Source organism: Silvania sp. (genome assembly GCF_051656365.1).
GTDB lineage: Bacteria > Pseudomonadota > Gammaproteobacteria > Enterobacterales > Enterobacteriaceae > Enterobacter > Enterobacter hatchlandensis.
This window is the reverse complement of record NZ_JBOGBT010000064.1, coordinates 1-57671: the sequence shown is the minus strand read 5'-3', so window position 1 is coordinate 57671 and position 57671 is coordinate 1. Positions and strand designations below refer to the sequence as shown.

53 protein-coding genes and 1 other RNA gene (1 of these 54 running past the window's edge) are annotated in these 57671 nt (G+C 55.7%); 31 read left to right on the top strand and 23 right to left on the bottom strand.

Annotated elements, in window-relative coordinates:
* On the bottom strand, window positions 1-725 hold the 5' portion of the coding sequence (locus ACRDD5_RS12585) for an ABC transporter substrate-binding protein (RefSeq protein WP_438676944.1). It extends 562 nt beyond the left edge of the window; 725 of the gene's 1287 nt are visible here — the first part of the coding sequence; its start codon is at window positions 723-725; the stop codon falls past the left edge of the window.
* 206 nt (window positions 726-931) lie between these two features.
* Between ACRDD5_RS12585 and ACRDD5_RS12580 the strand changes: the two genes are divergently transcribed.
* From ACRDD5_RS12580 to ACRDD5_RS12570, 3 genes are read left to right on the top strand one after another with little or no spacing between them, the layout of a single operon-like run.
* On the top strand, window positions 932-1966 hold the full coding sequence (locus ACRDD5_RS12580; RefSeq protein ID WP_438676943.1) for a LacI family DNA-binding transcriptional regulator: 1035 nt from the start codon (window positions 932-934) through the stop codon (window positions 1964-1966).
* 27 nt (window positions 1967-1993) lie between these two features.
* A complete protein-coding gene (locus ACRDD5_RS12575) occupies window positions 1994-3382 on the top strand; it encodes a phosphomannomutase CpsG (protein WP_438676942.1) in 1389 nt (462 codons plus the stop codon).
* The gene (locus ACRDD5_RS12570) at window positions 3379-4446 is read left to right on the top strand and encodes an ABC transporter ATP-binding protein (RefSeq protein ID WP_438676941.1); all 1068 of its coding nucleotides are present in this window, start codon (window positions 3379-3381) and stop codon (window positions 4444-4446) included. The genes ACRDD5_RS12575 and ACRDD5_RS12570 overlap by 4 nt, the downstream gene beginning before the upstream one ends.
* Window positions 4447-4480: 34 nt before the next feature.
* On the opposite strand, the gene lsrG is transcribed toward ACRDD5_RS12570, so the two are convergent.
* From lsrG to lsrA, 6 genes are read right to left on the bottom strand one after another with little or no spacing between them, the layout of a single operon-like run.
* Window positions 4481-4774: a (4S)-4-hydroxy-5-phosphonooxypentane-2,3-dione isomerase gene (lsrG, locus tag ACRDD5_RS12565; protein ID WP_271284443.1), complete on the bottom strand. Its 294-nt coding sequence runs from the start codon at window positions 4772-4774 to the stop codon at window positions 4481-4483.
* Complete coding sequence (gene lsrF / locus ACRDD5_RS12560; protein ID WP_271284442.1) at window positions 4771-5658, bottom strand: 3-hydroxy-5-phosphonooxypentane-2,4-dione thiolase; 888 nt, start codon at window positions 5656-5658, stop codon at window positions 4771-4773. Before lsrF ends, lsrG begins: the two co-directional genes overlap by 4 nt.
* 11 nt (window positions 5659-5669) lie before the next feature.
* On the bottom strand, window positions 5670-6671 hold the full coding sequence (lsrB, locus tag ACRDD5_RS12555; RefSeq protein ID WP_271284441.1) for an autoinducer 2 ABC transporter substrate-binding protein LsrB: 1002 nt from the start codon (window positions 6669-6671) through the stop codon (window positions 5670-5672).
* Window positions 6668-7651 carry an autoinducer 2 ABC transporter permease LsrD gene (gene lsrD, locus ACRDD5_RS12550; RefSeq protein ID WP_438676940.1) on the bottom strand — a complete coding sequence of 328 codons (984 nt, stop codon included), beginning with the start codon at window positions 7649-7651 and terminating at the stop codon, window positions 6668-6670. The genes lsrB and lsrD overlap by 4 nt, the downstream gene beginning before the upstream one ends.
* On the bottom strand, window positions 7652-8683 hold the full coding sequence (gene lsrC, locus ACRDD5_RS12545) for an autoinducer 2 ABC transporter permease LsrC (RefSeq protein WP_438676939.1): 1032 nt from the start codon (window positions 8681-8683) through the stop codon (window positions 7652-7654).
* On the bottom strand, window positions 8680-10167 hold the full coding sequence (gene lsrA, locus ACRDD5_RS12540) for an autoinducer 2 ABC transporter ATP-binding protein LsrA (protein ID WP_438676938.1): 1488 nt from the start codon (window positions 10165-10167) through the stop codon (window positions 8680-8682). Before lsrA ends, lsrC begins: the two co-directional genes overlap by 4 nt.
* A gap of 214 nt (window positions 10168-10381) precedes the next feature.
* Here lsrA and lsrR point away from each other — a divergent pair, with 214 nt between their 5' ends.
* The 3 genes from lsrR (at window position 10382) to ACRDD5_RS12525 (ending at window position 15180) form a co-directional block, all read left to right on the top strand.
* Window positions 10382-11353, top strand: a complete 972-nt coding sequence (gene lsrR, locus ACRDD5_RS12535) for a transcriptional regulator LsrR (RefSeq protein WP_271284437.1) — start codon at window positions 10382-10384, stop codon at window positions 11351-11353.
* Between the two features lie 33 nt (window positions 11354-11386).
* On the top strand, window positions 11387-12979 hold the full coding sequence (lsrK, locus tag ACRDD5_RS12530) for an autoinducer-2 kinase (protein ID WP_438676937.1): 1593 nt from the start codon (window positions 11387-11389) through the stop codon (window positions 12977-12979).
* A 179-nt stretch (window positions 12980-13158) separates the two neighbouring features.
* Window positions 13159-15180: an oxidoreductase gene (locus ACRDD5_RS12525; protein ID WP_438676936.1), complete on the top strand. Its 2022-nt coding sequence runs from the start codon at window positions 13159-13161 to the stop codon at window positions 15178-15180.
* On the opposite strand, the gene rlmG is transcribed toward ACRDD5_RS12525, so the two are convergent.
* Window positions 15177-16313 (bottom strand): 23S rRNA (guanine(1835)-N(2))-methyltransferase RlmG, encoded by a 1137-nt coding sequence (rlmG, locus tag ACRDD5_RS12520; RefSeq protein WP_271284434.1) that lies wholly within the window; start codon window positions 16311-16313, stop codon window positions 15177-15179. The two genes, ACRDD5_RS12525 and rlmG, sit on opposite strands and share 4 nt — an antisense overlap.
* Before the next feature lie 85 nt (window positions 16314-16398).
* Here rlmG and ACRDD5_RS12515 point away from each other — a divergent pair, with 85 nt between their 5' ends.
* From ACRDD5_RS12515 to sstT, 4 genes are all read left to right on the top strand, one after another.
* Window positions 16399-16899 (top strand): YgjP-like metallopeptidase domain-containing protein, encoded by a 501-nt coding sequence (locus tag ACRDD5_RS12515; protein WP_438676935.1) that lies wholly within the window; start codon window positions 16399-16401, stop codon window positions 16897-16899.
* Between the two features lie 72 nt (window positions 16900-16971).
* Window positions 16972-17970 (top strand): Gfo/Idh/MocA family protein, encoded by a 999-nt coding sequence (locus tag ACRDD5_RS12510; RefSeq protein WP_438676934.1) that lies wholly within the window; start codon window positions 16972-16974, stop codon window positions 17968-17970.
* A gap of 278 nt (window positions 17971-18248) precedes the next feature.
* Window positions 18249-19217, top strand: a complete 969-nt coding sequence (locus ACRDD5_RS12505) for a TerC family protein (protein ID WP_271284431.1) — start codon at window positions 18249-18251, stop codon at window positions 19215-19217.
* Between the two features lie 216 nt (window positions 19218-19433).
* Window positions 19434-20675: a serine/threonine transporter SstT gene (gene sstT, locus ACRDD5_RS12500; protein WP_438676933.1), complete on the top strand. Its 1242-nt coding sequence runs from the start codon at window positions 19434-19436 to the stop codon at window positions 20673-20675.
* A gap of 82 nt (window positions 20676-20757) precedes the next feature.
* Here sstT and ACRDD5_RS12495 read toward each other — a convergent pair whose 3' ends face one another.
* Window positions 20758-22245, bottom strand: a complete 1488-nt coding sequence (locus ACRDD5_RS12495) for a UxaA family hydrolase (RefSeq protein WP_271284429.1) — start codon at window positions 22243-22245, stop codon at window positions 20758-20760.
* A 15-nt stretch (window positions 22246-22260) separates the two neighbouring features.
* Window positions 22261-23673 (bottom strand): glucuronate isomerase, encoded by a 1413-nt coding sequence (gene uxaC, locus ACRDD5_RS12490; protein WP_271284428.1) that lies wholly within the window; start codon window positions 23671-23673, stop codon window positions 22261-22263.
* A gap of 480 nt (window positions 23674-24153) precedes the next feature.
* On the opposite strand from uxaC, the gene ACRDD5_RS12485 reads away from it, so the two are divergent.
* The 11 genes from ACRDD5_RS12485 to ACRDD5_RS12435 all read left to right on the top strand — a co-directional run bounded on the left by ACRDD5_RS12485 (window position 24154) and on the right by ACRDD5_RS12435 (window position 31451).
* Window positions 24154-25452: an MFS transporter gene (locus tag ACRDD5_RS12485; protein ID WP_271284427.1), complete on the top strand. Its 1299-nt coding sequence runs from the start codon at window positions 24154-24156 to the stop codon at window positions 25450-25452.
* 116 nt (window positions 25453-25568) lie between these two features.
* A complete protein-coding gene (gene exuR / locus ACRDD5_RS12480) occupies window positions 25569-26345 on the top strand; it encodes a transcriptional regulator ExuR (protein ID WP_271284426.1) in 777 nt (258 codons plus the stop codon).
* 346 nt (window positions 26346-26691) lie between these two features.
* Window positions 26692-27354: a DedA family general envelope maintenance protein YqjA gene (yqjA, locus tag ACRDD5_RS12475; protein ID WP_271268247.1), complete on the top strand. Its 663-nt coding sequence runs from the start codon at window positions 26692-26694 to the stop codon at window positions 27352-27354.
* A 3-nt stretch (window positions 27355-27357) separates the two neighbouring features.
* Window positions 27358-27741 carry an EnvZ/OmpR regulon moderator MzrA gene (gene mzrA / locus ACRDD5_RS12470; RefSeq protein WP_271284425.1) on the top strand — a complete coding sequence of 128 codons (384 nt, stop codon included), beginning with the start codon at window positions 27358-27360 and terminating at the stop codon, window positions 27739-27741.
* 154 nt (window positions 27742-27895) lie between these two features.
* Window positions 27896-28264 (top strand): DUF1090 domain-containing protein, encoded by a 369-nt coding sequence (locus ACRDD5_RS12465; protein ID WP_271284424.1) that lies wholly within the window; start codon window positions 27896-27898, stop codon window positions 28262-28264.
* A 29-nt stretch (window positions 28265-28293) separates the two neighbouring features.
* Window positions 28294-28599 carry a DUF883 family protein gene (locus tag ACRDD5_RS12460; RefSeq protein WP_271268250.1) on the top strand — a complete coding sequence of 102 codons (306 nt, stop codon included), beginning with the start codon at window positions 28294-28296 and terminating at the stop codon, window positions 28597-28599.
* Between the two features lie 2 nt (window positions 28600-28601).
* Window positions 28602-29000, top strand: coding sequence for a phage holin family protein (locus tag ACRDD5_RS12455; protein WP_271284423.1), 399 nt, complete (start codon window positions 28602-28604; stop codon window positions 28998-29000).
* The gene (locus ACRDD5_RS12450; protein WP_438676932.1) at window positions 28997-29311 is read left to right on the top strand and encodes a YqjK-like family protein; all 315 of its coding nucleotides are present in this window, start codon (window positions 28997-28999) and stop codon (window positions 29309-29311) included. The genes ACRDD5_RS12455 and ACRDD5_RS12450 overlap by 4 nt, the downstream gene beginning before the upstream one ends.
* A gap of 232 nt (window positions 29312-29543) precedes the next feature.
* Window positions 29544-29936 carry a DoxX family protein gene (locus ACRDD5_RS12445; protein ID WP_271284421.1) on the top strand — a complete coding sequence of 131 codons (393 nt, stop codon included), beginning with the start codon at window positions 29544-29546 and terminating at the stop codon, window positions 29934-29936.
* Window positions 29937-30002: 66 nt separating this feature from the next.
* On the top strand, window positions 30003-30989 hold the full coding sequence (locus ACRDD5_RS12440) for a glutathione S-transferase family protein (protein ID WP_438676931.1): 987 nt from the start codon (window positions 30003-30005) through the stop codon (window positions 30987-30989).
* Between the two features lie 96 nt (window positions 30990-31085).
* Entirely contained in the window at window positions 31086-31451 is a 366-nt protein-coding gene (locus tag ACRDD5_RS12435) for a DUF805 domain-containing protein (RefSeq protein WP_271284419.1), read from the top strand.
* Between the two features lie 44 nt (window positions 31452-31495).
* On the opposite strand, the gene yhaJ is transcribed toward ACRDD5_RS12435, so the two are convergent.
* Window positions 31496-32392 (bottom strand): DNA-binding transcriptional regulator YhaJ, encoded by an 897-nt coding sequence (gene yhaJ / locus ACRDD5_RS12430; protein WP_271284418.1) that lies wholly within the window; start codon window positions 32390-32392, stop codon window positions 31496-31498.
* A gap of 105 nt (window positions 32393-32497) precedes the next feature.
* On the opposite strand from yhaJ, the gene ACRDD5_RS12425 reads away from it, so the two are divergent.
* Window positions 32498-33199, top strand: coding sequence for a pirin family protein (locus ACRDD5_RS12425; RefSeq protein WP_271284417.1), 702 nt, complete (start codon window positions 32498-32500; stop codon window positions 33197-33199).
* 48 nt (window positions 33200-33247) lie between these two features.
* Here ACRDD5_RS12425 and ACRDD5_RS12420 read toward each other — a convergent pair whose 3' ends face one another.
* From ACRDD5_RS12420 to tdcA, 6 genes are all read right to left on the bottom strand, one after another.
* Entirely contained in the window at window positions 33248-33658 is a 411-nt protein-coding gene (locus tag ACRDD5_RS12420) for a Spy/CpxP family protein refolding chaperone (protein WP_271284416.1), read from the bottom strand.
* Window positions 33659-33861: 203 nt separating this feature from the next.
* A complete protein-coding gene (gene pflB, locus ACRDD5_RS12415) occupies window positions 33862-36156 on the bottom strand; it encodes a formate C-acetyltransferase (protein WP_271284415.1) in 2295 nt (764 codons plus the stop codon).
* 15 nt (window positions 36157-36171) lie between these two features.
* Entirely contained in the window at window positions 36172-37380 is a 1209-nt protein-coding gene (gene tdcD, locus ACRDD5_RS12410) for a propionate kinase (protein WP_438676930.1), read from the bottom strand.
* A gap of 29 nt (window positions 37381-37409) precedes the next feature.
* Window positions 37410-38741, bottom strand: coding sequence for a threonine/serine transporter TdcC (gene tdcC, locus ACRDD5_RS12405; protein WP_438676929.1), 1332 nt, complete (start codon window positions 38739-38741; stop codon window positions 37410-37412).
* Window positions 38742-38752: 11 nt separating this feature from the next.
* Complete coding sequence (gene tdcB / locus ACRDD5_RS12400) at window positions 38753-39742, bottom strand: bifunctional threonine ammonia-lyase/L-serine ammonia-lyase TdcB (RefSeq protein WP_438676928.1); 990 nt, start codon at window positions 39740-39742, stop codon at window positions 38753-38755.
* A gap of 99 nt (window positions 39743-39841) precedes the next feature.
* Entirely contained in the window at window positions 39842-40780 is a 939-nt protein-coding gene (gene tdcA, locus ACRDD5_RS12395; RefSeq protein WP_438676963.1) for a transcriptional regulator TdcA, read from the bottom strand.
* Between the two features lie 1028 nt (window positions 40781-41808).
* Here tdcA and ACRDD5_RS12390 point away from each other — a divergent pair.
* Entirely contained in the window at window positions 41809-43398 is a 1590-nt protein-coding gene (locus tag ACRDD5_RS12390) for a hypothetical protein (protein WP_438676927.1), read from the top strand.
* A 304-nt stretch (window positions 43399-43702) separates the two neighbouring features.
* Here the strand turns inward: ACRDD5_RS12390 and ACRDD5_RS12385 are convergent, their stop codons facing one another.
* Window positions 43703-44347 carry a hypothetical protein gene (locus ACRDD5_RS12385; protein WP_438676926.1) on the bottom strand — a complete coding sequence of 215 codons (645 nt, stop codon included), beginning with the start codon at window positions 44345-44347 and terminating at the stop codon, window positions 43703-43705.
* A gap of 257 nt (window positions 44348-44604) precedes the next feature.
* On the opposite strand from ACRDD5_RS12385, the gene ACRDD5_RS12380 reads away from it, so the two are divergent.
* Together ACRDD5_RS12380 and ACRDD5_RS12375 are read left to right on the top strand one after the other, a co-directional pair.
* A complete protein-coding gene (locus ACRDD5_RS12380; RefSeq protein WP_438676925.1) occupies window positions 44605-45183 on the top strand; it encodes a recombinase family protein in 579 nt (192 codons plus the stop codon).
* A gap of 130 nt (window positions 45184-45313) precedes the next feature.
* Window positions 45314-46783, top strand: a complete 1470-nt coding sequence (locus tag ACRDD5_RS12375) for a hypothetical protein (protein WP_438676924.1) — start codon at window positions 45314-45316, stop codon at window positions 46781-46783.
* Between the two features lie 376 nt (window positions 46784-47159).
* On the opposite strand, the gene rnpB is transcribed toward ACRDD5_RS12375, so the two are convergent.
* The 5 genes from rnpB to ACRDD5_RS12350 all read right to left on the bottom strand — a co-directional run bounded on the left by rnpB (window position 47160) and on the right by ACRDD5_RS12350 (window position 51817).
* Window positions 47160-47537, bottom strand: an RNA gene (gene rnpB / locus ACRDD5_RS12370) — RNase P RNA component class A.
* Window positions 47538-47569: 32 nt separating this feature from the next.
* Window positions 47570-48715, bottom strand: coding sequence for a glycerate 2-kinase (garK, locus tag ACRDD5_RS12365; protein WP_271284411.1), 1146 nt, complete (start codon window positions 48713-48715; stop codon window positions 47570-47572).
* 60 nt (window positions 48716-48775) lie between these two features.
* On the bottom strand, window positions 48776-49666 hold the full coding sequence (gene garR, locus ACRDD5_RS12360; protein ID WP_271284410.1) for a 2-hydroxy-3-oxopropionate reductase: 891 nt from the start codon (window positions 49664-49666) through the stop codon (window positions 48776-48778).
* 30 nt (window positions 49667-49696) lie between these two features.
* The gene (gene garL, locus ACRDD5_RS12355; protein WP_438676923.1) at window positions 49697-50467 is read right to left on the bottom strand and encodes a 2-dehydro-3-deoxyglucarate aldolase; all 771 of its coding nucleotides are present in this window, start codon (window positions 50465-50467) and stop codon (window positions 49697-49699) included.
* 15 nt (window positions 50468-50482) lie between these two features.
* A complete protein-coding gene (locus tag ACRDD5_RS12350; RefSeq protein ID WP_271284408.1) occupies window positions 50483-51817 on the bottom strand; it encodes an MFS transporter in 1335 nt (444 codons plus the stop codon).
* Window positions 51818-52231: 414 nt separating this feature from the next.
* Here ACRDD5_RS12350 and garD point away from each other — a divergent pair, with 414 nt between their 5' ends.
* The 6 genes from garD to ACRDD5_RS12320 form a co-directional block, all read left to right on the top strand.
* A complete protein-coding gene (gene garD / locus ACRDD5_RS12345) occupies window positions 52232-53803 on the top strand; it encodes a galactarate dehydratase (RefSeq protein WP_438676922.1) in 1572 nt (523 codons plus the stop codon).
* 177 nt (window positions 53804-53980) lie between these two features.
* Window positions 53981-54835, top strand: a complete 855-nt coding sequence (locus ACRDD5_RS12340; protein ID WP_438676921.1) for a tagatose bisphosphate family class II aldolase — start codon at window positions 53981-53983, stop codon at window positions 54833-54835.
* Between the two features lie 22 nt (window positions 54836-54857).
* The gene (gene gatZ / locus ACRDD5_RS12335) at window positions 54858-56129 is read left to right on the top strand and encodes a tagatose-bisphosphate aldolase subunit GatZ (protein ID WP_438676920.1); all 1272 of its coding nucleotides are present in this window, start codon (window positions 54858-54860) and stop codon (window positions 56127-56129) included.
* A 14-nt stretch (window positions 56130-56143) separates the two neighbouring features.
* Complete coding sequence (gene gatA, locus ACRDD5_RS12330) at window positions 56144-56611, top strand: PTS galactitol transporter subunit IIA (RefSeq protein WP_438676919.1); 468 nt, start codon at window positions 56144-56146, stop codon at window positions 56609-56611.
* A gap of 28 nt (window positions 56612-56639) precedes the next feature.
* The gene (gene gatB / locus ACRDD5_RS12325; protein WP_271284403.1) at window positions 56640-56924 is read left to right on the top strand and encodes a PTS galactitol transporter subunit IIB; all 285 of its coding nucleotides are present in this window, start codon (window positions 56640-56642) and stop codon (window positions 56922-56924) included.
* Window positions 56925-56928: 4 nt separating this feature from the next.
* The coding region (locus ACRDD5_RS12320; protein ID WP_438676918.1) for a PTS transporter subunit IIC at window positions 56929-57671 on the top strand (743 nt) is incomplete at its 3' end.

The window sequence follows — 57671 nt, the reverse complement described above, 5'->3', positions numbered from 1 at the left end:
CCCATGAAGGTCAGCACCTTGCGGCCATCGTCGCTGGAAAAGGTCGCCTGCTTATCGTCAATGTAGGCTTTACCGCCGGTTTGCGCGTATAAGAGCGGGATCAGATCGAACCAGCGTTCCCACCAGTTTTTACCGGCGGTCATCTGGATGACGTAGCCCTTGTTGTCCGCCGCGCGCAGTTTTGCCAGCTTATAGATGTCGTCATAGCTGAGCGGGATATGTTTAAAGCCGTATTTCGCCAGTAAATCGCCGCGCCACCACCAGACAATCGGGTTAACGTACAGCGGCAGGACGTTTTGCTGACCATTAATTTCCCAGGCGGGCATGATGGCTTCCATATGGCGGTTTTTAATCACCTCCGAATAGCCCGGCATGGCGGCTAAATTTGCGATTTGGTTCAGTTCCGTTAACTGGCTGGCGAAACCGATAAAGATATTGCTGGAAATATCCGGTTCAGTCCCGGAGGCCAGCGCATTCATTATGGCCTCTTCCGAGCTACCGGCTGCCGGAATAGTGGTAAACTCAACCCGCATATTTTTCGGATTATTGTTCCACTCTTTGACGATTTTCGCCCAGAACGCTTCTTCATTTTCGTTTGGCGCAACCCACATTTTAAGTGAACCTGTATTACTTTCCGGATCGATATTTTCTTCCGGCCCACAACCGACAATAAACAGACAGAAAAAAGTGGAAACCATCCATTTTATTAATGATGTTTTTTTCATAATTCATTTCTCTGATAAATAGGTGAATTCCTACACAGATAATATTCAAAAACGGAGTATAAGCTACCACCCGCTTTTTTTGTTTAACGTTAAACCCATCACAAATCAATTTTTGTTTATCGTTAAACTTTACCCTCGCTCTTGCGATAATTATTCCACTGAATATATAAACCACCAAAAATATATAAAAGTTAAATATTGATAAAATGAATAATAATAACAAATTAACCACCAAATCTCTGGCGAAATTATTAGGCGTTTCTCATACCACCGTTTCTAACGCGTGGAATAACCCGGAGAAACTCTCCGTCGCCTTGCGCGATAAAATTCTCCGCTACGCGCAGGAGATTGGCTTTCAGGGGCCGGATAAACTGGCCCGTGCGTTACGCACCGGCAAATCCGACGCCATTGGGGTGATTTTTAACGACGCCATGAGCTACGCGTTTGTCGATCCCCACGACAGCAGCCTGATGTGCGGCATCGCCACCGCCTGCGAAGCGAGCCATACCAACCTGGTGCTGATCCCGCTGCGCAACCGGACAATCCATACTCTCCATCCCGTGACCACCCTCGTGGATGGCTACATTCTCAACGCGACCCACAACAGCGATGCCGTTATTCAGCAGACGCTGGCCCGTAAATTACCGGTCGTGACGCTGGATTTTTCTCTGCCCCAGTACAGCAGCGTCTCCATTGATAACGCCCGCGCCATGCAGGAGATCTGCGAATACCTGCTGGCGAAGGGGCACCGCTATTTCGGCATCATCGCTTTTCCCTCCGGCACTGGGGTCAGCGGGTTACGCGACCTCAGCGCACCGGTGGAGGGCGATAACGCGGTGATGCTCACGCGCGTCAACGCTTGCGGTCAGGCCTTTCTCGCCCACGGCATTCCACCCGCGCAGTGCTGGCTATATGAAACCCGGCACGATGAAACCAGCGGGGCGTTCGCCGCCAGTTGCCTGCTACAGGCGCATCCGGCAATAACGGCGCTGATCTGTCTCTCGGATCGCTTCGCCGCTGGCGCGATCCAGCACTGTACGCAGCATCACATTGCCGTACCGGGCCAGGTGGCCATTACCGGATTTGATAATTCCGGCGTAACGCCCCAGGGGATCGGCCTCACGACCGTTGCGCAGGATCCGCATAAAAAAGGGCAAATCGCCGTAGAACTGCTGATGAAGCAAGGGCCTGTCACCCACTATGAACTGGAGTATGCGTTCATCAGACGGGAGTCGGCCTGATATTGGGTAATGACAAAAGAGTGGATTATGGATGAACTAGTCTGTTTTAAAGCGTATGACATTCGCGGCGAGGTGGGTGTCTCACTGACCAGCGAGATTGCGTTTCGTATTGGCCGGGCTTATGGCGAGTGGCTCTCGCCGCAACGGGTGGTTGTCGGTTGCGATGCGCGCCTCTCTTCACCGCGGCTAAAGCGGGCGCTTTGCTGCGGCCTGATGGAGAGCGGTGCGGAGGTGATAGATATTGGCATGTGCGGGACGGAAGAGGTCTATTTCGCCACCCGCCACCTCGCGGCTGACGGCGGTATTCAGATCACCGCGAGCCATAACCCTGCCAAATATAACGGGATGAAGCTTGTCCGGGAGGACGCGCGTCCGGTTCACAGCGACAACGGCCTACAGAGGATCAAAGCCCTCGTGCAGGAAAATGCCTTCCCGCCGTCGGAGCGGGTGGGAAACTATCTCCAGCACGATACCCGTCCCGACTGGGTAGCGCATCTGCTGAGCTATCTCAAAACGCCCCCTGCCCGCCCGCTGCGCATCGTGGTGAACGCCGGAAACGGCGCGGCAGGCCCGGCGCTGGACGCGCTGGAGCAGGGACTGCGCAGTCGTGGGGTGCAGGTTGAGTTCCTCCGTCTCAACCACCAGCCGGATGGCACCTTTCCATCAGGCGTCCCGAACCCGATGCTGGTGCAAAACCGGGCTGTTACCCAGGAAGCGGTTCTCTGCCATCAGGCCGATTTCGGCGTGGCATGGGACGGCGATTTCGACCGCTGCTTTTTCTTCGATGAACGTGGCGAGTTTATTGAGAGCTATTACCTCGTCGGGCTGTTTGCCGAACTGTTTTTGCAGACGTTCTCTGGCAGCACCATCCTGCTCGATCCCCGCCTGACGTGGAACACGCTGGAAACGGTTAATCGCCACCGCGGTAAGGCGATTATCTCCCGCACCGGACACGCATTTATCAAAGCAAGAATGCGCGAGGAAAACGCGATCTACGGTGGGGAAATGAGCGGGCATCACTACTTCCGCGACTTCGGCTACTGCGACAGCGGCATGATCCCGCTTCTGCTGATGATGCAGATCCTCGGCCAGGCTCCGCGCCCGCTCTCCGCCCTCGTCAAACATGCACAGGCGCGTTATCCGGTTTCCGGCGAGATCAACCTGACAGTCATCTCCCCCGAGGCAACGCTTCGCGCTATCGCCGACCACTATGCCAGCCAGGGCGGGAGCCGCAGTGACATCGACGGCCTCAGTATTGATTTCCCGCACTGGCGCTTTAACCTGCGCGCTTCCAATACCGAACCCCTGCTGCGGGTCAATCTGGAAACCCGCGCCAGCACAGGGTTACTGGCGGAAAAAACCGACGAGCTGCTCAGGCTCATTGCCTTATACCAACCCACGGAGGGCACCCAATGACCGCGTTAAGCCTCAGAAATATCCACAAAAAATATGATAAAAGCACCATCATTGAGAACCTGTCTCTGGAGATCGCTGCCGGGGAATTTATCGTGCTGGTGGGGCCTTCCGGCTGTGGTAAATCCACGCTGTTGCGCATTATCGCCGGTCTGGAGTCGCCGGACGGCGGCATACTGAAAATGGGGGAACAGGATGTAACCCATCAGGCCGCCGGTAAACGCAGCCTGTCGATGGTGTTTCAGTCCTACGCGCTCTATCCGCATATGACAGTGCGGGAAAATCTGGCCTTTGGTCTGAAAAACATGAAAACGCCCACGGCGGAAATTGAGCAACGCATTCAGCAGGTGTCGCACATGCTCCGGCTGGATGAGATGCTGGAGAGGCTGCCGCAACACCTCTCCGGCGGCCAGCGCCAGCGCGTCGCCATTGGCCGTTCCATTGCCCAGCAGCCCGCCGTTTTTCTCTTCGATGAACCCCTGTCGAACCTTGACGCCGCGCTACGCGTGGAGATGCGTCAGGAGATCCAGGAGCTGCATAACCAGCTGAAAAGCACCATGGTTTACGTCACCCACGATCAGGTGGAGGCGATGACGCTGGCGGATAGGATCGTGGTGCTTTACAAAGGCAAAGTTGAGCAGACGGGCACGCCGCTGGAGCTGTACAACACCCCGGCCAACCTTTTTGTCGCCGAATTTATCGGCACGCCGAAAATTAACGTTCTGCCCGCCATGTGGCAGGGTACCGGGCTGCGAATTGCCGACGATTTATACATTCCGCTGCGCGTCAGACCCTCCGGGATCGTCGACGGCGATAAGGTATTTGTCGCCCTGCGCCCGGAACATATTCAGCCTGGCAATGGGGGAGAGATCCGCATTGACGTTCAGATCAAGCTGTGCGAATTGCAGGGCGATTCGACGCTCGTCTGGTGTACATCTGGCGAGCGCGATCTGTGTCTTAAATCCTTTCAGCAGCTTAACTATCCGCCCCGCTCGACGCTGACCGTCAGCTTCGACGAAGCCCATCTTCATCTGTTTGACGGGCTGGGTAAACGCATCACCAGCTGAAATACGCCCCTCTTCGTCGGAAGAGGGGCAACTTTTACGCCGGCATTAAGCCCACAAAACAGCGTTTTTTACGCGGCTCCGACATCAGATCCTCAAGCTTTTCCACGCACGCCAGATAGTGCGGAGTCTGCTTGTGCGCCTGCACCGCCTCTTCATCCTTGTAAGCTTCGTAGATAAAGAACCGGGTTTTCACCCGCGGATCCTGCAGCACGTCAAAGCGCAGGTTGCCCGGCTCCTGGATCGCCCCTTCATGATTGGCGCGAAACACCTCCAGAAACTCGTCCACCTTGTCCGGCTTTATATTGATCTCCACTAACGTCACGTTCATTGTGCTTCTCCCTGTTTTTCCTCCTGCCAGAACTGGTACGCCTCGCGGGCGCTGACGTTCTCGTGCACCACTTTTTTTACCGCTTTGAGCATCGCCAGCGGTGCGCTGGACTGGAAGATGTTACGCCCCATATCGACGCCGGACGCACCCTGGTCAATGGCGTGGAAGCACATCTCCAGCGCCTCGAGCTCCGGCAGTTTTTTGCCGCCTGCGATCACAATCGGCACCGGACAGCTGGCGGTCACTTTCTCGAACCCCTCCTCCACGTAATAGGTTTTGACGAACTGCGCCCCCATCTCGGCGGCGATGCGGCTGGCAAGAGAAAAGTAGCGCGCGTCGCGGGCCATCTCTTTACCGACCCCGGTCACCGCCAGCGTCGGGATGCCGTAGCGATTCCCGGCATCCACCAGCTTGATGATGTTGTTGATCGACTGATGCTCAAACTCGCTGCCGATATAGACCTGCGCCGCCACCGCGCAGACGTTCAGACGCAGGGCATCCTCCATCGCCACCGCCACGCACTCGTTCGACAGCTCGCCCAGAATCGAATTGCCCCCCGATGCGCGCAGTACCACCGGTTTGTTGGTGGCGGGCGGCACCTGGCTTCGCAGGATCCCGCGGGTGCACATCAGCACGTCGGTTTCGGCGAACAGCGGCGCAATAGAGAGATCGATGCGCTCAAGCCCGGTGGTCGGCCCCTGGAAATAGCCATGATCGAAGGCCAGCATCACCGTGCGGTTGCTGGCGGGGTTGAAGATCCGCGCCAGCCGCGACTGCATTCCCCAGTCCAGCGCCCCGCAGCCTTTCAGCGTGAACGGCACGTTCTGCTGCGGCCGGTCGAGGCCAAAGTTCTTACCTTCTTTGATGTCGTCTAAATCAGCCATGTTCTCCCCCGTCAGAAGTCGTATTTGTTGATGTTCTCTTTGGTGAACACCACCCGCTCCGGCAGCAGCACGATGCCATTCCCTTTCGCTTCATACTGATAGCCCTGCACGCTGTTCGGTTCGACCTTCAGGGTGCCGATATCTTTGACCTCTACGCTGTCGCCGACGTTAAGATCGCCTTTTTTCAACAAACGATCGGCGACATTGACCGCAATTTTGCCCTGTTGCACGACATCCCACAGGCCGAAGGCTTTCACCGTGCCGCGCTCAACGTATGGACGCATCACATTAGGCGTACTGAATCCGACAATCGCCACCCCTTCGCGCTTCAGGTTCTCTGCCGCCTGCGCCGCCGCCGGCAGCGCGTTAGCGTCCGGGGCGATAATCGCATCCAGATCCGGGTAGGCTTTTAAGATCCCTTCGGCGGTCTGCAGTGATTTGGTGGCGTCGTTATAGCCAAACTGAGTGGTGACGATCTGCCACTGAGGATGCTCTTTCGCAATTTTCGCTTTCGCGGCGTTGACCCACTGGTTCTGGTCGGTGACGGTCGGGCTGGAGTAGAAGAACGCCACTTTGGCGGCTGGTTTGGTCACCTGCTTCGCGGCCATCTCAACCAGCAGACCGCCAAGCTGTTCCGGAGTGCCCTGGTTGATGTAGATGCTGCGGCACTCCGGTTTGGTGTCGGAATCCCAGGTCAGCACTTTTACCCCGCGCTGCATGGCGCGTTTGAGCGCCGGGCAGAGACCGTCCGGCGAGACCGCCGAAACGATAATGGCGTTATAGCCCTGGTTGACGAAGTTATTGATCAGCTGCACCTGCCCGGAGACGCTCGGCTCGGTCGGGCCATCGTAAGTGACGTCCGCGCCCAGTGCTTTACCCGCCTCTTTCGCGCCGTTGCCGCCGCTGGTAAAGAAGCCCACCCCCACCAGTTTCGGGATAAACGCGATGCGATCCGCCGCCTGCGCCGAGGCGACGCTTAACGCCACTGCCAGCACCATCAGTTTTATTTTCATCTTACGCTCCGGGTATTTTTTGTGAGAAGAGAACGCACCCATTCACGGTGCAGACTCAGCGAACGCCCCATGACCACCACAACCAACAGCGCCCCTGACAGCGCGCTCGACACCTGGTTGGGGATGCCGACCATCTGTAAACCCTGTTGCAGATACCCCACCAGCAGTGCCGCCAGCGCTGTACCGATAACCGAACCTGAACCGCCATAGATATTCGCCCCGCCGAGCACCGCCGCGGTAAGCGCGGGCATGAGCAGATCGCGCCCGAGATCGGAACGCGCCGAGCCGAAATAGGAGACCATCACCAGCGCGGCAATCGCCGACGCCACCCCCACCAGACCGTACAGTGCATACGGCATGCCGTTGACCGACAGCGCCGCATAGCGCGCCGCACGCGGGTTTTGCCCAATCAAGAACAGGTGGCGGCCAAAGCGCCCGCGATGGGCAATCAGCCAGAAGAAAAGGGTAATCACCGCGAACAGCACCAGCGGGATCGGCAGGCCCAGCAGCGTCAGGTTGGCAAAGGCGGTGAAGCTCTCCGGAAAACCGCCGATGCCTTCGTAGCCGGTCGCCCCCGCCATCCCCGAAAGCAGCAGCGCCCCGCCGCCGTACAGGTACAAAGTACCTAGGGTGATCACCAGCGGGCTGATGCCGGTGTAGTGGATCAGCGCCGCGTTGAACAACCCGCACAGCAGCCCGATCAGCAGGGTGAGCGGGATCGCCGCCGCCATCGGCAGCCCGGCCTGCATCATCACCCCCAGCGCGATGGCGCACAGGCCGATGGTGGAGCCGAGCGAAATGTCGATCCCGCCACTGACGATCACTAACGTCAGGGGCAGCGCCACAATACCGATGCAGATAAAATCGCTGGTGCTGAACAGCAGCATATTGATGTCGAGCATCCGCGGATTAATGGCGCCAAACAGCAGGATCTCCAGCACCAGTAACACCAGCAGGACCCATTCCCAGTTAAGCTTCATTTACGCCACCTCTTTTTTGCGTTTGGGAAACGGGGTGACGTGCTTCCCGCCTTTGTTGCCCGGCTGGAAGCGGCTGTATTTCAATGCCCGCTGATGCCGCGCCAGCGCCTGGCGCAGCCGCCCGTCGAGCACCAGCACTCCCAGCAGCACCAGCCCGGCGATAAAGTCGTTCCACCAGGCCGGGAGGCGGAACAGCACCAGCACGGTGTCGATTTGGGTCAGGAAGAAGGCCCCGAGCAGCGCACCGATCAAGGTCCCGGTGCCGCCGAGCAACGAGATGCCGCCCAGCACGCAGGCGGCGATGGCTTTCATCTCCAGCCCGCTGCCGGTCTGGTTAGGTACGAAGCCAATCTGCGCGGCAAACACAATCCCGGCGCAGGCTGCCAGCACGCCATTCAGGGTGAAGGCCGCCATCCGGGTGCGATTGACCGCCACGCCCAGCTGGCGCGCGGCGGCCAGGTTATCGCCTACCGCATAAAAATCCCGGCCAAAAGCGGTGCGCGACAGGGTCCACGCGCCGACGGCAGCTAACGCCAGCACCACCATCCCCAGCGGCGAGATGCCGAGCGCCAGCGGTGCCGAAAGAGACTTCAGGCCTGGCGGCAGGCCTTCAATCCACTTGCCGCCGGTCCACAGCAGCATCGCCCCGCGATACAGCCCCAGGGTACCAAGGGTGGCAACAATCGCCGGAATGCGCAGCCCCACCACCAGCAGGCCGTTAAACGCCCCCGCCAGGGCACCTATCGCCAGCGCGAAGAGGATCGCCACCGGCAGGCCGTAACCGTTGTTCAGCGCGACACCAACGGCAATGGCGCTCAATCCGACCGTCGAACCTACCGAAACATCAATGTTGCGCGTCAGCATCACCAGCGCCGCCCCGAGGGCCAGCAGGATCAGGATCTGCGAGCTGGCGAAAATCATCCCCAGCGTTTGCAGGCTCAGGTAGGCCGGGTTGAGCACCACCAGCACCGCAAACAGCGCCACGATGGCGAGGAAGGCGCTGAGCTCGCGGTTTTTCAGCAGTGTTTTCATGCCTGTCCTCCAAAGGCCAGAGCCATCATCCGCTCGAGGCTGACGGCGTGGCGCGGCAGTTCGCCGTTGAGCATCCCCTGGTGCATCACCAGCACCCGGTCGGCAAGACCGGGGAATTCGTCCATGTCGCTGGAGATCATCAGCACCGCCACGTTCTGCGCCGCCACGCTTTTCAGCAGTTGATAGATGTCGGCGCGGGCCGAGACGTCCACGCCGCGGGTCGGTTCATCAACGATCAGTAATAAAGGATTGGCTTCGAGGCAGCGCGCCAGCAGCACTTTTTGCTGGTTGCCGCCCGACAGCGTGCGCACGGTCTGATCCGGGCCGTTGAGTTTGATCCCCAGCGCCCGGTGATAGCGCTCGACCACCGCCGCCTCGCGGCTCTTTTGCTGCCAGATGGAAGGCTCGTTCAGTGCCACCGTGTTCCAGCGCACCGGCGCATCAAGGAACAGACCGGAGACCTGGCGGTCTTCCGGGAGATACACCAGCCCTTTGTTGAGCCGGGCGCTGACCGGATCGCCGTCGATCTGCTGGTTCTCAAGCCAGATGCGCCCTGCGCGCTGCGGGCGTAAGCCGTACAGCGTTTCGGCAAACTCGGTGCGCCCGGATCCCACTAACCCGGCCAGACCGACGATCTCCCCGGCGTAGATCTCCAGATTCAGATCGATAAAGCCCTCCCCGGTGAGGTTTTCTACCCGCAGCACCGGGAAGTCTTTGGCCTGCGTCCGCCGATTGCCCGGCAGCGCCAGCCACAGCTTTTGCGTGTCCGTCAGGCCCTGCTCCCGGCTGACCGGGGTCATGGCGGCAATCAGGGCCCGATCGTCGAACTGCGCCGTTTCGCCGCTCAGCACCACCGCCCCGTCGCGCATCACCGAGACGTGGCTGGCGAGCTGGCGGATTTCAGGCAATTTGTGTGAGATAAACACGATGCCGACGCCAAGCGCCTGCAGAGCGCGGATCTGGCGAAACAGGCGTTCCGTTTCGCCAGGGGTCAGCGAGGCGGTGGGTTCGTCGAGGATCAGGATCGTTGCCTCGCGCATCAGCCCGCGCAGGATCTCCACCATCTGCTGATCCGCCACCTCCAGGGTGCTGGCGGCGGCGTCCAGATTGAGCTGGCACTGAAGCTGCTCCAGCTTATCGGCGAGGCGTTGGGCGGTCGCGTTGTTGCGCGGCAGACGAAAAAGGATGTTTTCCCGCACGCTGAGGTTCGGGAACAGCATTGGCTCCTGCGGCACCAGGTAGATGCCCAGCTGGTGCGCCTGCACCGGCTTCAGGCGAGCAAACGGGCGGCCAGCAATATAAAGTTCACCACGGTCGGGGGTTTCGACCCCGGCGACAATCTTCATCAGGGTGGATTTTCCCGCGCCGTTGCCGCCCATTAGGGCATGCACCTGGCCCGCCTGTAGCGTGAAATCAATGTCTTTCAATACAGGAACGCCGGAAAACTGCTTGTGGATCCCACGCGCTTCGATAAGTGCTGTCATTATCGCCCCACCATTGAACAAATGATTTTTTGATTCAATAATGTTCAAAAGCGTAGACCCTGAACTATATTTACAACCGTGCAGGGATCACACTTTCAGGGATAGGATCCCGATAAAGCGGAAACATTCCTGAATATGCAATTTGCCGTGTGGCTCACACTTTCGCCCTGTGGCACACCGAACATATGATCTAAATTTTGATAAGAGTTCATCTATGAGCGAGAAACGCAGTGTCGAAGAGGGACGTTTTGCCGGGCTGGCGCTGGCGGAAGAGGAGCTGGTGGCCCGCGTGGCGTGGTGCTACTACCACGACGGCCTGACGCAGAACGATATCGGCGAGCGGCTGGGATTGCCGCGCCTGAAGATTTCGCGCCTGCTGGAAAAAGGGCGCCAGTCGGGGGTGATCCGCGTACAGATCAACTCCCGCTATGAAGGCTGTCTGGCGCTGGAAACCGCGCTGCAGCAGCGCTTCGGCCTGAAGCTAGCCCGCGTGCTGCCTGCGCTGAACACCCCGCCGATGAACGTGCGCTTAGGGATTGGCGCCGCCCAGTCGCTGATGGGCGTACTGGCTGCAGGCCAGCTACTGGCGGTGGGATTTGGTGAAGCCACCATGAGCTGCCTGCAGCACCTGAGCGGCTTTATCAGCTCCCAGCAGGTACGACTGGTGACGCTCTCCGGTGGGGTCGGGCCGTATATGACCGGCATTGGCCAGCTGGATGCGGCCTGCAGCGTCAGCATGATCCCCGCCCCGCTGCGGGTGTCATCCGCGGAGGTAGCCGGGATCCTAAAACGGGAAGCCAGCGTGCGGGATGTGATCCTCGCCGCCAGCGCCGCTGACGTGGCGGTGGTCGGAATTGGATCGATAAACCAGCGCCGGGACGCCACCATTTTGCGCTCCGGCTATATCAGCGAAGGCGAGCAGCTGATGCTGGCCCGCAAAGGGGCGGTCGGCGACATCCTGGGCTATTTCCTGAATGCCGCAGGGGAACGGGTGCCGGATCTGGCCATCCATCAGGAGTTACTGGGCGTGACGCTCGACGAGCTGGCGCAGCTGCCTACCATCGTTGGCGTAGCCGGAGGGGAAGAGAAAGCCGATGCGATTTATGCCGCACTGAACGGTCGCCGTATCAATGGCCTGGTGACGGAAGAGATGACAGCCCGCGCGGTGCTGGCTCTGGCAAGCTAAGGGCCAATCCCGTGCCTGACACGAGGCAGACTCATGAGTTACCTTTTAGCGTTAGATGCAGGGACGGGAAGCGTTCGCGCCGTGGTGTTCGATCTTAACGGCAATCAGATAGCGGTCGGCCAGGCGGAGTGGAAGCACCTGAGCGTGGAGAATGTCCCCGGCTCGATGGAGTTCGATCTCGACACCAACTGGCGGCTGGCCTGTCAGTGTATTCATCAGGCGCTGGAGCGGGCGCACCTGCGCGCTGTGGATATTCAGTCCGTCGCCTGCTGTTCAATGCGCGAAGGGATCGTGCTGTACGATCGCAACGGCCAGGCGATCTGGGCCTGCGCCAACGTCGATGCCCGCGCCAGCCGCGAAGTGGCGGAACTGAAAGAGATCCACGACTTCCGCTTTGAATCCGAAGTGTACGACGTCTCCGGCCAGACCCTGGCCCTGAGCGCCATGCCGCGCCTGCTGTGGCTGGCGCACCATCGCCCGGATATTTATCGCAAGGCCGCCACCATCACCATGATCAGCGACTGGCTGGCAGCGAAGCTCTCCGGCGAGCTGGCCGTCGACCCTTCTAACGCGGGCACCACCGGGATGCTGGATCTGTTCAGCCGCGACTGGCGTCCGGCGCTGCTGGACATGGCCGGGCTGCGCGCCGACATTCTCTCTCCGGTGAAAGAGACCGGCACCCTGCTTGGGGCTGTCACCCGCGCAGCCGCCCAGCAATGCGGCCTGCGCGAAGGCACGCCGGTGGTGATGGGCGGCGGCGACGTGCAGTTGGGCTGCCTTGGGCTGGGCGTGGTACGCCCCGGGCAAACGGCGGTGCTGGGCGGTACCTTCTGGCAGCAGGTGGTGAATCTGCCCCAGGTGCGAACCGATCCGCAGATGAACATCCGCGTGAACCCGCACGTGATCCCCGGTATGGCGCAGGCCGAGTCGATCAGCTTCTTTACCGGCCTGACGATGCGCTGGTTCCGCGATGCCTTCTGCGCCGAAGAAAAGCTGATTGCCGAGCGGATGGGTGTGGACACTTACACACTGATGGAAGAGATGGCCAGTCGGGTGCCGCCGGGCTCTCACGGAGTGATGCCGATCTTCTCTGACGCGATGCATTTTAAGCAGTGGTATCACGCCGCGCCGTCGTTTATTAATCTCTCCATCGACCCGGAAAAATGCAATAAAGCCACGCTGTTCCGCGCCCTGGAGGAGAACGCCGCGATTGTCTCTGCCTGCAATCTGGCGCAAATTTCGCAGTTTTCCGGCGTGACCTTTGACGGCCTGGTGTTTGCCGGGGGCGGCGCGAAAGGGGCGCTGTGGAGCCAGATATTAAGTGACGTCACCGGGTTACCGGTGCGGGTGCCAGAGGTGAAAGAGGCCACCGCGCTGGGCTGCGCAATTGCCGCCGGGACCGGCGCGGGGCTGTTTGCCGATATGGCTGCGACGGGCGAGAAGCTGGTGCGATGGAGCCGGGAGTTCACCCCGAACCCGGCGCATCGGGAGCTGTACGACGGCATGATGCAGAAATGGCAGGCGGTGTACGCTGACCAGCTTGGACTGGTGGACAGCGGGCTGACCACCTCGATGTGGCAGGCGCCGGGGCTGGTACGTTCACCCTCACCCCGCCCCTCTCCCTGAGGGAGAGGGAGTCAGAATCCCCTCTCCCTCAGGGAGAGGGTTAGGGTGAGGGCAACAGGCCGCACCTAATATTTGAATCCCATCACATTCACTACACTCCCTTTTTACCTTTTCCCCGCCGCTGGCTAAATTATTAACTCATCCGACCACATAACAATAATTTTACATTGGAAGAGACTATGAGCCGCTACCCGTCGTTATTCGCCCCCCTCGATCTGGGGTTCACTACGCTCAAAAACCGCGTGTTAATGGGCTCGATGCATACCGGTCTGGAGGAGCGCCCGGACGGCGCAGAGCGGCTGGCAGCCTTCTACGCCGAGCGCGCCCGCCACGGGGTGGCGCTGATTGTCACCGGCGGCGTGGCCCCTGCCCTTTCGGGCGTTGGGATGGAGGGCGGCGCGGTGCTCAACGATGCGGCACAGCTACCGCACCACCGGATTGTGACCGATGCCGTCCACCGGGAAGGCGGCAAAATCGCCCTGCAAATTCTGCACACCGGACGCTATAGCTATCAGCCGAACCTGGTGGCCCCGTCGGCGATCCAGGCCCCGATCAACCGCTTTACGCCTCACGCCCTCACCCACGATGAGATCCTGACCCTGATCGATGACTTTGCCCGCTGCGCCGCGCTGGCGCGGGAAGCAGGCTACGACGGCGTGGAGGTGATGGGCTCCGAAGGCTATCTGATTAACGAATTCCTTGCCGCCCGCACCAACCAGCGCGATGACCAATGGGGCGGCGACTATCCGCGCCGGATGCGCTTTGCGGTAGACGTGGTGCGCGCGGTACGCGAACGCGCGGGGGCCGACTTTATTATCATCTTCCGCCTGTCGATGCTGGATCTGGTGCAGGGCGGGGGCACCTTCGACGAAACCGTCCAGCTGGCGCAGGCCATCGAAGCCGCAGGCGCGACCATCATTAACACCGGGATCGGCTGGCATGAGGCGCGGATCCCGACCATCGCGACCCCGGTGCCGCGCGCAGCGTTCAGCTGGGTGACGCGCAAGCTGAAGGGCAAGGTGTCGATCCCGCTGGTGACCACCAACCGCATTAACGATCCCCAGGTGGCAGACGATCTTCTGGCCAACGGTGACGCCGATATGGTGTCGATGGCGCGGCCGTTCCTCGCCGATGCCGAGCTGCTGTCAAAAGCCCAGAGCGGACGGGCGGATGAGATCAACACCTGTATCGGCTGTAACCAGGCCTGCCTGGATCAGATCTTCGTCGGCAAAGTGACCTCCTGCCTGGTGAACCCCCGCGCCTGCCACGAAACCAAAATGCCGGTTGTCCCGGCAGTCAATAAAAAGCGGCTGGCGGTGGTGGGCGCAGGCCCGGCGGGGCTAGCGTTTGCGGTGAATGCCGCCGCGCGCGGTCATGCGGTGACGCTGTTTGATGCCGCCGCAGAAATTGGCGGACAGTTTAATATCGCCAAACAGATCCCCGGCAAAGAGGAGTTTTATGAAACCCTGCGCTATTACGCGCGGATGATCGAAATCACGGATGTCGATCTGCGGCTCAACCAGTTTGTCACCGCTCAGGATCTGATCGACTTTGACGAAACGATCCTCGCCAGCGGGATCGCTCCGCGCCTGCCTGAGATCGAGGGCATCGATCATCCGAAGGTGTTGAGCTATCTCGACGTGCTGCGCGACAAAGCCCCGGTGGGGGAGCGCGTGGCGATTATCGGCTGCGGCGGGATCGGCTTTGACACCGCTATGTACCTGAGCCAGCCGGGGCCGGCCACCAGCCAGAATATCGCCGAGTTCTGCGAAGAGTGGGGGATCGACACCAGCCTGAACCAGGTCGGCGGTTTGCGCCCGGAAGGACCGCAGCTGCCGTTAAGCCCGCGCCAGATAGTGATGCTGCAGCGTAAAGCCAGTAAACCGGGGGATGGGCTGGGGAAAACCACCGGCTGGATCCACCGCGCCACCCTGCTCTCTCGCGGGGTGAAGATGATCCCGGCGGTAAGCTACCAGAAGATCGACGACGACGGTCTGCATGTGCTGATCGGTGGTGAGCCACAGCTGTTGCGGGTGGATCAGGTGATTTTGTGCGCAGGTCAGGAGCCGAAGCGCGATCTCGCCGAGCCGCTGCGTGAAGCGGGCAAAACGGTACATTTGATTGGCGGGTGCGACGTGGCGATGGAGCTGGATGCCCGGCGCGCGATTGCGCAGGGCACCCGTTTAGCGCTGGAGATCTAGCGGTTACGGCCTAATTTCACCGCTTTCAACACCACGAATTTGTTATTGGTCGCCACGGTGGCGCAGTTGCCGAAGATCTTCTTCAGCTTATGGAAGTAGTCCAGGTGGCGGTTAGCCACGATGTACAGCTCGCCGTTGATTTTCAGGCAGCGGCGCGCGTGATGGAACATCTCCCAGGCAACGTTATCGGTCAGGGCATGCTGCTGATGGAACGGCGGGTTGCACAGGATCGCGTTAAAGCGGAACGGCTCCACGCCTGACAGGGCGTTGTTGATCATAAACTCGCAGCGGTCCAGCGCGTCGGGCATGTTGGTTTCAACGTTCAGACGGCTGGAGGCTACCGCCATCGGCGATTCATCGGTAAAGAGCACGCTCGCCTCTGGGTTTTTCTCCAGCAGGGTCAGACCAACCACGCCGTTACCACAACCGAGATCGACGATTTCGCCTTCCAGGTTTTGCGGCAGATGCTCGATAAAGAAGCGCGCGCCAATATCCAGCCCGGTACGAGAGAAGACGTTTGCGTGGTTATGGATGGTCCAGTCGGTGCCTTCCAGCTTCCAGCTCAAAATCTGCTGTGCGTCCGCAAGCGCAGGCTCGCTGAAGGTACAGTTGATCAGACGCGCCTTTTTCCACGCCAGGGTAGTGGTGGTTGGACCCAGCACTTTCTCGAACAGCTCCAGCGTCGAGGTGTGAATATCACGCGCTTTTGCACCGGCAATAATGCGCGTTTGCGGCGTGACCACATGACGTAGCGCGCGCAGCTGCTGTTCCAGCAATGCCATTGTCTTCGGGATCTTAATCAGCACAACGCCCGGTGCCTGCGGGTACTCGGCGGTGCTGTCGAGGAACTTAACGCTGGATTCCGCGATGTCGTTGTGACGCAGGTTCTCACGCGTCGCCAGCTCGCTCAGATAGGAGTCACCGATGCTGTACGGGGTATGTTCGGCCAGCGCGCAGCTCAGGGCACCGAAAATATCATTCAGGATCAAAACCGGGCCGCTGATTTCGGTGTCATCCAACTGCTGCAGCAGGTATTCATCCGCTGCTTCCCACGCCTGGAGCGGGTTAACGTCATCCGTTTCCGGGAAACGTTTTAAGTCGAGTGAACGGAAACCGTTGTCTAAGTGGCTCATCGGCCCTCCTGAATGGTAAAATTTCGGCGTTATCCCTGAAAAGGGTGCGTGAGTATACCCGTTTTCAAATTATTTTGGGGTTTTGATGAACCAACTAACCTATCTCCAGGGCTATCCGGAGAATTTATTGTCCCAGGTACGCACGCTTATTAGCGAGCAAAAGCTGGGCGCGGTACTGGAAAAACGCTATCCGGGTACCCACGACATCGCGACGGATAAAGCCCTCTGGCAGTATACGCAGGATCTGAAAAACCGGTATTTGAAGAGCGCCCCCCCGATCAATAAGGTGATGTACGACAACAAGATCCACGTGCTGAAAAACGCCCTCGGCCTGCATACCGCCATCTCCCGCGTACAGGGCGGAAAGCTGAAAGCCAAAGCGGAAATCCGCGTGGCGACGGTGTTTCGCAACGCGCCGGAAGCATTTTTACGCATGATCGTGGTACACGAGCTGGCGCACCTGAAAGAAAAAGAGCACGACAAGGCGTTCTACTCCCTGTGCTGCCATATGGAGCCGCAGTATCACCAGCTGGAGTTTGATACTCGCCTGTGGCTGACGCATTTATCGTTAAAGAGTAATGCGTGATGGCGCACTGGTTTTGTCATCCTCGCGTGCTACAGTGACCACAGACCCCCTCTACGGAGCACGTAAAGCGTTATGATACGTTTCGCAGTCGTTGGTACGAACTGGATCACCCGCCAGTTCGTCGATGCCGCCCATGAAACCGGCAAATATAAACTCACCGCAGTCTATTCCCGCAGCCTTGAGCAGGCACAAGCTTTTGCGAGCGACTACCTCGTCGAGCATCTGTTTACCTCTCTGGACGATATGGCGCAAAGCGATGCCATTGACGCGGTCTATATTGCCAGCCCCAATTCACTGCACTTCCCGCAAACGAAGCTGTTTCTCAGCCATAAAAAACATGTGATTTGCGAGAAACCGCTGGCGTCCAATATTCAGCAGGTTGAAGAGGCCATTGCGCTGGCGCGGGAAAACCAGGTGGTGCTGTTTGAAGCGTTTAAAACCGCCAGCCTGCCGAACTTCCTGCTGCTGCAACAATCGTTGCCGAAGCTGGGCAAAGTACGTAAAGCCTTTATTAACTACTGCCAGTACTCATCGCGCTATCAGCGCTATCTGGACGGCGAGAACCCTAACACCTTTAATCCGGCGTTCTCCAACGGATCGATTATGGATATCGGCTTCTACTGCCTGGCCTCCGCGGTCGCGCTGTGGGGCGAACCGCACCGGGTGCAGGCCACCGCAAGCCTGCTCGAGAGCGGCGTGGATGCCCATGGGCTGGCGGTGCTGGATTACGGCGATTTCAGCGTCACGCTGCAGCACTCGAAAGTGAGTGACTCGGTGCTGCCGAGCGAAATCCAGGGCGAGAACGGCTCGCTGGTGATCGAGAAGATTTCCGAATGCCAGAAGTTGAGCTACGTGCCGCGCGGCGGCAAAGCCCAGGAGTTGACGCAGCCCCAGCATATTAACACTATGCTGTATGAGGCAGAGGTGTTTGCGCGCCTGGTCGAAAGCGAGGAAGTGAACCATCCAGGCCTTGCAGTAAGCCGCACCACCGCGAAGCTGCAGACCGAGATCCGTCGTCAGACGGGCGTGGTCTTCCCAGCGGACGGCGTGAGCGCAGAAATTCCCGCGTAAAGCTGTGTAATGAGTCTGTACAGGTCATTGACGAAATCAATGACCTGACATATTTTGTTACCCGCAAAGGGGAGTAACTTCCTTGCCGGTGGATCGTCATTACGATGCGTACAAAACCGCATCCGGTCGCCGGGCAACGAAAAAGGAATACGATGAACGTATTCCTTTCTTGTTGTAAGTGAGACCTTGCCGGAAGGCGAGGTCTATGCATAAAAAACGCAACGGCTATCGTCTTCTGACGTTAGCCGTTTTTGTTTTTTAAGCGTAAGGAAAATAATATGCATTCTGTCGGTACTCCAATGTTATGGGGCGGATTCGCCGTTGTCGTGCTCATCATGCTGGCGATCGATCTCTTTTTGCAGGGGCGTCGCGGCGAGCATGGCATGACCATGAAGCAAGCGGCCGCCTGGTCGCTGGTGTGGGTCACCCTCTCTTTGCTGTTCTGTGCCGCCTTCTGGTGGTATCTCTCCATTACCCAGGGCCGCGCGGTGGCCGATCCGCAAGCGCTGGCGTTCCTCACCGGCTATCTGATTGAAAAAGCGCTGGCTGTCGACAACGTCTTCGTCTGGCTGATGCTGTTCAGTTACTTTGCCGTTCCTGCTGCGCTGCAGCGTCGGGTGCTGGTGTACGGCGTGCTGGGCGCGATTGTGCTGCGTACCATCATGATCTTCGCCGGTAGCTGGCTGATTTCGCAGTTCGAGTGGCTACTGTATGTCTTCGGTGCGTTCCTGCTGTTCACCGGCGTGAAGATGGCGCTGGCGAAAGAAGACGAGGCGGGTATCGGCGAGAAGCCGCTGGTACGCTGGATCCGCAGCCACCTGCGAATGACCGACACCATCGACAATGAGCACTTCTTCGTGCGTAAGAACGGCCTGCTGTTCGCTACGCCGCTGCTGCTGGTGCTGATCCTCGTGGAGCTGAGCGACGTGATCTTCGCCGTCGACAGCATCCCGGCGATTTTCGCGGTGACCACTGACCCGTTCATTGTCCTGACCTCGAACCTGTTTGCGATCCTCGGCCTGCGTGCGATGTACTTCCTGCTGGCGGGCGTGGCAGAGCGCTTCTCGATGCTGAAGTACGGCCTGTCGGTGATTCTGGTGTTTATCGGCATCAAAATGATGATCGTCGATTTCTATCACATTCCGATCGCCATTTCGCTGGGCGTGGTGTTTGGTATCCTGGTCTTGACCCTGGCAATCAATGCCTGGGTTAACCATCTGAACGATAAGAAACAGCAGGCGCAGTAATGTTTGGGCCCGGCACGCACATCTGCGCGCCGGGCTAATAAAATGTAAAATTAAAGTTAAAAAGTATGACGCAGTACGTAAAACCCAGCATTTTGCACTTCTCACTCCCCGCGCATTCAATATACTCAACCAGGCAAACAACAAACCTCTATCCGGAATCACAAGTGCCTTAGAGCACCTCCGGGACGGAACGCAATCTCACTTAAGGAATACTCAATGACCATGCAATCGTCTGGTCTGCTCGGGCGTCTTTCGCGCGGCAGCCTTGTTAAACAGATACTGATAGGCCTGGTGCTGGGCATCGCCCTGGCGCTTCTCTCGAAACCTGCAGCCGTTGCCACCGGCCTGCTCGGCACGCTGTTCGTTGGCGCGCTGAAAGCCGTTGCGCCGGTGCTGGTGTTAACCCTGGTGATGGCCTCTATCGCCAACCATCAGCAGGGGCAAAAAACCAATATCCGCCCTATTCTGTGGCTCTATTTATTCGGCACTTTTGCTGCCGCACTCACCGCCGTGTTGGTGAGTTTTATTTTCCCTTCCACGCTGCAGCTGACCACCGGCGCGACCGACATTACGCCGCCGGCGGGCATTGTTGAGGTCATGCACGGCCTGCTGATGAGCATCGTTGCGAACCCGATTCATGCCCTGCTCAACGCTAACTACATTGGGATTCTGGTATGGGCCATCGGTCTGGGCTTTGCCCTGCGCCACAGCAACGACACCACCAAAAATCTGATCAACGACCTCTCCGGTGCCGTGACCTGGATCGTACAGCTGGTGATTCGCTTTGCACCAATCGGCATCTTTGGGCTGGTGGCATCAACGCTGGCAACCACCGGTTTTAGCGCACTGTGGAGCTACGCCCAGCTGCTGCTGGTGCTGATTGGCTGTATGGCCGTGGTGGCGTTGGTGATCAACCCGCTGCTGGTGTTCCTGCAGATCCGTCGCAACCCGTATCCGCTGGTGCTGATGTGCCTGCGCGAAAGTGGCGTTACCGCCTTCTTTACCCGCAGCTCGGCCGCCAACATTCCGGTGAATATGGCCCTGTGCGAAAAGCTGAACCTGGATCGTGATACCTACTCGGTGTCCATTCCGCTGGGGGCGACTGTTAATATGGCCGGTGCGGCGATCACCATTACCGTGCTGACGCTGGCGGCGGTGTATACGCTGGGTATTCCGGTGGATCTGCCGACCGCGCTGCTGCTCAGCGTGGTTGCGGCCCTGTGCGCCTGCGGTGCATCCGGCGTGGCGGGCGGTTCCCTGCTGCTGATCCCGCTGGCCTGTAATATGTTCGGCATCCCGAACGAGATCGCCATGCAGGTGGTGGCAGTAGGCTTTATCATTGGCGTGCTGCAGGACTCCTGCGAAACGGCGATTAACTCCTCCACTGACGTGATGTTTACCGCTGCGGTTTGTCAGGCGGAAGACGCGCGTCTGGCGAAAAACGCGTTACGAGGTTAATAGCAAAACGGCAACCCAGAGGTTGCCGTTTTTAATCTCCCTGTGGGAGAGGATCAGGGTGAGGGCATCAGGCCGCGCGGTACTACAGCGTCACACCACTCTTAAAGATTGCCAGCTCGCGGAAGTCGTTGCGTTCGTTGCAGGTCGGCTTGCCGTTAGCAATATCCACTATCACATCCACAAACTCATTCAGCAGCTGCGGCATCGCTTTGCCGTGGATCAGCTGACCCGCATCAAAATCAATCCAGTGCTTTTTCTTCGCCGCCAGCTCGCTGTTGGTGGCGATTTTTACCGTTGGCACAAAACCGCCGTACGGCGTACCGCGACCGGTGCTGAACAGCACCATATGGCAGCCTGCTCCCGCCAGTGCGCTGGTGGCGACGGCGTCGTTGCCCGGGGCGCTTAACAGGTTCAACCCCGGGGTAATCAGCCGCTCGCCGTAGCGCAGCACATCCACCACCTGGCTGGCACCCGCTTTCTGGGTACAGCCGAGAGATTTCTCTTCGAGCGTGGTGATACCGCCAGCTTTATTACCCGGGGAGGGGTTTTCGTAAATCGGCTGGTTGTGGGCAATAAAGTACTGTTTGAAGTCGTTGACCATGGTGACGGTCTTTTCAAACGTCTCTTCGTCGCGGCAGTGGCTCATCAGAATGCGTTCCGCACCGAACATCTCCGGCACTTCGGTCAGCACGGTGGTACCGCCATTGCCAATCACATAATCGGAGAAACGGCCCAGCATCGGGTTGGCGGTAATGCCGGACAAACCGTCCGATCCGCCGCACTCGAGGCCAAACTTCAGCTCGCTCAGCTTGCCCGCTTCGCGCTGGTCGTGACGCATCACCTCATACAGCTGGTGCAGGTGCTCCAGCCCGGCTTCCACTTCATCATCCTGGTGTTGGCAGACCATGAAATGGACGCGAGAGGCATCGAAATCCCCCAGCGTTTCGCGGAAGGCATCGACCTGATTGTTCTCACAGCCCAGACCAATTACCAGCACCGCCCCGGCATTCGGGTGGCGTACCATGTTTTGCAGCATGGTGCGGGTGTTGATGTGATCGTCGCCCAGCTGGGAGCAGCCGTAAGTGTGGCTGAACAGGAACACGCCGTCGGTGCCTTCGGCATCGTTCGTCTCTTTCAGGAACCGACTCTGGATCTGACGGGCGATCCCGTTGACGCAGCCGACGGTCGGGAGGATCCACAGCTCATTGCGGATCCCCACTTCACCGCTGGCGCGGCGGTAGATCTGCACGTCACGATCGCTCTGCTGGCTCTCTTCAATCAGAAAATCAGGTTGATAGCTGTACTCATCCAGATCGCTAAGATTGGTGCGCGTATTGTGGGAGTGAATGAATTCACCCGCCGCGATATCAGCCAGCGCATGACCGATCGGCAAGCCGTATTTCACCACGTTTTCGCCTTTGGCAATCTCGCCCAGTGCGAATTTATGCCCGCGCGAAACCGCCTGACGAAGCGTGACGGCCTGGTTATCGAAAGTCACTTCCGTGCCTTCGCTCAGATCGGCCAGCGCTACTGCAACGTTATCCAGCGAATGGATCTTGATGTATTGCATATCAACCTCAAAGGCTTAGTTCAGTTCAATGGCGAAGTAGTCGCGCGCATTGTTAAAGCAGATGTTTCTCACCATTTCGCCCAGCAGCTGGATATCGGCTGGCGCTTCGCCCGCGGCCACCCAACGGCCAATCATCTGGCACAGGATGCGGCGGAAGTATTCATGGCGAGTGTAAGAAAGGAAGCTGCGGCTGTCGGTTAGCATACCCACGAAGCGGCTCAGCAGGCCGAGCTGCGCCAGCTGGGTCATCTGACGTTCCATGCCATCTTTCTGATCGTTGAACCACCAGCCGGAACCGAACTGCATCTTGCCCGGCATCCCTTCGCCCTGGAAGTTGCCGATCATGGTGCCCAGCACTTCGTTATCGCGTGGGTTCAGGCAGTAAAGAATGGTTTTTGGCAGCAGGTTTTCTTCGTTCTGTTTGCTCAGCAGTTTAGAGAGCTCTTCCGCCAGCGGACGGTCGTTGATGGAGTCGAAGCCCACGTCAGCACCCAGCAGTTTGAACTGACGCTGGTTGTTATTGCGCAACGCACCGATGTGGTACTGCTGCACCCAGCCGCGACGGGCATATTCCGCTGCCAGCCATACCAGCACTGCCGTTTTGAACTGCGCCACTTCACGTTCGTTCAGGCTCTCACCGCCGAGGCGACGGGCCAGAATGCTGTCCAGCTCGCCTTCGTTGGCGTCGGCAAACAGCACCACGTCGAGCGCATGGTCAGACACTTTGCAGCCGTGTGCTGCAAAGTGATCCAGACGTTTTGCCAGCGCAGTCTGCAGATCGGCAAAGCGGCGGATCTCGGTGTCAGACACTTCACCCAGCTTCGCCATGTAGTCGGCAAAGGTTGCCTGCTCAATGTTGAAGGCTTTATCCGGGCGCCAGCTCGGCAGGACTTTGACGTCAAACGAAGTGTCTTTGGCGACAACCGCGTGATGCTCCAGAGAATCAATCGGATCGTCGGTGGTGCCGACCATCTTCACGTTCATCTGCTTCATGATGCCGCGGGCAGAGAACTTGTCCTGGGCCAGCAGTTCATTGCATTCGTTCCAGATTTCATCGGCGGTGCTCGGGGAGAGCAGCTTGCCGGTGATGCCGAACGGACGACGCAGCTCAAGGTGCGTCCAGTGATAAAGCGGGTTGCCGATGGTATGTGGCACGGTCGCTGCCCAGGCGTCAAATTTCTCGCGATCGGAAGCGTCGCCGGTACACAGACGTTCCGCCACACCGTTGGTGCGCATCGCGCGCCATTTGTAGTGGTCACCTTTCAGCCAGATGTCATACAGGTTTTTGAAACGGTAATTTTCGGCAACCTGCTGCGGTGGAAGATGGCAGTGGTAGTCGAAAATCGGCTGATCTTTGGCGTAGTCATGATACAGACGGCGGGCAAATTCAGTATCTAACAGAAAATCTTCGGTCATAAACGGGGTCATTAGCGTCTTCCTCTTACGAGTTTACGAGTGCGTCAGAAAGGTAATGTTTAGATGCTGCAAAGTTATCACACCAATTTCCAGAGTCAGATGATTTTTTCGTGAGTTAGATCAATAAACGTCAACAAATAAACTAAGCCCAAAGGGGTAAACCCTGCCTAAGGCCGCGCCAGTACTGGCTTGACGCAGCAATTACAATGCCCTTACAAATATTGACACATTTGTGATGGCTCTCACCTTTTAAAGCTGTATGACAAGTTATCTTTTCGCCGTCGCAAAATATAAGCCGACGGAATGCAATACCGGTGCTTCAGGCATCGGATTCAGCGGTACGGATACCGACTTATGCACGATTACTTATGGCAAGGTTCGGGCCGTTCCGGGAGTTTCTCCTGGCTACGCCCTCCCGTTACAAGCTTCTCCCGCACCGCGTAGAGAGGCACCGCACGACAGTGCGGAAATAACATAACGATGAGGTTTTACATGCGTAAAATTAAAGGGTTACGTTGGTACATGATCGCACTGGTGACGCTGGGCACCGTGCTGGGCTACCTGACGCGTAACACCATAGCGGCGGCTGCGCCAACGCTGATGCAGGAACTGAATATTTCCACACAGCAGTACTCCTACATTATTGCGGCCTACTCTGCGGCTTATACCATCATGCAGCCGGTTGCCGGCTACGTTCTGGATATTCTCGGCACCAAAATCGGCTACGCGGTCTTCGCCGTGACCTGGGCGATTTTCTGCGGCGCAACCGCGCTGGCGGGAAGCTGGGGTGGCCTGGCGCTGGCACGTGGTGCAGTCGGTGCGGCAGAAGCCGCAATGATCCCGGCCGGTCTGAAAGCCGCGTCTGAGTGGTTCCCGGCGAAAGAGCGTTCCATCGCGGTCGGTTACTTCAACGTCGGTTCGTCTATCGGGGCGATGATTGCTCCGCCGCTGGTGGTGTGGGCTATCGTCATGCACAGCTGGCAGCTGGCGTTCATTATCTCGGGCGTGCTGAGCTTTGCCTGGGCGATGGCATGGCTGATTTTCTACAAGCATCCTCGCGATCAGAAAAAACTGTCTGAAGAAGAACGCGAATACATCATTGGTGGTCAGGAGTCTCAACACCAGACCAACAACGGCAAGAAAATGACCGTGCTGCAGATTCTGGGCACCCGTCAGTTCTGGGGTATCGCCCTGCCACGCTTCCTGGCAGAACCGGCCTGGGGTACCTTTAACGCCTGGATCCCGCTGTTCATGTTTAAAGTCTACGGCTTTAACCTGAAAGAAATTGCGATGTTCGCCTGGATGCCAATGCTGTTCGCTGACCTCGGCTGCATCGTCGGAGGCTACCTGCCACCGCTGTTCCAGCGCTGGTTTGGCGTGAACCTGATTGTGTCGCGCAAAATGGTCGTGACCATGGGCGCACTGCTGATGATTGGCCCAGGGATGATTGGCCTGTTCACCAGCCCGTACGTGGCTATCGGCCTGCTGTGCATCGGTGGCTTTGCGCATCAGTCTCTGTCCGGCGCGCTGATTACCCTCTCTTCTGACGTCTTTGGTCGTAACGAAGTGGCAACGGCGAACGGTCTGACCGGGATGGCAGCCTGGACGGCCAGCACCATGTTTGCCCTCGTCGTGGGTGCTCTGGCAGATACCATCGGCTTTAGCCCACTGTTCGCCGTGCTGGCGATCTTCGACCTGATGGGCGCGGTGCTTATCTGGACGGTGCTGAAAAACCAGTCTGCTGAGGAGCTGGCGAAAAGCTCGCTCGGTGGACCTGCGACACAAAGTTAGCGCTGTCGTACACTGAAAATGCCGCTCTCTGGAGCGGCTTTTTTATTGGCAAATCTGGAGGCTGACTCGCAAAAGTGGTATAACAAATTATCCGCCATACCCTTCCTGGAGCGCATATGGAAATCAACGAACCGCGTCGTCTTTATCAGCAGCTTGCCGCCGAGCTAAAAACTCGCATTGAGCAGGGCGTTTATCTGGTGGGTGAGAAGTTACCTGCGGAACGCTACATCGCTGATGAGAAGAGCGTGAGTCGCACCGTGGTTCGGGAAGCCATCATCATGCTCGAGGTTGAAGGCTACGTCGAAGTGCGTAAAGGGTCAGGTATCCATGTGATTTCCAGCCAGCCAAAACACTCGCCTGTGCCGGATGAAGAGCTGGAGTTTGCCAACTACGGTCCTTTCGAGCTGCTTCAGGCGCGCCAGCTGATTGAAAGCAACATTGCTGAGTTTGCCGCCACCCAGGTGACCAAGCAGGACATCATGAAGCTGATGGAGATCCAGGATAACGCGCGCAAAGAAAAATGTTTCCGTGACTCCGAGTGGGATCTGCAGTTTCACGTTCAGGTCGCACTGGCCACGCAGAATACGGCTCTGGCGGCTATTGTTGAAAAAATGTGGACTCAGCGCGTTCATAACCCATACTGGAAAAAACTGCACGATCACATTGATTCCCGTACCGTTGATAACTGGTGCGACGACCACGACCAGATTCTCAAAGCCTTGATTCGCAAAGATCCGCATGCGGCAAAACTGGCCATGTGGCAGCATCTGGAGAACACCAAGCAGATGTTATTTAACGAAACCAGTGACGACTTCGAATTCAATGCCGACCGCTATCTTTTTGCTGATAATCCGGTTGTTCACCTCGATACAGCTGCCAGTCACGCAAAATAGTGACCCGGTCCTCCGGCAGGCGCTTTGCTGCGCCTTCCGGCTGGAGTGGGTAAACAAACCTCTATAGTGTCAGCCTGTGTAAATACCCTCGCGTCATCTCCTCGGGTTAGCCAAAATCATCCTTCATCACGATGCAATTTCTGTGACGAACAACCTCTGGCTTTGTTACAATTGGATTCATTTTGCATTTAAGTTAGTTAGTGCTTGCTTACCTAGCCGTTTAACAGGGATCAGTTCTGGCCACACAATGTGTCCGCGAGCGACCATAATAAAATCATAAAAAATGTCGCCGTGCTGATTGACCCGGTTGACAGGTGCGACGTTAACCGATTTCCAGGAATACTGAATGGAACTTTTGACCCAACTACTGAACGCCTTATGGGCTCAGGATTTCGAAACGCTGGCCAATCCCTCCATGGTCGGCATGCTCTATTTTGTCCTGTTTATGATTCTGTTTCTTGAAAACGGTCTGCTGCCAGCCGCGTTCCTGCCCGGCGATAGTCTGCTGGTGCTGGTCGGCGTCCTGTGCGCAAAAGGGGCGATGCAGTTCCCACAAACGGTCGTCCTGCTGACCATTGCCGCCAGCCTCGGTTGCTGGGTGAGCTATATCCAGGGACGATGGCTGGGTAATACGCGCATCGTGCAGAACTGGCTTTCGCATTTACCGGCTCATTATCATCAGCGTGCACACCACCTGTTCCACAAGCACGGGCTGTCTGCGCTGTTGGTTGGCCGTTTTATCGCCTTTGTGCGAACGCTGCTGCCAACAATTGCCGGTCTTTCCGGTCTTAACAGCGCGCGTTTCCAGTTCTTTAACTGGATGAGCGGCCTGCTGTGGGTGTTGATCCTGACCACTCTGGGCTACCTGCTCGGCAAAACGCCGGTGTTCCTCAAGTACGAAGACCAGCTAATGTCCTGCCTGATGATCCTGCCGGTGGTGCTACTGGTGTTCGGTCTTGTGGGGTCGCTGGTGGTGCTGTGGAAGAAAAAGCACGGGAGCCAGGGGTAAGTTATGGCCAGCCCGAACCTTGCATTGCGCCGTTTATCCTGGGCCATGGTGGCGTTGCTTATGTTCAGCGCCATGCTGCTGGCATGGTCCGCCCTGCAGACGCAGGACTCGACGCTGGCAATCCGCTCTGTGAATCGCGGTGCCAGCATGCCGGACGGTTTCTCCGTCTGGCATCATCTTGATGCCAACGGCATTCAGTTCAAAAGCATCACGCCAAAAGACGACGTCCTGCTGATCACCTTCGACTCCAGCGCACAGAGCGCCGCGGCGAAAAAGGTGCTCGACCGCAGTATGGCCCACGACTACATCATTGCCCAACAGGATGAGGATAATGAGGCCGCTGCCTGGCTGACGCGTCTGCGCGATACTTCACGCCTCGCCGGCTAAACTTCCACTATTCTGAATCTTTTCACTCACTTTGGTGATATCACCGTTTACTTACTATGCTTAAGTACGCGGAGCACCTGCCACTCGTACTCCGCATGACTCTGGAAATTGACACACCCACCGGTGATGTCGAAAACAATGGAAGGTTTCAACAATGAATTACCGCATCATTCTGGGCCTCGCCCTTTTTTCGTTAAGCACAGCAGCGTTCGCGAACTCGCCCTGCCAGGAGAAGGAACAGGATATCCAGCGCGAGATCAGTTACGCTGAAAAGCATAACAATCAGAACCGAATCAACGGGCTGAAGAAAGCGTTAAGCGAAGTGAAAGCGAATTGCTCCGACAGCCAGCTGCGTGCCGATCACCGGAAAAAGATTGCCGAGCAGAAAGATGAGATTGCAGAGCGCCACCGCGATCTGGCGGAGGCCAAAGAGAAAGGCGATGCAGACAAAATTGCTAAACGTGAGCAAAAACTGAAAGAGGCGCAGGACGAACTGAAAGCGCTGGAATCTCGGGATTATTGATATAACGGAAGTCTCAACAGGAGAGAATCATGTCAAAAGATACCACGTCAGAACATTTACGAGCTGAACTGAAATCCCTGGCGGATACCCTGGAAGAAGTGCTGAGCTCTTCGGGCGATAAATCGAAAGAAGAGCTGAGCAAGCTGCGCAGTAAGGCACAGCAGGCTTTAGAAGAGAGCCGCTATCGTCTGGGTGAAACCGGTGATGCACTGGCGAAACAGACCCGTGAAGCCGCCGCTCGCGCTGATGAATACGTGCGCGACAATCCGTGGGCAGGCGTGGGTATCGGAGCCGCAGTCGGCGTCGTTATCGGCATGCTGCTTACGCGACGTTAATTATGGAAGATTCACGTCAACCACACGGCCCCGCTAAAAACGTTCTTGGTATCGGACAGCGGATTTTGACCACCCTCGTTGGCATCGCGGAGACGCGCATCCGGCTGGCGGTGGTCGAACTGGAAGAGGAGAAAGCAAACCTCTTCCAGCTGCTGCTGATGCTGGGGTTGACCATGCTCTTCGCCGCCTTTGGTTTAATGAGCCTGATGGTATTGATTATCTGGGCTATCGATCCGCAGTACCGCCTCAATGCGATGATCGCAACGACCGTGGTGCTGCTGCTTGCCGCCCTGATCGGGGGAATATGGACGATGCGCAAAGTGCGCCACTCCACCCTGTTACATCATACCCGTAAGGAACTGGCCAACGATCGGTCATTGCTGGAGGATGGCAAGCCGTGAGCAGAAGCCGATCTGAACGTCAGCGAGATAAGGCCTTTCTGCTGAGCCAGATTCAGCAGCAGCGGCTGGATCTGGCAGCCAGCAGTCGGAAGTGGCTGGAAGTGACGCACGCATACGATCGCGGATGGAATACCTTCCTGAGCCTACGCGCCTGGGCGCTGGTGGGAAGTAGCATTATGGCGGTGCGGGCAGTCCGTCACCCCAATATGCTGATCCGTTGGGCGCGCCGTGGTCTGGGCGTCTGGAGCGCCTGGAGACTGGTTAAATCCACGATTAACCAGCAGCAATTGCGCAAATTCGACGCGCGTTGACGTGACAGCCTGCTTCATCTGATAAAGCGCCTGAGGGCGCTTTACTTATTTCTGCTCCGCCCTTCCCCGCTGCGCTTACTCAATATCTTTGATGAAGATTGACAGTTTTCCTTGCTAACAATTGCCTTTCACCCCGTTTATGATTCTCTCCATCGACAGCAACACCGCGGCATCCGCCCGATATTGCACACTAAACCGTATTTACAGCCCACGTGGTTCCCTGGAGAGTAAGATGAAAAAATTAGAAGATGTTGGTGTACTGGTAGCGCGCATTCTGATGCCAATCCTGTTTATTACCGCAGGTTGGGGTAAAATCGGGGGCTACGCAGGTACCCAGCAGTACATGGAAGCGATGGGCGTCCCGGGGTTCCTGCTGCCGCTGACCATCCTGCTTGAACTGGGCGGTGGGCTGGCGATTCTGTTCGGTTTCCTGACCCGCACCACGGCGCTGTTTACCGCAGGCTTTACGCTGCTGACCGCGTTCCTGTTCCACAGCAACTTTGCCGAAGGGATGAACTCCCTGATGTTCATGAAAAACCTGACCATCTCAGGCGGCTACCTGCTGCTGGCTATCACCGGTCCGGGTGCGTTCAGTATCGACCGCGTCCTGAATAAGAAGTGGTAAGCACGCTATACTGAATTAAAAAAGCGAGGAGATATCTCCTCGCTTTTGCTATCTGAGGAGGAATACATGGGACAACTCGTAGACGGCGTCTGGCAGGACATCTGGTATGACACCAAATCCACCGGAGGACGTTTTAAACGTTCCACATCCGCCTTCCGCAACTGGCTGACGGCCGATGGTGCCCCCGGCCCGAGCGGTGAAGGTGGCTTTGCAGCCGAGAAAGATCGCTATCATCTGTACGTTTCGCTGGCCTGCCCCTGGGCACACCGCACGCTGATCGTGCGCGCCCTGAAAGGGCTGGAATCGCTGATCCCCGTTTCGGTTGTGCATCCGCTGATGCTGGAAAACGGCTGGACCTTTGGGGATGACTTCCCGGCGGCGACCGGCGATACGCTGTATCACCATGATTTCCTCTATCAGCTCTACCTGCAGGCCGATCCGCACTACACCGGACGCGTGACCGTCCCCGTACTGTGGGACAAGAAAAATCAGACCATCGTCAGCAATGAATCGGCAGAAATCATCCGCATGCTGAATACTGCCTTCGATGCCCACGGCGCCCGGGCCGGTGATTTTTACCCCCCTGCGCTGCGCGATAAAATTGACGACCTGAACAGCTGGATTTACGACAGCGTTAATAACGGCGTCTATAAAGCCGGGTTTGCTACCAGCCAGGAAGCGTACGACGAGGCAGTAACGAAGGTGTTTGAATCGCTGGGGCGGCTGGAGCAAATTCTGGGACAGCATCGCTATCTCACCGGCGACCAGCTGACTGAAGCCGATCTGCGCCTGTGGACCACACTGGTGCGATTTGACCCGGTATATGTCACCCATTTCAAGTGTGATAAGCACCGGATCAGCGATTATCTCAATCTGTATGGCTTCCTGCGCGACATCTATCAGATGCCGGGCATCGCGGAAACCGTCGATTTTGACCATATTCGCCACCACTATTATTGCAGCCATAAAACCATCAATCCGACGGGCATTATCTCCATCGGTCCGTGGCAGGATCTTAATGAGCCGCACGGCCGCGACGTCCGCTTCGGCTAAGTCTTCAGGGCGCTTTCTGGCGCCCTTTACCCTCCTTTTATTCCCGTCTATGCTTTTAGAAAACAAGCGATTAATTGCTACTGAGGCCACAAAAAAATGGACTGGTATCTAAAAGTACTGAGAAATTATATTGGGTTTAAGGGTCGTGCCCGGCGCAAAGAGTTCTGGATGTTCACCCTGGTGAACTTCATCCTGATATGCGTGCTGAGTTTGATCGACAAGATGCTGGGTTGGGAGCGGGCAGGCGGAGAAGGTATTATCACCACAATTTATGGCGTGCTGGTGTTTCTGCCCTGGTGGGCCGTGCTGTTTCGCCGCCTGCACGATACCGACCGTTCGGCATGGTGGCTGCTGCTGGTGCTGATCCCGGTGCTCGGCTGGCTGATAATCTTGCTGTTCAACTGTCAGCGCGGGACGGAAGGTGAAAACCGTTTTGGCCCGGATCCCCTGCTAAATCGCTGATGAACTGCCCGGCGGCGCTACGCTTGCCGGGCCTTGAGATGGCATTATCGTTGGGTGAACAGCTTCTGGATCTCGCGCAGACACCAGGATTTAGCTTCGCCCATACTGTCCCGACGCCACGCCATAATAATGTCCACTTCGCTGGTGTATTCCGGGCTAACCACCCGCAACCGCCCTTCGGCAATGTCTTTTTCCACAAACGGATACGGCATGGTGGCTACGCCCAGCCCGGCCAGCAGCGCCTGACGCTTATCTTCCAGCGTGCTGACGGTAAGACGCGGCTGTTTATCGAGCAGCTGCACGGTTAATACCGGACGCTCGCGGGCGGTATCGGCTACCGCCACGCCGCGATACTTCACGCGGGTGACTTCGGACAGTGGCTCAGGTTCCTGATGAATCGGGTGATCCGGGGCCGCCACGTACACGTTCATCACTTTATACAGCTTGCGGGAGTTGATCTCGGACGAGGAGCGAAAGTGCATGTCCGGGGCAATCACGATATCCGCTCTGCCCTGCTCCAGGCGCTCCCACGCCCCGGCAAGCACTTCGGTAATGATCGACAGCTGAGTGTTGGCCTTCTCCGCCAGACGATCCACCAGCGGGTAGAGCGCCGAGGTCGGCACCAGCGCTTCGGTGACCAACGTCAGGTGGGTTTCCCAGCCGCGCGCCAGCGCTTCGGCATCGGTGGTGAGCTTATCTGCCGCTTCCAGCAGCACGCGGCCACGCTCGAGCAACATCCTTCCCACGTTGGTGAATTTTGTTCGATGACCGGAGCGGTCAAACAGCACCACATCCAGCTCTTCTTCCAGCTTCTGCATGGTGTAGCTCAGGGCCGATGGTACGCGCCCCAGTTCATCCGCCGCGGCCGCGAAGCTGCCCCGCCGGTCAATTGCGTCCATCACCCGCAGTGCTTCAAGGGTCAATGCTCTCTCTTTAGCCATGGCGTTCTCATTCAGGAAATTTGAACATACCGGGCAGAATATCTGGCTAACAATGCAGCGTCCATACCTTTACCATTGTTTTAGTGTAAAGAGAGGTCAAGAATTATGATTACGACAAGAACAGCTAAACAGTGCGGACAAGCCGATTTCGGCTGGCTGCAGGCCCGCTACACCTTTTCCTTTGGCCACTACTTTGACCCGAAGCTGTTGGGCTATGCCTCTTTGCGCGTGTTAAATCAGGAGGTGCTGGCACCTGGCGCCTCCTTCCAGCCGCGCACCTATCCGAAAGTGGATATCCTGAACCTCATTCTTGAAGGCGAAGCCGAGTACCGCGACAGCGAGGGCAACCATGTGCAGGCGAAAGCGGGCGAAGCCTTGCTGATCGCCACCCAGCCGGGCATTAGCTACAGCGAGCATAACCTCAGCAAAGATAAAACGCTGACCCGCCTGCAGCTGTGGCTGGATGCCTGCCCGGAACGGGAAAATCCGCCGGTGCAGAAGATTGATTTACAGGGGGGTAAGCAGCAGCTGCTGGCTTCACCGGACGCCAGCGCGAACAGTTTGCAACTGCGCCAGCAGGTGTGGCTGCATCATATCGAACTGGATAAAGGTGAGCGCCTGAGCTTCCAGCTCCACGGACCGCGCGCCTACCTGCAATCCATTCACGGAACGGTGCATGCGTTAACCTCTGCGGAAGAAAAAGAGGCGCTGACCTGCGGTGACGGGGCGTTTATCCGCGATGAAGCGAATATTACCCTGGTGGCCGACACGCCGCTGCGTGCGCTGCTGATTGATTTGCCGGTCTGATCCTGTGCTGCCGGGTATGTTGACACTCACCCGGCCAGCACGGACTGCTTACTCGCTCAGAGCCTGGGCGATTTGCGATCGGACCTCGGCACGCTGTTCTGCCGTCAGGATCTTGCTCACATCGAAGTAATATTTCACGCGATAGTAACGCGCCTGCTCTTCAATCCGGCTGAACGCTGCCAGCTGCTCTTTAACCGCTTTTTCATCCCACTTGCCGGACTGGATCACATCAATCAACACCCCTTCTTTCACATTGGTGGTTGGGATTTTGAAGACGTTTTCTTCCAGCTGCTTGTGCAGGGCTTTGATCTTCGTGACCTGATCGTTGCTCAGCTTCAACTGCTGAACAATCGGATCCTGTGCTGGCTCTGGTGCAGTTGCGACGTCTGCCGCCTGCGCCATACCAGTAAAGCCCGCCAGGGTGGCCGTCATCAGAGCGATACGGAAAATCTTTTTCATTTCATATTCCTTAATTATCTGTCAGTGAAGAACCCGGGAAGTATTTTGCAATTGCGGATGTCGGTCTGTGATGAAGTATATAAACAATTGTGTATGTATAAGCGCCAGCAAAGTAGATCCGCAGATGTTGTCCTGGCAGGCGGGCGCTGAGGCTGCAAAAAAAAGCCCCCTTACAGAAAGGGGGCGTGGTGACAGGATCGGACTTACAGCGCGTGAGTAAAGGTCCGTGATATCACGTCCTGCTGCTGCTCGCGGGTGAGCGCATTAAAGCGCACCGCGTAGCCCGACACGCGGATCGTCAGGTTCGGGTAGTTCTCTGGATGTTCAATCGCATCCATCAGCATCTCCCGGTTCATGACGTTGACGTTCAGATGCTGCCCGCCTTCGATGGACGCTTCGTGGTGGAAATAGCCGTCCAGCAGCCCCACCAGGTTAGTTTTGCGGATCCCTTCGTCCTTACCCAGCGCCTGCGGCACGATGGAGAAGGTATACGAAATACCGTCTTTGGCGTAGGTGAACGGCAGCTTCGCCACCGAGGTCAGCGAGGCCACCGCGCCTTTACGGTCGCGCCCGTGCATCGGGTTCGCTCCTGGCGCAAACGGCGTGCCGCCGCGACGACCGTCTGGCGTATTGCCGGTCTTCTGGCCGTACACAACGTTGGAGGTGATGGTCAGAATTGACTGGGTCGGCACCGCGTTGCGATAGGTTGGCAGCGCCTGAATCTTCTTCATAAAGCGCTCAACCAGGTCGCAGGCGATGCTGTCCACGCGGTCATCATTGTTGCCGTACTGCGGGTACTCGCCTTCGATGACAAAATCGACCGCCAGACCCGTATGGTCGCGCACCGGTTTGACGGTGGCGTATTTGATGGCCGACAGGGAGTCCGCCGCCACGGAGAGGCCCGCCATTCCGCACGCCATAGTGCGATGCACGTCGCGGTCGTGCAGCGCCATCAGCGAAGCTTCGTAACTGTATTTATCGTGCATGTAGTGGATCAGGTTCAGCGCGCTCACGTACTGCACCGCCAGCCAGTCCATAAAGTGATCGAGGCTCGCCATGACGGTGTCGTAGTTCAGCACATCGTCCAGCAGCGGTGCGGTCTTCGGCCCGACCTGGATTTTGAGCTTCTCGTCCACCCCACCGTTGATCGCGTACAGCAGCGTTTTCGCCAGGTTGGCGCGTGCGCCAAAGAACTGCATCTGCTTGCCGATCACCATCGGGCTAACGCAGCAGGCAATGGCGTAATCGTCGCTGTCAAAATCCACGCGCATCAGATCGTCGTTCTCATACTGCAGCGACGAGGTGGCGATCGACATGTCTGCGGCGTATTTCTTAAAGGCGATCGGCAGTTGTTCAGACCACAGGATGGTCAGGTTCGGCTCCGGTGCTGGCCCCATGGTGTGGAGCGTGTGCAGATAGCGGAACGACGACTTGCTCACCAGCGTGCGGCCATCCAGCCCCATCCCACCGATCACTTCCGTTGCCCAGATCGGATCGCCGGAGAACAGGGTGTCGAACTCCGGCGTGCGCAGGAAGCGCACCATGCGGATCTTCATGATGAAATGATCGATCAGCTCCTGGGCCTGGATCTCGTTCAGACGCCCCGCCTGCATGTCGCGCTCAATATAAATATCGAGGAAGGTCGCCGTGCGCCCCAGCGACATCGCCCCGCCGTTTTGCGATTTCACCGCCGCCAGATAGGCGAAATAGAGCCACTGCACCGCTTCCCGGGCGTTCATTGCCGGACGGGAAATATCGCATCCATAACTCGCCGCCATCTGCTGGATCTGCAGCAGCGCGCGCTTATGTTCCGATAACTCTTCACGCAGGCGGATCGTCGCTTCCAGATCCACGCCGCGCTCCATATTCGACTGCAGATCGGCAAACTGCAGTTCGCGCTCGCGCACCAGATAGCTGATGCCGTACAGCGCCACACGGCGATAGTCACCGATAATACGCCCACGACCGTAACCGTCCGGCAGGCCGGTGAGCACGCCCGATTTACGGCAGCGCATCATCTCCGGCGAATAGACGTCAAACACGCCCTGATTGTGGGTTTTACGCAGATGGGTGAACGTGTATTCGAACTGCGGATCCATTTCGCGACCGTAGGCTTCAAACGAGCTGCGGATCATGTTGATCCCGCCGTACGGGTGCAGGGCACGCTTAAGCGGCTTATCCGTTTGCAGCCCCACCACCGTTTCAAGTTCTTTGTCGATATAGCCCGGTCCGTGGGCGGTAATGGTGGTTGCTACGTTGAGGTCGAAATCGACCGGGGCGTGGGTGGCGTTTTCCTGACGAATGCCCTGCATTACCTTCTGCCACAGCGCCGTTGTGGCAGGTGTGGCCTGCGCCAGGAAGGATTCGTCCCCCTCGTAGGGGGTGTAGTTGTGCTGAATAAAATCGCGCACGTTAATGCTGTCTTGCCAGTCGTTGCCGCGAAAGCCGGCCCACGCGTCACTGTAAGGGGCGACACGGGTATCCATTGTTACTTTCATGATGTTCTCTCTGTATCAGGCATACGCCGCAGCCAGACTCACCTTTCCAAGACGGAGGGCATCCAGCGCGATCATTTTTTCTTCGTTAGTAGGGATCACCGCGCAGACGGCGCGGGAGGCGGCGGCAGTGATCACCCGCTCACCTTCACTGTTTGGCAGGGCATTGCGGGCAGGATCCAGTTCGATACCGAATACCCGGAGACGATCCGTGACCAGCTGGCGGATCAGCACCGAGTTCTCGCCAATACCGCCAGTAAAGACAATGCTGTCCAGTCGGTGCAGGGAAGCCGCGTGCCCGGCGATGTGTCGGGCGATACGCTGCACGAACGTCTCGATGGCGAGGCGCGCGCGCTCGTGTCCGTCGTGCCAGGCTTTTTCCAGCGTGCGCAGGTCGGACGACAGGCCGGAGAGCCCAAGTAAGCCAGACTCTTTGTTAACCACGCGGGCCAAATCCTCAAGCGATTGCCCGGTTTGCTGGGCAATCCACGCCATCGCGCCAAAATCGACATCGCCGCAGCGGGTGCCCATCACCAGCCCTTCCAGCGGGGTCATGCCCATCGAGGTATCCACACTCTGACCGTTTCGCACGGCACAAATCGACGCCCCGTTGCCGAGGTGAGCAATCACCAGCCCGCTGTCGTCCTGCGGCAGATCCAGCAGTGTATACGCCTGCTGGGCAACATAGCGGTGCGAGGTACCGTGGAAACCGTAGCGGCGCACGCCCAGCTCTTCAAAATAGCGGTACGGGAGGCCGTACAGATAGGCCTGTGGCGGCAGCGTCTGATGGAAGCTGGTGTCAAACACCGCCACCTGCTGTACGCCTGGGAAAAGATGCTGCGCCGCTTCCACGCCACTGAGATTGGCGTAGTTGTGGAGCGGCGCCAGGGGAGACACCTGACGAATCTGGTCAGTTACCGCCTCAGTGATCAGGGTGGACTCACTGAAAAGGCTGCCACCGTGGGCAATGCGGTGGCCGATTAAGGCCACGCTGCTCATCAAGTCGCGCTTTTCCAGCTCGAGGGCGATGGCTGCCAGCGCCCCTTCGTAGTCCTTGCGAGCCAGGGTTACTGGCTCGCCCCCATTCACGGATATAAAGGCGTTTTCTGTATTCACGCCGTCCGCCAGGCCCGTTACCAGCGCGTCGCAGCTTGCCGCATCGAGCACTGAGAACTTAACAGAGGACGATCCACAGTTAATGACCAATACAACCGGAAATTCATTCATCTCTTTACTCCGCTCATCCTGAGCTCAAATCAGAACAGTTTGTAGACGATGTTCAGAATGGTCAGCAGACCAATCACGGTAACGAAGATGTTCTCGGTTCTGCCTCTGAACTTCGCCAGGGCAGGAACTTTACGGATGGCAAACATCGGCAGCAGGCACAGCAGGGAAGCAATAATCGGTGCGCCCATGGCTTCGATAAGGTCGAGAATGTTCGGGTTGGCATAAGCCACCACCCAGGTAGAGCCCATGATGAAGACCATGCTGATGGTGTTCAGTTTGCCGACGGAGACTTTCTTCTTGTCACCCTTGTAGCCGAATTTCAGTACCAGACCGTTCAGCCCTTCCAGCGTCCCCAGATAGTGGCCAAAGAAGGATTTGAAAATAGCGACCAGCGCGATAATGGACGCACCGTATTCCAGCACGGTGGCAAAGGTCGATTTCGAACCTGACATGGAAGCAAAGTGGTTTGCCAGGTAAGAGAGCACCGGAATGTTCTGTGCTTTGGCTTCCGCCATGTTCTGCGGAGAGAGCGTAAACAGGCAGCTAAAGGCGAAGAACATCACCACGGCGACCATCAGCATGCTGGCGCGGCCGATGATTTTGGAACATTTCTGCTCGGTGTACTCTTTACCAAACTCCCCTTCGTACTCTTCACGTTTCGACACCACAAACGAGGAGACGATAGGTGAGAAGTTGAAAGAGAAGACCATGATCGAAATTCCCAGCCAGACGGTAACCAGAATGCCATCGTGCCCGGTAAAGGAGATATCGCTCAGGCTCGCCTGGTCGATCACGGCAGAGTTCCAGTAAGGGATCAGCGACAGAGAGATCAGCACCAGGCTGGCAATGAACGGGAACACCAGCCAGCTCATCACTTTCACCATCAGGTCTTTACCAAACCAGATGACGAATGCCATCAGCAGCAGCAGGAACAGAGCCACGAAGCCACGGTTCAGGGCCGGCATCTGGAGCTGGTTTTCCCAGAAGGTCATAAAGGAGTTGGTAATGGTGACACCGTAAATCCACAGCAGCGGGCAAATTGCAAAGAAGTAGAGGAAGGTGATCACCACCCCGCCGGTTTTGCCGAAGTGCTCCTCAACTGTCTCAGTGATGTTACCGGACGGATTGCTGCCTGAGAGGCACAAACGCGCCAGCGCACGGTGGCAGTAGAAGGCAATCGGGAAGGCCAGCACCAGCATCAGTAAAATAGGGATCAGGCCGCCAAACCCGGCGCGGATAGGGAAGAATAAAACCCCGGCCCCAATCGCCGTACCAAATAATCCGAGTGTCCAGGTGGTATCGGATTTTCGCCAGGACGACGTTTTTGTCTGGCCAACGATAATGCTTTCAGTATTGCTCATAGGAAATCCTTTTATGCGTCAACTAAGCCAGTAATATGCGAAACGCGGGAGAGATCGATATTGCCGCCGGAAATAATGCTTACGGTTTTCCGGCCCTGAATATAGTGGTCCAGTTTGCCGCTTAATAGCGCCGCTGTAGCCAGCGCGCCTGCGCCTTCGGTAACCACTTTATTTCGCTGAATCAGGGCCACCATGCTGTTGCGAATATCGTCTTCACTGACCAGAACGATGTCATCCACTAATTCGCGCACGATTTCGAACGTTATTTTACCCGGATGGGAGACATCGCAGCCGTCGGCTAATGTCCCGGTGGTGCGGTGGTTCATAATTTCCCCGGCATAATACGAGGCCGCCATGCCGTGCACATTTTCAGCCTGAACGCCGATAATATTGATGGTTGGGTTAATGGATTTAATCGCCGTGGCAATACCGGCTATTAATCCGCCACCGCCAATGGGGACAATCACGTTATCCACGTCGTACAGGTCTTCCAGGATTTCCAGACCAATCGTTCCCTGCCCGGCGATGACGAATGCATCGTCGTACGGTGGGATAAAGATCCGGCCTTCCATCTCAACAATTTCGCTGACTTTGGCGATGGTGTCGTTGAAGTTCTCGCCGTGGAGCACCACCTCTGCCGAGTAGTCACGCGTGGCGGCGACTTTGGATTTAGGTGCGCCCATCGGCATGACCACTTTACCGTCGATGCCCAACATCGCGCAGGAGAGTGATACACCCTGCGCATGGTTACCCGCAGAACAGGCCACCACGCCTTTGCGTCTTTCCGCTTCGGTCAGCGAGCTTAACTTATTAAACGCACCGCGAATTTTAAAGGAGCCGGTACGCTGCATATTTTCAAATTTGAGGTATATTTCACCTTTGCAACGTTCGCTTAAATAATTAGATCGCGGCATACCGGTTTTATAAATTTTTCCAGCCAGTCGTTTGCGGGCAGCCTGAATATCTTCAATCGTTACCGGAAGGTCATAAGTAATGTGCATATAATCCTCTTTATAATCATTAATGTTCTGTAGACAAAATCCAGCCATCGGCGAACCATTGATATTCGCCTGAGGTGTATATCTTTAGCGTTGGGTTATTTATTCTACTCTTTCGGGTTGTTTTCGCCTTTCGCTATTCTGAGCAGAATATTGCTTCGCAAGTTCGACTAATACCGAAGCGGATTTTTTAATACGGTAATTTTTGGACCATACCGCCGCATAGCGCGCAACAGGTAATTTCTCTTCGACCGGCAGTACTACAAATTGATCCGAACCGAAGGGCGCAATCATGTCGCGCGGGATCACCGTGAGATAATCGGCGTTAAGCACCAGGTTATAGATAGTGACAACGGAATCGGTCTGGACGATGTTTTCAATTCTGATGTGGTTGTTCTGAAGGGTGGTTAGCAGTTCTTTGTAGTAGCCCATATCGGTTTGCGGCATCACCCACTGCTCATGGGTGAGCGATGCCAGGGTAGTCGGGCCGGTGCATGTTCGTGAACGGCTAGCCACCAGCACAAATTCAGATTCAAACAGGGGCTCAACGTGCAGATCCTGCAGCAGCATTTCATCGCTCAGGGTGCCAATAGCAAAATCCAGTCTGCCGTCGCGGATCGCAGGCAGGAAGGAGGAGAGCTGCGCTTCGAACATTGATACGCGCGCTTTCGGGAACACTTCCTTGAACGTCTTGATCATGCTGGAGAGAAAGGTAAAGCCAATCAGCGACGGGTAGCCAAACGACACATCGATAACGGTGCTAAAGCTCAGCGTGTTCATCTCGCTGACCATGTTCTTCATTTCACGGGTGATGGATTCGGAGTACGCGAGTAAGGTCTGCCCGGCACTGGTCAGCTTCACGCCGGTGTTCTTACGCACGATCAGCTCAACGCCGAAGTAGGATTCGATATCGTTGATGATTTTGCTGACCGCCGGCTGCGTCAGGCCCAGCTGTCTGGCAGCAGACCCGATGGATCCACTTTTAATGACTTCCTGAAATACGACCAGATGCTGCGTCTTCGGTAGAATAATAGTGTTCATCATATTCTGCGCTTATTTCCTTATCCCGATGCAGAATTCTAACCATTATTGATAACGAGGGTATGTGCTGTTACTCACAAATTACTTTTCCTTTTATAGAGCCCCACTAAAAACACCTAAATTAAACTTTAAAAAACAACATCTTAAAATTAACCCACCGCTATTTTGCCTGATATCGATCAACAAAAACCGCCGAGATAAATTTATTTTATGGCGATAACCTCGGAGGCCTAATGACAATTTACTCGCGCAATAAAGGTGATATTTCAGGCAATTAAAGAGTAATAAATAGTCGTTAATCTAAGTAAAAAAAGATGTAAATTATCAAATAAGTTAATCATTAAACGGTTGAGCGGGAATAAAGCGTGGCGCGCATCACATCATTCATGAGGCAAATGCATTGAACATCAATATATGGTTAATGAATGACAAAAGTCATCACGAACACGCAACAAAAACAACATCAACTTAACACTGGAAAATGGCGATTTTATAGCGCGTAATTTTGTGATGCAGACCACTCACATTTAGTACAGGGTGATGTTTTAACGAAAAACAGTGAAATGTGCTTATTGTCGCAAATATGAGAATTGGTTCATCTCTCAGGGGGATGCCAGAAAGCAAAAAACCCGCCGAAGCGGGTTTCTCTTGAAGAGGTGAAGCTGACCGATAAGCCGGCTTCGTTCATCTATACGTCAGGCATCTATGGCGCTGAAGTTGTCTTGTGTCGCAGACTGTATCGCAGTTTGTATTGCAGATAAAGCAGGTTAACAGGCCGGGACAAAACCCAACCACTCTCCTGCACATACAAGCGAAAATTTAGTGTGTCAGAACAGGAAGAAGCAGGACCCGATGTTGATAATCTAAACAGGATAATCACTTAATTTTGTTGCCATTGTGACAACTTAAATGCTACAGCCATTTTTACGTATCTAACCACATGTAATACATGAAGTATTTATCATTCTTTGTTTGTCTCACAGAAGTGTGTATTGTAATTATTAAATACGCAGTGTGACGGAGTACTGATGACACAGTTAATCTCTTCCCTCCTTGAGAAAACGGGCCCCTGTTTGAGCTCGGTCCTCGTAGATGAAATGGTAAAAAAATCGGCGATAAACAACGTGACTGCCCGAAAGCAGGTTTCACGTGCGGTAACTACTGGTCAGCTACACTGCGTTGACCGCCTCTTTCCAAAGCGTGAACGTTTCATCTATCTGGCTAAACAGTATGGTTCGGGGCGCTACTGGCGAAACCTGACGACTGCACTGCTTGAATCCGGTTCAGCATATGGACTGGCATTGAGCTGCCTGCGGGCACGTGGGGGAATTCTCAAACTCGAGCATTTTGCGGCTGCTTGTGGCTCGCCGGTAGCCATGAAAAAGAGACTTTCGTGGACCACAGTCCTGGAAGGATTAGTCCAGCAAAAGATGGTACGGATAGTGAATCTGGTTTCAGTTGGCAATTGTGTCGCACTGACAGAAAAAAATGACGAAGCATATCATCGTGCAATCCCTTACTTAAAAGCACGTCTGACGACTGAATCTGTTCTGATGAAAGCTGTCGGACAGTGGGTGAAAAATACCGGAATCATCAGCTACGATACCTTGCGAACCCGCGAGACAGTTACGGTAGATCAGATGCCATGTGTCTCGAGTTTCTGTTTCGATATCTCAGCCGCCTCGTACCTAAACCCACTTCTCCAGTTTACGAAGACGGGGGAAACCCGTCCGGGATTCTTTGTGTGTGATCTGCTGTTGGGTTTCACTCTGAGTTTGCAGCATGTGCAGCCCTTCATTACGAAATGCCGTTCTATCAGCAGCCTTAACAACAGTCCCCGATGCCTTTTTATGTTCATTGCAAATGAATATTCTGCGGAAGCATTCCAGGCGCTAAAGCAGGCAGGAATCATCCCGGCCACACCTGAATCACTATTTGGCAAGGATCTGGCTGAGGCGCTTATCCAGCTACAAGAACTGATTAGCCACATGTCACTGAACCTGGGAAGGAATATAACCGCTATCGACGAAATTATGTCTAAGCTCTCGCGTATAGAAGGTGCAACTACCCAGTTGCAGGGGGATTTGTTTGAGTACATCGTGGCCGAAGCAGTTCGTCTGGACCACCCTATTGTAGATATCGGGAGTTTATGCAAATCAGGCGACGGAAAGGAGGCTGACTGTGATGTTTTTGCACGCCAAGGGAATTCCCGGGTCACATTCATCGAATGCAAGGGCTACAAGCCATATTCAACGGTCAGAGATGAGGATGTTAAGCACTGGATAGGACATCAGATCAAGGTATTCAGAATGCATGCACTCCGCGAATATTCAGGGGCTGATATTACCGTAGAACTATGGACTACCGGGAAGTTCAGTGATGATACCCGCGCGAGGCTGAGCAGGTTTAAGGAACAAAATGCCATTAATCAGCGGTACAGCGTCAATATCCTTGAGCCTCATGATGTCCGCAACAGAATCAATGCCACCCGCAATGCTTCGCTTATCCGGGTGTTTGAAAAGCATTTCATCGACAATGTGTTCAAAATTACCACCAGAAATACACGCGAACCATTCAGGTTTGCGGGGCATGATGTCGCCGATGAATACGACTTTTAACCTGGTATCGGACACCGCCATCCAAGATGAAGAAGGGCAGCTTTTCATCGATGCGCCGTCTGGTGGCAACTGCATGTTTAACTGATTTGTCATATAGTCTGACGGGTAAAATTCCCGGCGGCTTAGCCCCACCGAAGCGAAGATTCCAAGAATACTCCTTCCCGAAATTGCCCACAGAAGAAAAATATCAGCCCCGCAATGTCTGATCGGTCAGGCAGGTTCTTTTTTCTCGTAAAAGTGGCTCTCGATCTTTACAAAATATCCGTGAGGGGTTGCTGGTAGTTATAGTGAACAATGTTCAAGCTCATTCCGTGAGCGGACAAAGTATGTCTGATAAAAAAGGGAACTGGAATAGGCACGCGGTTTCGATTTGCCGCCTTAGCTCGGCCTCATCATCGGTATGCCGACCAAGGCTCAGATAGTGATTTTTACCTTCATGGATGGCATAAATAATCCAGTGCCCTGTGATTCTCTGTTCGTTGGCACGTCGCAACCAATTCTCCCTTACAGCCTCATGAGCGATCAGGGCCGCATCTTCAGCAGTAAAATATCGCTCTTCACCAGATTTCATGACTTTTTCGACCTCTGCTTCTAATCGCGGTAAACCATAATTTTTAAGAGCGATTTGTATATTCCGAGCCATAACATCTACACCAGCACCGTGATAGTGCTTGTGCCATAGTCCCCGAAGATAAGGTTTCCGGTTAAACATCGTCGGTGGTTTGGTTTTGCTTTCACCTCGCATGGGATTACCCTCAAGGCTAGAAATTTCATCAACGATAATGAACGGGTTTTCGCTTCTGGACATGAAAGAACCATAAAGCTGCAAAATCATCAGCCCGCTAATTCTGGTAAGCATTTCCTCCTTTATTCCGAAGCGAAGAATGGTACTTATTATTTCTTCAGTCTTATCTTCATCGCCATTCATAAAACGGTGGGGGTTGTTCATTGATGATACACCTCAGTTCAGCGTGACAGGTACATACTATCATGCAAGTTCTAATGGCAAGTAGTTGGTATATTTAGACAATAGTGCTGTGCTCTTTATCTGATGTTGAACCAAGAATTTAATTTGGTATCAACAATTGAACGTTTTACGATACCAATCTATCCCCCTTAAAACTGGCATCAATAAATTACCCTATTGATATAATGATACCAACGATCAATTATGATACCGTTTTTGATACCACTTAAGAGGATTTTATGAGCCGTGCTTTTGCATATTGTCGTGTGTCCACCAGCGAGCAAGCGACCGAAAACCAAATCATAGAGATCCGTCAGGCGGGTTATGATGTACTCGATAACTGTGTAGTGTCGGAAGTTGTTTCCGGTGGGGTACAGGCAATGAAGCGTAAAGCTTTTGCCGATATGGTGAATCACAAGCTGGAGTCAGGTGATCGGCTTATCGTGCTCAAACTAGACCGTTTGGGCCGTGATAACATAGACGTACAACAAACTATTGATATGCTTGTTAAGCGTGGCATTGATGTTGTTTCATTGGATCTGCCCGTTCGTAATCTCACGAGTGCAGAAGGAAAGTTAATCCTACAAATGTTCTCTGCTTTCGCTGAGTTCGAAAAATCCCGAATAATAGAACGAACCAAAGAAGGACTTGATCGTGCAAAAAAGGAAGGAAAACGGTTAGGCCGTCCTGTTGCTACAGACACACGAGAACGTGTTCAAAGAGCCAAAGCTAATGGTTTGAGCCAGTCCAAAGCAGCTCTTGAATTAGGTGTAAGCCTTCCAACCATAAAGCGGAATTGGAACATCGTAGCGGAATAATATAGCTATAAAACCTACTGGTTTGTACTGATGCTGATATATTTTCAGCCGTGAATATAGCTTAAAATTACAGCCTCTTTCGCATCTAATCCATACTCAGGTCATTTTCAGTGGAGTGTATATTTATCAAATGAACGCAGTGACGAAAGAAAATGTAGCTAAACGAGCGTTGAAATGTATTGAATTTATTAATCGACAACTCCTTCGATTTGCAAAAATGCCGCCCAATGAACTGATGGCCTACTTACGCAAACATCCCAGAGAGGCTTTCTGCCAAATCCCCCATCCGAAAGGAAGTGGTAACCTCCAGTGTGGTTCTATCGCATGGAACAAGTTAGGTGAACTTGCAGATTTGGCTCTTAAATTGGACACCTGCTTGGGTCGTCGCGTAAGTAGCCAACAAGCAAGAAAAGCCGTAACTGATGCTTTTGTATCAAAGGTATTGCAGGAAGCACATGAAGCTAATCAGGAGACGGCGATGATGGTTCTCCAAGATGCTTTAGCAATTTTAAGAAATAAGCTCGTAGTCAGGGAACACTACCTACCATGCGTACTCTTCGGCGATGATGCTCCCACAGAGTTTACCGTTGGTCCAGTCACATTCACTCAAAACACCATGTTCTTCAAGGACAAAAAGTCAGTGTTCAGACATAGCGTTGATATAAACACGAATGCTCATATTAAGAGTGTAACTGCTGCGATCACTCAAGGATTCTTTCGAGAGAATGTGCCCACCCCAGATGAATCAAGAAAATTTGTTGGAGAATTTCAGAAACGCGCTATCAAGATATATAAAGACTATCCGTGGGTTGCAAGTATTAAAGTCACTGATTGTGACGAAGTGACCTCTCAGGAACGGGCCATCCAAGCAACTGAATTGGCAATTCATATTATCCGTATCCTCTTGGGGGCTGAACCAACTCGGAAAATCAGACTAGCATGGTCTCGAAGTAATGCCTTACATACAGCTCATTTATACTCTGACGCGGATGGTGTAATTCACGCAAGTGTCGGCGCTAATTCTTTAGGACCTGTCGGGATAATCAATTGGTATAAGGCATTGATGAAATGCGATTTAGAGTTAGCAATCCTTGGTTCTGCCTTGTTACCAATAGTCAATCCCATAGAAACCAGTCATCTCCATCAACGTCTCATTGATGCTATTAATTGGTTTGGAGACGCGGCAACGGATTCAAACCCTTCTTCGAGTATTGTTAAGTACGTATCTGCAATTGAGCGATTATTCTTCGGAAAATTTGAGTCGGGACGCACTAAAGTATTTGCAGGAAGAATCAAGAATATTCTGGACGCATTCGGTTGTGACGGCGATCACCAAGTCTACGATCAGGCCCTCAAAGTATACAGAGCCCGTTCTATTTTGGTTCATGGAGAGATATATCAGACCGAAGATGAAGCAAACGAAAGTATTTGCCTTGCTTCATCACTGAGCAGGATGTGCCTTCTCTGTTCTGCTCAACTGTATTCAATGATGCAAAATGCGTTTGATAATCCAGATGCTCTCGCCTTAGAAGAAATAATGAAACGTATTAGTGCTGAGGGTTTAGATTGGCTGGTAGATGCTGCGGGATTTCATAAGTGAAAGTTAGTGCTGACTAAAGTACGTAGTGATTGTTTATTGCTCTTAATTACATTATTTTTGTTATACTTTTGTATAATATCGCGGGTTATCCAAGGGATAAACTGAGAAAACAAAAAGGGCTACGCCGATGCAAGCGGCAGCCCTTAGGTCATTTGCTAAGCGGGAAGATATAAACCTTGCTCTGCTGACTGAATCGCAACCTAAGGACATGCGAAAAAAGCCGCCTGAAGGCAGTCGGAAATGAAGGTTGTAGCGGTTGCCACGCTTTAGAATATTCGGGATGGAACAGCCGTTGGTGTGCCTCGTTTGTATCACAGTCTGTGTCACATTTTCACCTATGAAGGCCTGAGACACACCAACGTATTGTTTTTGAATGAGTTGAAGCTGACCGATAAGCCGGGTTCTGTCGTTGGACAGTCATTCATCTAGGCCAGCAATCGCTCACTGGCTCAAGCAGCCTACCCGGGTTCAGTACGGGCCGTACCTTATGAACCCCTATTTGGCCTTGCTCCGGGTGGAGTTTACCGTGCCACGGACTGTTACCAGCCGCGCGGTGCGCTCTTACCGCACCCTTTCACCCTTACCTGATCCCACTTGCGTGGGCCATCGGCGGTTTGCTCTCTGTTGCACTGGTCGTGGGTTTCCCCCCCAGGCGTTACCTGGCACCCTGCCCTATGGAGCCCGGACTTTCCTCCCCTCCGCCCGTCTCCCCCGAAAGGGACGACGACGAAGCGGCGACTGTCTGGTCAGCTTCGGCGCGCAGTATAGAGGGTTTAGCCGCTGCTGTCACCCTTCCGTGCGCATCCCTACCTGCAGGGTGGCGGCAATATTGCGCGAGGCGCGATAAATATTGTCAAACGCGCCGCGGAACGCCTCTTCCAGGGTGCTGATACGGGTCAGGACGCTGAACACCGCGTCGATGCCATACTGGTGCACGATACCCACATCGTTGGTCAGACTGCCTGCGATACCAATCACCGGCTTATGGTACTTTTTGGCGACACTCGCCACGCCCACCGGGACTTTGCCATGAATGCTTTGACTGTCCAGCCGCCCTTCACCGGTCACTACCCAGGTGCAGTCATGAATATGTTCTTCGAGGTTGAGTGCCTGGGTGACAATTTCGATGCCGCTTTTCAGCTCTGCACCGAGGAAAGCCATCAGCGCCGCGCCCATACCGCCTGCCGCGCCCGCACCGGGGACGTTTTTGACGTCGATGTGCAGTGAGGCGTTAATCACGTCGGCAAAATGCCCGAGGTTGTTGTCGAGTTCGACGATGATCGCTTCGGTGGCCCCTTTCTGCGGGCCGAAGATCCGGGATGCACCCTGCTCGCCGACCAGCGGATTGCTCACGTCGCAGGCCACGCGAATGGCGCAGGATTTGAGGCGCGGATCGAGCGCCGAAATATCAATGTTGTTCAGTGCCATCAGGCTGCCGCCGCCGTGGCCGATCTCAGTGCCGTTAGCGTCGGTCAGTTTTGCGCCGAGGGCTTGCACCATCCCGGCACCGCCGTCGTTGGTGGCGCTGCCGCCAATCCCAATAATGATATTGCGCGCACCTTTATCCAGCGCCGCAAGGATCAGCTCCCCGGTACCGCGGGAAGTCGTGATAAGGGGGTCGCGCTGCGCCGGAGGAACCAGCACCAGTCCGCTCGCCGCGGCCATCTCAATGAAGGCCGTCACGCCATCGCCGGAAATCCCCCAGCAGGCATCGACCTTTTCGCCCAGCGGCCCGGTCACGACTGCGTGCTGTACCGTGCCGTGAGTGGCAGCAATCATCGCTTCAACCGTTCCTTCTCCGCCATCTGCAACGGGAACAGAAACATACTCTGCATCGGGAAAGATTTCCCGAAAGCCTTTTTCTATCGCCTGCGCTACCTCGGTGGCAGACAGGCTTTCTTTATAAGAGTCAGGGGCGATTACGATTTTCATAGTTATAGCCTGTTACCGCTTGAGGCAAAAATAGCGGGCGCGTTACCGCGCCCGTTTTTGTTAGCGAGAGACTTCGACTTTCGCCAGTTTTTCGTAATAGCACGCGATAGCGCTGTGGTCGTCGTTGCCATGACCGTCAGCACGCAGTGCCTGCATCATTTCCATTACTGCGGCGGTTAGCGGCAGCTGCGCGCCGACGCCGTGGGAGGTGTCCAGGGCGTTCGCCAGATCCTTGATGTGCAAATCAATACGGAAACCTGGCTTGAAGTTACGATCCATGACCATTGGCGCTTTGGCATCCAGCACGGTGCTACCTGCCAGACCACCACGAATGGCCTGGTACACCAGATCCGGGTTGACGCCCGCTTTAGTGGCCAGGGTCAGCGCTTCGGACATTGCGGCAATGTTCAGCGCCACAATCACCTGGTTTGCCAGCTTGGTGACGTTACCCGCACCAATATCCCCGGTGTGCACCACGGAACCGGCCATCGCTTTCAGCAGGTCGTAATACTGGTCAAAAATCGCCTTGTCACCGCCCACCATCACGGACAGGGTGCCGTCGATAGCTTTCGGTTCACCACCGCTGACCGGCGCATCCAGCATCTGCACGCCTTTTACTTTCAGCGCATCGCTGATTTCGCGGCTCGCCAGGGGAGCGATGGAGCTCATGTCGATCAGTACGGTACCCGGTTTGGCACCGTCGATGATGCCGTTCTCACCCAGCGCCACCTCTTTCACGTGCGGGGAGTTTGGCAGCATGGTGATGATCACATCACACTGCTCGGCAATGCCTTTTGCGGTGGTCGCGGTCTCGGCACCTGCGGCGATAAGCTCAGCCACCACCTCAGGATTGCGGTCAGAAACCACCAGTGAGTAACCTGCTTTAATGAGGTTTTTACTCATTGGTTTACCCATGATGCCCAGGCCAATAAAACCAACTTTCAGTGTCATAATTGCGTCTCTCTCTTTATTCAGTGGTGGTTATTTTTTAAAGGAATCAGCTAACTTCTGGGTCGCAGAGCGGAAGACGCCGAGATCGCTGCCGACGGCAACGAAGGTCGCCCCCCATTCCAGATAGCGACGGGCATCGGCCTCAACCGGAGCCAGGATGCCGCACGGTTTACCATGGGCTTTCGCGCGGGCAAAAATATGCTGAATGGCGCGCTGCACCTCTGGGTGGTTGGCATTGCCGAGGTGGCCAAAGGCCGCCGCCAGGTCGCTAGGGCCGACGAAGATGCCGTCTACGCCGTCAGTGGCGGCAATTGCATCAACGTTGTCCACGCCCTGCTGGCTTTCAATCTGGACCAGGATGGTGATGTTCTTGTTCGACTGAGCGAAGTAGTCCGGCACAGTGCCAAACATATTGGCGCGATGGGAAACCGACACGCCGCGGATCCCTTCCGGTGGATAGCGGGTGGACGCCACCGCCTGCACCGCCTCTTCCACGTTTTCCACAAACGGGATCAGGAAGTTGTAGAAGCCGATATCCAGAAGGCGCTTGATGATCACCGGCTCATTGGTCGGGACGCGAACCACTGGCGCGCTGTTGCTGCCTTTCAGCGCCATCAGCTGCGGAATAAACGTGGTGACGTCGTTCGGAGCATGTTCACCGTCCAGCACCAGCCAGTCAAAACCTGCCAGCCCCAGCACTTCGGTGCTGATTGGGCTTGCCAGTGCGGACCAGCAGCCGATCTGAATCTGATTTGCCGCGAGGGCCGCTTTAAATTTGTTCGGGAAAATATCGTTACTCATCGTTTATACCTTTGCTTATTTCTGCAATTCCATACGTTTGATGTCGCCCACTACGAACAGGTAGCAGAACATCGCCATCAGCGCTGAACACCCTACGAAGACCAGCGCTGCGTTGAACGAGTGCAGTTCGCTGACCAGATAGCCAATCACCAACGGCGTGACGATTGACGCTACGTTGCCAAAGACGTTAAACACACCGCCGCACAGGCCGATAATCTCTTTTGGCGCGGTATCGGAAATCACCGGCCAGCCCAGGGCACCAAAACCTTTACCGAAGAATGCCAGCGCCATCAGGGCCACTACCAGCGCAGTGTTGTTGGTGTAGTTACACAGAATAATGGTGGATGCCAGCAACATGCCGAGCACAATCGGCAGCTTACGCGCCAGGGTAATCGACTTGCCTTTCTTGATCAGATGATCGGAGAACACGCCGCCCAGTACACCACCGGCAAAACCACACAGCGCCGGAATCGAAGCCACCAGACCGACCTTCAGAATCGACATCCCCTTTTCCTGCACCAGATAAATCGGGAACCAGGTGAGGAAGAACCAGGTGATGGTGTTGATAAAATATTGACCGAAAAACACGCCCAGCATCATGCGGTTCGACAGTAATTGTTTGATGTAATGCAGCTTAGGACCGCTTGCCGCTTTATCGCCCGGCTTTTTATGATCCATGTCGACAACCGCGCCGCCGTCCTTGATGAACTGCAGCTCCTCGGCAGTCATCCGCGGATGATCGGTTGGGTTATGGATTAACTTCACCCACAGGCCGGTCAGCACAAAGCCAATCACACCCATCACGGTAAAGACATGCTCCCAACCCCAGGCAAAGGTCAGCCAGCCGAGCAGCGGAGAGAACAGCGCCAGCGAGAAGTACTGGGCGGAGTTAAAAATCGCCGATGCGGTGCCGCGCTCTTTGGTCGGGAACCAGGCCGCCACAATACGGGCGTTGGCCGGGAACGACGGCGCTTCGGAGAAGCCCAGCATAAAGCGCATAAAGAACATGGAGATACCGGCCCACGCCAGCGGGACGAAGTCGACAAAGCCCTGCAGGAAGGTAAACAGCGACCAGAAGAACAGGCTGTAGGTATAGACCTTTTTCGACCCAAACTTATCCAGCAGCCAGCCGCCGGGGATCTGCATCAGCAGGTAGGCCCAGCCGAAGGCGGAGAAGATATACCCCATCTCCACCGCGCTTAAATGCAGCTCTTCGGCCACTGCCGTACCGGCAATAGAGAGCGTCGCGCGGTCGGCGTAATTGACCGCAGTAACAATAAAGATAATTAACAGAATCAGGTAGCGGGTAGGTGTACCCTTTTTTGCACTCACGGTAGTATCCAGCAACATTTTTATTTCCTCTGGCACATCGATGTCGTTATTTTTATTATTTTAAGAAAGAGGCATTCCTGATTATTTATCGATAGCAGGCAATATCAGGTAATTAACCAGACGCATTGAAATCGTTATTGAGTATAATCAACACCCCTACCCTCCGCACTGTTGCATTGCTCAATCTTAGAGGGTTGTAACAATAATATTTTGAGCATATGCACAAACCCCTGGGCGCTGATGCACAGATTTATGCATTGCCCTGCCCTGGCGGGATCTGATGTCAAAAATGAGTGATCTTGATCACGTTTTCAATTCGCCGCGCCTGACATTCTTTATTCCACTGAGCAGAGTCTTTATTTCCGACCACAAGAAAATATACGCACTCTTTTACACATTAATTATCTACCACTTGTTGGAGAATACTGGAAAATGGCCGATATCGAAATTCGACAAGAGTCGCCAACCGCGTTTTATATTAAGGTGCATGAGACCGATAACGTGGCGATTATTGTTAATGATCATGGGTTAAAAGCCGGAACGCGTTTCCCGGACGGACTCGAACTTATCGAGCATATTCCACAAGGTCATAAAGTGGCGCTGGTCGATATTGCCCAACATGGCGAAATCGTGCGTTACGGCGAAGTGATCGGTTACGCGGTGCGCGCGATCCCGCAGGGCAGCTGGATTGACGAATCGCTGGTCTCGCTGCCGGAAGCCCCGCCGCTCAATACCCTGCCGCTGGCAACCCGCGTGCCGGAAGCGCTGCCTGCGCTCGAAGGTTACACCTTTGAAGGCTACCGCAATGCGGACGGCAGCGTCGGCACCAAAAACCTGTTGGGCATCAGCACCAGCGTGCACTGCGTCGCCGGTGTAGTCGACTATGTGGTGAAGATCATCGAGCGCGATCTGCTGCCACAATACCCGAACGTCGACGGCGTCGTCGGCCTGAACCACCTTTACGGCTGTGGCGTAGCGATTAACGCCCCGGCGGCGATTGTGCCGATCCGCACCATCCACAACCTCGCCCTGAACCCAAACTTCGGCGGCGAAGTGATGGTGGTGGGCCTCGGCTGCGAAAAACTCCAGCCCGAAAAACTGCTGCAGGGCACTGAAGACGTGCAGGCGATCCCGGCAGACAGCGCCAGCATTGTGCGTCTGCAGGATGAGCAGCACGTCGGCTTCCGCTCGATGGTGGATGACATCCTCCAGGTTGCGGAACGTCATCTGGCGAAGCTGAACCAGCGCAAGCGTGAAACCTGCCCGGCATCAGAGCTGGTAGTGGGTACCCAGTGCGGCGGCAGCGACGCCTTCTCCGGCGTGACGGCTAACCCGGCGGTGGGCTATGCCTCCGACCTGTTTGTGCGCTGCGGCGCCACGGTGATGTTCTCGGAAGTGACCGAAGTGCGCGACGCCATCCATCTGTTAACCCCGCGCACCATCAACGAAGAGGTGGGTAAACGCCTGCTGGAAGAGATGGCCTGGTACGACAACTATCTCGACATGGGCAAGACCGACCGCAGTGCTAACCCGTCTCCAGGCAACAAGAAAGGCGGCCTGGCCAACGTGGTGGAAAAAGCGCTGGGATCGATTGCCAAATCCGGCCAGAGCCCTATCGTCGAAGTGCTTTCACCGGGCCAACGGCCAACCAAACGCGGCCTGATTTATGCTGCCACCCCGGCCAGCGATTTTGTCTGCGGCACCCAGCAGGTGGCCTCCGGGATCACCGTCCAGGTGTTCACCACCGGTCGCGGCACGCCGTACGGCCTGATGGCGGTGCCGGTTATCAAAATGGCGACCCGCACTGAACTTGCCAACCGTTGGTATGATCTGATGGACATCAACGCAGGCACCATCGCCACCGGCGAAGAGAGCATCGAGGACGTGGGCTGGAAGCTGTTCCACTTCATTCTGGATGTGGCGAGCGGACGTAAGAAAACCTTCTCGGATCAATGGGGACTTCACAACCAGCTGGCGGTATTTAACCCGGCACCTGTGACCTGATAATGCTGTAAACCTCCTTTAGCATGGCTTCGGCCATGCTTTTTTTTTGCCTTTCATTCTTTCGCAACCTTCCTTTCACTTTCGATTCTTTCGTTTTTACGATACCAATCACAAAAAAGCATTCCGAAACACTATATCTTCTTTCGAAGTAAATAAACGAAAGGTTTCGGAGGAAGGATGTACATCATTTCGACCAAAGCGATGCTGACGAAGGCCCGATACGGCGGTTATGCCGTTCCGGCGTTCAATATTCACAACCTTGAAACACTGCAGGTGGTGGTGGAAACGGCAGCCGAGCTGCGTTCCCCGCTGATTGTTGCCGGCACGCCGGGTACCTTCAGCTACGCCGGTACCGGCAACATTATTGCCATCGCCGGCGATCTGGCGAAAACGTACAACCAGCCGCTGGCGATCCACCTCGATCATCATGAAGATTTCGACGATATCGCGCAGAAAGTGCAGGCGGGAATACGCTCGGCGATGATCGACGGCTCCCACCTGCCGTTTGCCGACAACGTCGCGCTGGTGAAACGGGTCGCAGACTACTGCCATCGCTATGACGTTAGCGTCGAAGCGGAGCTAGGGCGTCTCGGCGGTCAGGAAGATGACCTGGTGGTCGACAGCAAAGATGCGCTGTATACCCATCCACAGCAGGCCCGGGAATTCGTCACGCTCACCGGCATCGACTCCCTTGCCGTCGCCATCGGCACCGCCCATGGTCTCTATACCGCCACGCCAAAACTCGATTTTGAGCGCCTGGCGGAAATCCGCAATCAGGTTGATGTCCCACTGGTACTGCACGGCGCGTCGGGCCTGTCGACGGCCGACATTCGCCGCGCAATCGGTCTGGGTATTTGCAAAGTTAATGTCGCCACGGAGCTGAAAATCGCTTTCTCTGACGCGCTGAAAACCTACCTGGCCGTCCATCCTGATGCCAGCGATCCACGCCACTACATGATCCCCGCCAAAGCCGCCATGAAAGAGGTGGTACGCAAAGTCATTAATGACTGCGGCTGTGAAGGCAAACTGTAAACCACGCTAACCGGAGGAAACGGTGAAAAATATTATTGCCCGTCACAAGGCGGGAGAGCATCTCGGGATTTGTTCGGTCTGTTCAGCGCATCCGCTGGTGATTGAAGCCGCCCTGCGCTTCGACCTGCCGACCGACAATAAAGTGCTGATTGAAGCGACGTCCAATCAGGTCAATCAATTTGGCGGCTATACCGGCATGAAGCCTGCCGACTTCCGCGATTTCGTGCTGACCATTGCCGCCAGAGTGGGTTTTCCCACGGAACGACTGATCCTCGGCGGCGATCATCTGGGGCCTAACTGCTGGCAGAACGAACCCGCAGAGGCGGCAATGGAGAAAGCCGTTGCGCTGATCGAGGCTTACGTAGCGGCAGGCTTTAGCAAGATCCATCTTGATGCGTCGATGTCCTGCGCCGACGATCCGGTGCCGCTGGATCCCGTCGTGGTGGCCCAGCGGGCAGCGCGCTTATGTCAGGCTGCGGAAGAGACCGCCACTGATGCGCAAAAAGCGGCGCTGACCTACGTGATTGGCACCGAAGTACCGGTCCCGGGCGGGGAAGCCGGCAGCATCGACAGCGTGCACGTCACCCGGGTGGAGGATGCCGTCCGCACACTGGAAACCCACCAGCAGGCATTTCACGCTCTGGGGCTGGATGCAGCGATGGAGCGCGTCATCGGCATCGTCGTGCAGCCCGGTGTGGAGTTCGACCATACGCAGATTATACACTATCAGCCGCACGCTGCCGAAGCGCTGTCGGGCTGGATCCGCCAGACCCCAATGGTCTACGAAGCACACTCCACCGACTACCAGTCACGCCAGGCATACCGGGCGCTGGTGCGCGATCACTTTGCAATCCTGAAGGTTGGCCCGGCCCTCACCTTCGCCCTGCGCGAAGCGATTTTTGCCCTCGCGCAGATGGAAGAGGCCCTCATCGCCCCGGAAAACCGCAGCCGGGTGCTGGAGGTGATCGATGAAGTCATGCTGAACGAACCGGATTACTGGAAAAAATACTATCGCCCGACCTGGAGTCAGGCGATGGTGGATATTCACTTTAGCCTGTCGGACCGCATTCGCTATTACTGGCCGCACCCGCGCATTCGCCAGAGCGTGGATAAACTGATCGCCAACCTCGGCAACCTGACCCTGCCGCTGGGGCTTGTCAGCCAGTACCTGCCGGTGCAGTTTGAACGCTTAACCGCCCAGACGCTCGCGGCCACGCCGCAGGATCTTATCCTCGATAAAATCCAGGACGTGCTGCGCGCCTACCGCTACGGCTGCGCCCCTGACGCTGCCTGAAAACCGGAGAACCCATGAGCAAACTGTTTGTCCGTACCGGCATTGCCTTCGCCACCTGCCAGCAGGCGCTGGCCCATATTGGCGAAGAGATGCTGGCGAAAGGGGTGGTTCATGCCACGTACCCTGCCGCGCTGCTGGAAAGGGAAGCGTTCTTCCCCACCGGCATTGCCCTGGAGCAGCATGCGGTTGCCATTCCGCACTGCGAGGCCATCCACGCGAAAGAACCGGCCATTTACCTGATTCGTCCGGACCACCCGGTGAATTTTCAACAGGCAGACGATGATGCGGAGATCGCCGTGTCACTTATCATCGCGCTGATCGTTGAAAACCCTGCGGCGCAGCTCACCCTGCTGCGTCGGTTATTTAGTGAACTACAGAACCCAGCCACGCTTACGGCGCTGCTTGCCGCGCCTGACCACCAGCTGGCGGCACTGTTTCAGGAATCTATCCTGACCGCTGAACCCTGCAAACAGGCCTCATAAACACACCAATAATAAGAAGGAGTACCCTATGAAACGTAAAGTGATTGTTGCCTGTGGCGGTGCCGTTGCGACCTCGACCATGGCCGCAGAAGAGATCAAAGAGCTGTGCGATGCCCACCATATCACCCTCGATCTGGTGCAGTGTCGGGTCAATGAGATCGAAACCTACATGGACGGGGCGGATCTGATCTGCACCACCGCGAAGGTTGACCGCACCTTTGGCGATATTCCGGTGGTACACGGGATGCCGTTTATCTCCGGTGTAGGTATTGAAGCCCTGCAGCAAAAAATCCTGACCATCCTCAAGGGGTAAGGCCATGTTTAACGAAATCATGCGTTATATCCTCGATTTGGGGCCGACGGTGATGCTGCCTTTAGTGATCATCATCTTCTCGAAGCTGCTGGGGATGAAGCTCGGCGACTGCTTTAAATCGGGGCTGCATATCGGGATCGGTTTTGTCGGGATTGGGCTGGTGATCGGCCTGATGCTCGACTCCATCGGACCCGCCGCCAAAGCGATGGCGGAACAGTTCCAGATTAACCTGCACGTGGTGGACGTGGGCTGGCCGGGATCGTCGCCGATGACCTGGGCCTCGCAGATTGCGCTGGTCGCCATTCCCATTGCCATCGGGGTGAATATCCTGATGCTGGTGACCCGCATGACGCGAGTGGTGAACGTCGATATCTGGAATATCTGGCACATGACCTTTACCGGCGCGATGCTGCATCTGGCGACCGGCTCGTACTGGCTGGGGATCCTCGGCGTGGTGGTGCACGCGGCGTTTGTCTACAAGCTGGGCGACTGGTTTGCCAAAGACACGCGAGACTTTTTCGGCCTCGACGGCATTGCCATCCCTCACGGTTCCTCCGCTTACCTCGGGCCGATCGCGGTGCTGGTCGATACGATCATCGAAAAAATCCCTGGGCTTAACCGCATCCATTTTAATGCCGACGACGTGCAGAAACGCTTCGGACCCTTTGGCGAGCCGGTCACCGTCGGGTTTGTGATGGGGCTGGCGATCGGTCTGCTGGCCGGTTACGACGCGAAAGGCGTGCTGCA

Excerpts from the sequence above, each read along its gene's own strand:
- ACRDD5_RS12455 (WP_271284423.1), top strand. The coding sequence starts at position 28,602 with ATGGAAGATTCACGTCAACCACACGGCCCCGCTAAAAACGTTCTTGGT.
- ACRDD5_RS12495 (WP_271284429.1), bottom strand. The coding sequence starts at position 22,245 with ATGCAATACATCAAGATCCATTCGCTGGATAACGTTGCAGTAGCGCTG.
- ACRDD5_RS12425 (WP_271284417.1), top strand. The coding sequence starts at position 32,498 with ATGATTACGACAAGAACAGCTAAACAGTGCGGACAAGCCGATTTCGGC.
- lsrF (WP_271284442.1), bottom strand. The coding sequence starts at position 5,658 with ATGGCTGATTTAGACGACATCAAAGAAGGTAAGAACTTTGGCCTCGAC.
- yhaJ (WP_271284418.1), bottom strand. The coding sequence starts at position 32,392 with ATGGCTAAAGAGAGAGCATTGACCCTTGAAGCACTGCGGGTGATGGAC.
- tdcB (WP_438676928.1), bottom strand. The coding sequence starts at position 39,742 with ATGCACATTACTTATGACCTTCCGGTAACGATTGAAGATATTCAGGCT.
- ACRDD5_RS12525 (WP_438676936.1), top strand. The coding sequence starts at position 13,159 with ATGAGCCGCTACCCGTCGTTATTCGCCCCCCTCGATCTGGGGTTCACT.
- ACRDD5_RS12570 (WP_438676941.1), top strand. The coding sequence starts at position 3,379 with ATGACCGCGTTAAGCCTCAGAAATATCCACAAAAAATATGATAAAAGC.
- tdcC (WP_438676929.1), bottom strand. The coding sequence starts at position 38,741 with ATGAGCAATACTGAAAGCATTATCGTTGGCCAGACAAAAACGTCGTCC.
- uxaC (WP_271284428.1), bottom strand. The coding sequence starts at position 23,673 with ATGACCCCGTTTATGACCGAAGATTTTCTGTTAGATACTGAATTTGCC.
- tdcD (WP_438676930.1), bottom strand. The coding sequence starts at position 37,380 with ATGAATGAATTTCCGGTTGTATTGGTCATTAACTGTGGATCGTCCTCT.
- mzrA (WP_271284425.1), top strand. The coding sequence starts at position 27,358 with ATGGCCAGCCCGAACCTTGCATTGCGCCGTTTATCCTGGGCCATGGTG.
- rlmG (WP_271284434.1), bottom strand. The coding sequence starts at position 16,313 with ATGAGCCACTTAGACAACGGTTTCCGTTCACTCGACTTAAAACGTTTC.
- lsrC (WP_438676939.1), bottom strand. The coding sequence starts at position 8,683 with ATGAAAACACTGCTGAAAAACCGCGAGCTCAGCGCCTTCCTCGCCATC.
- ACRDD5_RS12350 (WP_271284408.1), bottom strand. The coding sequence starts at position 51,817 with ATGTTGCTGGATACTACCGTGAGTGCAAAAAAGGGTACACCTACCCGC.
- ACRDD5_RS12435 (WP_271284419.1), top strand. The coding sequence starts at position 31,086 with ATGGACTGGTATCTAAAAGTACTGAGAAATTATATTGGGTTTAAGGGT.
- ACRDD5_RS12440 (WP_438676931.1), top strand. The coding sequence starts at position 30,003 with ATGGGACAACTCGTAGACGGCGTCTGGCAGGACATCTGGTATGACACC.
- ACRDD5_RS12465 (WP_271284424.1), top strand. The coding sequence starts at position 27,896 with ATGAATTACCGCATCATTCTGGGCCTCGCCCTTTTTTCGTTAAGCACA.
- tdcA (WP_438676963.1), bottom strand. The coding sequence starts at position 40,780 with ATGAACACTATTATTCTACCGAAGACGCAGCATCTGGTCGTATTTCAG.
- ACRDD5_RS12510 (WP_438676934.1), top strand. The coding sequence starts at position 16,972 with ATGATACGTTTCGCAGTCGTTGGTACGAACTGGATCACCCGCCAGTTC.
- exuR (WP_271284426.1), top strand. The coding sequence starts at position 25,569 with ATGGAAATCAACGAACCGCGTCGTCTTTATCAGCAGCTTGCCGCCGAG.
- lsrA (WP_438676938.1), bottom strand. The coding sequence starts at position 10,167 with ATGACAGCACTTATCGAAGCGCGTGGGATCCACAAGCAGTTTTCCGGC.
- ACRDD5_RS12515 (WP_438676935.1), top strand. The coding sequence starts at position 16,399 with ATGAACCAACTAACCTATCTCCAGGGCTATCCGGAGAATTTATTGTCC.
- ACRDD5_RS12485 (WP_271284427.1), top strand. The coding sequence starts at position 24,154 with ATGCGTAAAATTAAAGGGTTACGTTGGTACATGATCGCACTGGTGACG.
- garD (WP_438676922.1), top strand. The coding sequence starts at position 52,232 with ATGGCCGATATCGAAATTCGACAAGAGTCGCCAACCGCGTTTTATATT.
- ACRDD5_RS12460 (WP_271268250.1), top strand. The coding sequence starts at position 28,294 with ATGTCAAAAGATACCACGTCAGAACATTTACGAGCTGAACTGAAATCC.
- ACRDD5_RS12375 (WP_438676924.1), top strand. The coding sequence starts at position 45,314 with ATGAACGCAGTGACGAAAGAAAATGTAGCTAAACGAGCGTTGAAATGT.
- garK (WP_271284411.1), bottom strand. The coding sequence starts at position 48,715 with ATGAAAATCGTAATCGCCCCTGACTCTTATAAAGAAAGCCTGTCTGCC.
- ACRDD5_RS12420 (WP_271284416.1), bottom strand. The coding sequence starts at position 33,658 with ATGAAAAAGATTTTCCGTATCGCTCTGATGACGGCCACCCTGGCGGGC.
- garL (WP_438676923.1), bottom strand. The coding sequence starts at position 50,467 with ATGAGTAACGATATTTTCCCGAACAAATTTAAAGCGGCCCTCGCGGCA.
- gatA (WP_438676919.1), top strand. The coding sequence starts at position 56,144 with ATGAGCAAACTGTTTGTCCGTACCGGCATTGCCTTCGCCACCTGCCAG.
- ACRDD5_RS12505 (WP_271284431.1), top strand. The coding sequence starts at position 18,249 with ATGCATTCTGTCGGTACTCCAATGTTATGGGGCGGATTCGCCGTTGTC.
- gatB (WP_271284403.1), top strand. The coding sequence starts at position 56,640 with ATGAAACGTAAAGTGATTGTTGCCTGTGGCGGTGCCGTTGCGACCTCG.
- ACRDD5_RS12445 (WP_271284421.1), top strand. The coding sequence starts at position 29,544 with ATGAAAAAATTAGAAGATGTTGGTGTACTGGTAGCGCGCATTCTGATG.
- lsrK (WP_438676937.1), top strand. The coding sequence starts at position 11,387 with ATGAGTTACCTTTTAGCGTTAGATGCAGGGACGGGAAGCGTTCGCGCC.
- lsrB (WP_271284441.1), bottom strand. The coding sequence starts at position 6,671 with ATGAAAATAAAACTGATGGTGCTGGCAGTGGCGTTAAGCGTCGCCTCG.
- garR (WP_271284410.1), bottom strand. The coding sequence starts at position 49,666 with ATGACACTGAAAGTTGGTTTTATTGGCCTGGGCATCATGGGTAAACCA.
- ACRDD5_RS12575 (WP_438676942.1), top strand. The coding sequence starts at position 1,994 with ATGGATGAACTAGTCTGTTTTAAAGCGTATGACATTCGCGGCGAGGTG.
- lsrG (WP_271284443.1), bottom strand. The coding sequence starts at position 4,774 with ATGAACGTGACGTTAGTGGAGATCAATATAAAGCCGGACAAGGTGGAC.
- ACRDD5_RS12380 (WP_438676925.1), top strand. The coding sequence starts at position 44,605 with ATGAGCCGTGCTTTTGCATATTGTCGTGTGTCCACCAGCGAGCAAGCG.
- ACRDD5_RS12340 (WP_438676921.1), top strand. The coding sequence starts at position 53,981 with ATGTACATCATTTCGACCAAAGCGATGCTGACGAAGGCCCGATACGGC.
- pflB (WP_271284415.1), bottom strand. The coding sequence starts at position 36,156 with ATGAAAGTAACAATGGATACCCGTGTCGCCCCTTACAGTGACGCGTGG.
- ACRDD5_RS12390 (WP_438676927.1), top strand. The coding sequence starts at position 41,809 with ATGACACAGTTAATCTCTTCCCTCCTTGAGAAAACGGGCCCCTGTTTG.
- yqjA (WP_271268247.1), top strand. The coding sequence starts at position 26,692 with ATGGAACTTTTGACCCAACTACTGAACGCCTTATGGGCTCAGGATTTC.
- lsrR (WP_271284437.1), top strand. The coding sequence starts at position 10,382 with ATGAGCGAGAAACGCAGTGTCGAAGAGGGACGTTTTGCCGGGCTGGCG.
- lsrD (WP_438676940.1), bottom strand. The coding sequence starts at position 7,651 with ATGAAGCTTAACTGGGAATGGGTCCTGCTGGTGTTACTGGTGCTGGAG.
- sstT (WP_438676933.1), top strand. The coding sequence starts at position 19,434 with ATGACCATGCAATCGTCTGGTCTGCTCGGGCGTCTTTCGCGCGGCAGC.
- ACRDD5_RS12580 (WP_438676943.1), top strand. The coding sequence starts at position 932 with ATGAATAATAATAACAAATTAACCACCAAATCTCTGGCGAAATTATTA.
- ACRDD5_RS12385 (WP_438676926.1), bottom strand. The coding sequence starts at position 44,347 with ATGAACAACCCCCACCGTTTTATGAATGGCGATGAAGATAAGACTGAA.